Source organism: Cryobacterium sp. MP_3.1 (assembly GCF_035984795.1).
Taxonomy (GTDB): domain Bacteria; phylum Actinomycetota; class Actinomycetes; order Actinomycetales; family Microbacteriaceae; genus Cryobacterium; species Cryobacterium zongtaii.
Genome location: NZ_JAXCHV010000025.1, coordinates 1 through 48,604, shown reverse-complemented (window position 1 = coordinate 48,604; position 48,604 = coordinate 1). Strand labels below are relative to the sequence as shown.

Sequence of the window (48,604 nt, the reverse complement as noted above, 5' to 3'; positions counted from 1 at the left end):
TGGCAGCACGGCGGCCCCACCAACGTGAGCAACGGGGTGCTGCTGTGTTGGCGCCACCACCACGGTATCGACAACGCCGGCGGCTGGAAAATCCGGATGGTCCTGGGCATGGCCGAAGTCAAAGCCCCGCACTGGATCGACCCCACCGGCACCTGGCGAAAACCACCCCAACACCGCGCCCACGACCCCAAATACCGCCGGCAAGACGAGTAGCCGCGGCATGAGGGCGCCCGAGTCCGGATTCTGGGTCACCAGGCTCGACGGGCTCAACCGACGGTGATTTGTTGCGAGCCCTGCCATCGGGGTGGCCCACGACGTACTATCGCCTTGGGCGTCAGCCGGCGCCCGGTTACGGCTACGGAGGTATGCAGTGGGCATCAATGACGACGACATCACCACATCCGGCGCGGATGCGAACGAAGGCACGGCCGATGGCGGCGCCAACCCGGCGGGTCACGACGGCGGTGCCGACGGAACCGCCGATGCCGGAGAGGGCACCGCGGACGGCGGCGCCAACCCGGCGGGCCACGACGGTGGCGCTGACGGCTCCGCCTCGAGCGAGGGCGTTGCAGACGGCGGCGCCAACCCAGAAGGTCACGACGGCGGCGCCGACGGAACCGCCTGATGACGAGCGAAGGGCGCGGGGCGAGCGATCGTCCCGCGCTCACGCGCTTGCTCGAGGTCACGCCGGAGGCCTTCGCCACGGACTACTGGGACCGTCAGCCGCTCTTCACCCGCGCGGCCGCCCTGCGGAGCAGGTTCGATGACCTCTTCACCGCAGACGCCGTCGACGAGCTGGTCACCCACCGTGGTCTGCGCACCCCGTTTGTGCGCATGGCGCGGCAGGGCACCGTGCTCGACCCCGGCCGGTACACCGCACCAGGCGGCCTGGGCGCTGAGATCGCCGACCAGGTCAGCGCCGACAAGGTGCTCGACGAGTTCACCGACGGAGCCACCCTGGTGCTCCAGGGGCTGCATCGCACCTGGCCGCCGCTGGCCGAATTCACCCGGCAGCTCACGAGAGACCTCGGGCACCCCGTCCAGGTGAACGCCTACGTCACCCCGGCCGCGGAGCGCGGCTTTGACCCGCACTACGACGTGCACGATGTGTTTGTGCTCCAGATTGCGGGGGAGAAGCGCTGGCGCATCCATCCTCCGGTGCACCCGCGCCCACTCCGCGACCAGCCGTGGACCGACCATCGCCGTGCGGTGGAGCGACGGGCCGAGGACGAGCCGGCCATCGACGAGGTCTTCAGGCCGAACGACGTGCTCTACCTGCCCCGAGGCTGGATCCACTCGGCGACTGCGCTGGGCGGCACTTCGATCCACCTCACCATCGGCGTCGCCGCCCTCACCCGCCACGATGTGCTGCGCGAGGCCGTCGCGCACGCTGCGGCCGCCGAGAGTCTGCGCGCCGCCCTTCCCCTGGGCATCGACCTCACGGATGCTGCAACCGTCGGCGCCCTGCTGGCCGACACCGTCGACGACTTCGGCCGGTTCACCGGCGCGGATGCAGCCCCGGCCGAGGCGGTGTCCCGGCGACTGGCCAGGCGCCTGCGGGCCTCCACCCGGGCCGAGCCGATCGCCCCCTTGGCGACCACGGCGGCTGCCACCGCACTGCACGAGGCCACCACGGTGAGCCTGCGGCGGGGACTCGGTGCCCGGTTCCGGGCGGGCCCGAACCCCGGTGACGTCTCTCTCGTGTTGCCGGACAAGACCGTGACGCTCCCGGCGGAGGCCGCCGACGCCCTGGCCCAGATCCTCACCGGACACCCCCTGCAAGCAGGTGGACTGGCCGGGCTGGATGCGGCGTCCTCGCTCGTGGTGGCCCGACGCCTGGTGCGCGAGGGTGTCCTGGTGGTGCGATGAGTCTCCCCTCCGCCCCGGGCTGGCTGCCGTGCAGCGATCGGTCGCTGGAGCGCGGCGATCCGCTACCGGGTACTGCCGGCTACGGCGAACGCTGGTTCCTCGTCGAGATCGACGGGGCCTGGGGTGCGCACGCGTTCCTGCAGTCGCCGCTGGACCCCGCACTCGCCCGGGCCCTGGTGACCCGCATCGAATCCGCGGGCATCCGCCCGCTGGCCATTCGTCGAACCGGCCGGACCGCTCACCAGCGCCGCGCCCAGACCGAGTGGCGGTGGGCGGCCGTTGACGCCAGGGTCGGACACGAACGGGTGCACTGGGGGGTGGTGACCGATCCCGCCGATCTCTTGCAGGTGCCGTTGGACGGGGCGACCGGCGCGCCGTCGACCGAGCCGCTCATCTGCGTGTGCACCCATGCCCGGCACGACCAGTGCTGCGCGGTGAAGGGGCGGCCGGTGGTCACCGCCCTCGCCCAGGCCTACCCGGCCGCCACCTGGGAATGCTCGCACCTGGGCGGAGACAGGTTCGCGGCCACCCTGATTCTGTTCCCGCACGGGTTGTACTACGGCCGGGTGACCGCCGCCGAAGCCCCGGACCTCGTCGACGCCTACCTCGACGGTCGTATCGAACCGCGCTGGTTCCGGGGCCGCAGCTCGCTGCCCAATGTGGTGCAAGCGGCTGCCGCGTTCGCGCGGGCGAACCGGGGCGACGACCGCATCGACGCCTTCGACTACAGCTCCTGGACGGAATCGGGGGGAGTGCACACCGTGAGCTTCAACCACGGCGATGAACGGCTCGCGGTGAAGCTCGCCGAGAGCCTGTCGGCGCCGCTGCTCAGCACCTGTGCGGCCAGCACTGCCCGGCCGGTTCGGGAGTTCGAACTGCGCTCGATAACCCCGGGCTGACACCCCCCAACTGGAGGTGAATACGGGACCAAGGTCCCGGTTTAGGGCCCCACTCGGAGGGTAGTGTTCCCAATAGAGGGCGAATCACCGGCACCGTGGCACTAGCTGGTACCTCGTGGTCTTGCTCTCATGGCCCGCACGGTGGGATAAACACCCAGTCAGCGGGAAAGCCTCGATCCTACAAGGAGAGCACACCATATGACCGTCACAGATGGCATCCGAAGCGACCAGCAGGGTCTTGCAGAAACCGGCGCCGCCGAATTCGTCAGCGGCCCGTGGCAGGACTCGATCAACCTGCGCGACTTCATCCAGCGCAACTACACGCCCTACCTCGGCGACGCGAGCTTCCTCGCCGGCGCCACCGAGCGCACCACCGGCATCTGGGCAAAACTGTCCGCGATGTTCCCGGTCGAGCGCGAAAAGGGTGTCTACGACATCGACGCGACGACCCCGTCGTCCATCACCGCGCACAAGCCCGGCTACATCGACGAGGCCAACGAGGTCATCGTCGGACTCCAGACGGATGCGCCGCTCAAGCGTGCGATCATGCCGTTCGGCGGATGGCGCATGGTCGCCACCTCCCTCGAGACCTATGGCTACCCCGTGTCGCCCGAGCTTGAGACGATCTTCACCGACTACCGCAAGACCCACAACACCGCGGTCTTCGACGTCTACCCTCCCGGCGTGCGTCGTGCGCGCAGCAGCCACCTGATCACGGGACTCCCGGATGCCTACGGCCGCGGCCGCATCATCGGTGACTACCGCCGTGTCGCCCTCTACGGTGTCGACGCGCTGATCGCCGGCAAGAAGAACGACCGCGCCGAGCTGGACATGGAGCCCTCGACCGAGGACATCATCCGTGCCCGCGAGGAGAACTCGGAGCAGATCCGGGCCCTCAAGGAACTCGTACAGATGGCAGCCAGCTACGGCTCCGACATCTCCAAGCCCGCCACCACCGCCAAGGAAGCCGTTCAGTGGCTGTACTTCGCGTACCTCGGTGCGGTCAAGGAGCAGAACGGTGCGGCAATGTCGTTCGGCCGCAACGCGGCCTTCCTCGACGCCTACATCGAGCGCGACCTCAAGGCCGGCACCCTGACCGAATCCGGCGCCCAGGAGCTCATCGACGACCTCGTCATCAAGCTGCGCATCGTCCGGTTCCTCCGCACCCCGGAGTACGACGACATCTTCGCCGGCGACCCCACCTGGGTCACCGAGTCGCTCGCCGGCATCGGTGAAGACGGTCGCCCGCTGGTCACCAAGACCGCGTTCCGCTTCCTGCAGACCCTGTACAACGTGGGCCCCGCACCCGAGCCGAACCTTACCGTGCTGTGGAGCGACAAGCTGCCCGAGGGCTTCAAGCGCTTCTGCGCCCAGGTCTCGATCGACACGTCGGCCATCCAGTACGAGTCCGACGACCTCATCCGCAACGAGATGGGTGACGACGCCGCGATCGCATGCTGCGTCTCGCCGATGCGCGTCGGCAAGCAGATGCAGTTCTTCGGAGCCCGCGTCAACGCTGTCAAGGCGCTGCTGTACTCCATCAACGGCGGCCGCGACGAGGTGTCCGGCAAGCAGATCGCACCGGCCACCGCAGCGAACACCGACGAGGTCCTCGACTACGACACCGTCTTCCCGGCCTACCTCGAGACCCTCGAATGGCTTGCAGAGACCTACGTCACCGCGCTGAACTGCATCCACTACATGCACGACAAGTACGCGTACGAGCGACTCGAGATGGCTCTGCACGACCAGAAGATCATCCGCACCCTGGCCTGCGGCATCGCCGGCCTGAGCGTGGTTGCTGACTCGCTGTCCGCCATCAAGTACGCCACGGTCCGCCCGGTGCGCGACGAGACCGGTCTGGTTGTCGATTACACCGTCGAGGGCGAGTTCCCCGCGTTCGGTAACGACGACGACAGGGTCGACGCCATCGCGATCGACGTCATGGAACGCTTCATGACGATGATCCGCAAGCACCCGACCTACCGCGACGCCATCCACACCCAGTCGATCCTGACGATCACGTCCAACGTGGTCTACGGCAAGGCCACCGGTAACACGCCGGACGGCCGTCGCAAGGGTGAGCCGTTCGCACCGGGTGCAAACCCGATGAACGGCCGCGACACCCACGGCATGCTCGCGTCGGCACTCAGTGTCGCCAAGCTCCCGTACAGTGAAGCGCAGGACGGCATCTCGCTGACCAACACCGTCGTTCCCAGTGGCCTCGGTCACACCAAGGACGAGCAGGTCACCAGCCTGGTCGGACTGCTCGACGCGTTCACCTCGGCCAGCGGATACCACCTCAACGTCAACGTGCTCAACAAAGAGACTCTCGAAGACGCCATGGAGCACCCGGAAAACTACCCGCAGCTGACGATTCGCGTCTCCGGCTACGCGGTGAACTTCGTCCGGCTCACCCGCGAGCAGCAGATGGATGTCATCAGCCGCACGTTCCACTCGCACTAAAAGAACACCCTTACAGATGACCGGCAACGCTAGGTAGGACGAGACCATGACCGCAATCAACCTCGGCTTCCCTAGCGTTGCCTGTCCTGTAGTAGAACTTTCCGGAGACGCTGCGCATGTCGACCTGTCGGCACCCGTCTCCGACGACATCAGTGCCCTGAACGACGCCGACCGCAAGGCCGAACTGCACACCCTCGAAATGAAGGCAATCCGCGAGGGCACCGTCGCGAGCGTGCACTCCTGGGAGCTCGTGACGGCCGTTGACGGCCCCGGCACCCGCATGACCCTGTTCCTCTCCGGCTGCCTGCTGCGCTGCCAGTACTGTCACAACCCGGACACCTGGAAGATGCGCGACGGCCTGGTCACGCCCATCGACGACCTCGTCGCCCGCATGACCCGCTATCTGGGCGTCTTCAAGGCCACCAACGGTGGCCTCACCATCTCCGGCGGCGAACCGCTGATGCAGCCCGCTTTTGTCAAGCGGATGTTCAAGGAAGCACACGCCCTGGGCGTGCACACCACCCTGGACACCTCCGGCTACCTCGGCAAGAGCGCCTCAGACGAACTCCTCGACAATGTCGACCTGGTGCTGCTCGACGTCAAGTCGGGCCTGCCGGACACCTACAAGAAGGTCACCGGCCGCGAACTCGCACCGACGATCGCCTTCGGCGACAGGCTCGCCGAGCGCAACATCCCGGTCTGGGTGCGCTTCGTGCTGGTGCCCGGGCTCACCGACGCCGTCGACAACGTCGAAGCCGTCGTCGACATCGTCGCGAGCTGGCCCAACGTTCAGCGCGTCGAGGTCCTGCCCTTCCACCAGATGGGCGAGGACAAGTGGGACCGCCTGAGCATCCCGTACCCGCTGCACGGCGTCCACCCGCCGGAGAACGACGTGCTCACCCGGGTGCGCGGCCAGTTCGAGGCCCGGGGACTGACGGTCTTCTAGGAGTCGAGAAATCTGACACACCGACGAATATCAGCCTTACGCATATAAATGTGTAAGGCCTTTTTTCGTGCTGATCAGCATCTTAAGTGTTACGAATTTGAAGCCAGGGACTTTGTACCCTGACTGGGAAAACCGGATGCTGCCAGACTGTGAGTATCTTCAGAATCGCAACGAAAGGCAACATCGTGTCAACAGCAACCGTTCCGGCCACCACCCTGGGAGCCACCAAGGTCAAGGTCCTCAAGCTCATCGGCTGGGCCGGAATTCTCGGCGCCGTCGTCATGATCATCGGTGGAGGTGTGGTCTGGGGCGTTGTCAGCTCGCAGCTCTCCGCCGAGAAGATCACCGTCTCCGAAGACGCCGCGTTCCTCGCCGGCGCTCCGGTCGTCGGACCGTTCTCCGCATTCGCCCAGGCCGACATCATCAACCACCACGCGCTGGACATGGCTGAGGGCAAGACCTACGCCGAACTCGACAAGGAAGACCCGCTGCGTGCGACGGTCATGAACGCGTCGTTCCTGCGTACCTCGCTCTTCACCTCCGTGGTGTCGTTCGGTGTCTCGGCCTTCGCCATCGGCATGGGCGTCCTGTCCGGCCTGTTCGGTTGGGCCATCCTGACCCTCGCTCCGGCCTGGCCCAAGAAGACCACGGCCACGGGCGTTCGCGCGTAGTCGCACCCGCTTCACGAACGACCCGGCAGCTTTCGCTGCCGGGTCGTTTCGGGTTTAAGGGGTTTGGCTCGCTCTGGAGCTCAGTACTCGGTCGCGCCTTCGGTGTCTTCGCCCCAACTCACGATGCGCGGCGGCAACGGGTACTCGTGGGTGCCGCTGGCTGCCAACACCTCAACACTCACGACGCGGGGAGCCGTGGTACCGGCCCGGCTCACAAACCAGCCACCGACGAGCACCACATCGCTCACCGTGGACGCGACAGCCACCCCGGTGACGGTGAACGGACCGTAGGCCGGGTCGACGAAGAGCACCGAGATGAGGTCGCCGTGTGCCACGGCGGGTGCTGTGAGGTCCTGCTCGATGCCCGGCGCCTCATCCGCCGTCTCACCATCGCTCGGCTCAAGGGTGCGCAGTGCCTGCAGGGACTTGTGCGGCTTGAGGTTCTGCTCGATGGAGCGGCCGCCGACGGTGAGCGTCTTGACCGACGCGGAGATGAAAGCGGTGCCGTCGATCGTGAAGGCGCCGTAGCGCTTGGTCAGGAACATGGCGGACACGCCGGTTCCGGATTCGAGGGCGATGATCGCATCCGTGAGCACCTTGACGTTGCGCCTGCTGGGCACATTGGGCATTGCCGGTCCGGCCATCTTTCCTCCAGAGAACGTGACACGCAACTCTAACGCCGCCCGAAACCCGCGCCGTGCGCCCAGCGGCGCACTGCCCCTGTTCGAGGGGTTCGGCAAGCCCCTAGCGAAGCGTTCCCGAGCGGCATTGAGTGGATGACTACTGGCGCGATTGGGCGTGCCCGGTGGGTGGAGGGGCGGACGGCGGAACCATGGTGAGCACGGAATGGTGAGCAACGGCACAAACGGGATGAACGGAACCGGGGTGACCCCACCACGGTCCTTCGGCGGTGTGGTCGGTGGCCTGATCGGTCTGGTCGCGACGAGCGCCATTGCCGGGCTGTTGGTCACCGTGAGCCTGACACCGGTCGTTGCACTCACCGGCGTGGCGGCGACCAGCACGATCAACGTCTTCGAGACCCTGCCGAACTACCTCGAGATCGAGCCGCTCGCCCAACGCAGCAACATCTATGCCACCGGCCCGGACGGAACGCCGATCCTGCTCGCGACCCTGTACGACCAGAACCGGGTCGAGGTCGGCTGGGACGACATCGGCCAGAACGTGAAGGACGCCGCGATCGCCGGGGAAGACCCACGCTTCTACGACCACGGCGGCGTCGACCTGCAGGGAACCATGCGCGGTGCGTTGACGACGGCGTTCCGGGGCAGCGTGCAGGGCGGATCGTCGATCACCCAGCAATACGTCAAGAACGTGCTGGTCCAGAAGTGCGAGATGCTCCCCACCGAGGAGGAGATCTCGGACTGCTACGCGGCGGCGACGGTGACGACGGCATCGCGCAAGCTCAAGGAGATGCGACTGGCGATCGGCGTGGAAAAGAAATACGCAAAAAACGACATCCTGCGCCAGTACCTCAATATCGCCGGCTTCGGCGGCCGCGTGTACGGCATCGAGGCCGCGGCCGCCTACTACTACGGGAGCACGGCTGCCGACCTCACGGTGGCGCAGGCGGCCAGCCTCGTGGCCATCGTCAACAATCCCGGCAAGTTCAGGCTCGACCGGCCGGCGAGCGAGACCAACGGTGTGGCCAATGGCTACCTGGACAACCGGCAGCGCCGCGATTACATCCTCGGCGAGATGCTCAGATACGGCAAGATCACCCAGGCCGAGTTCGATGAGGCCATGGCGGCCCCCATCGAACCGACCATCCATGAGCCCAGCACCGGATGCCAGACGGCCGGGGCAAACGCGTACTTCTGCGACTACGTGATCCACGTCCTGGCGAACGACCCGGTCTTCGGCGACGACGAGGATGCGCGGATCAAGAACATCCGCCGGGGCGGCTTCGACGTGTACACCACCCTTGATCTCGACCTTCAGAACGCCGCTGTCGCGACGATGAACGAGAACGTGCCGAAGACCCGCGCCGGCTGGGACGTGGGCGGTGTCATCTCGAGCGTCGAGGTCGGCACCGGACGAGTGCTCGCCATGACGCAGAACAAGGACTACAGCCAGGACCCCGAGGTGCAGGCCACCGGAAGCAACTGGAGCAGCGTGAATTACAACACCGACTTCGTCGCCGGGGGATCCCGCGGGTTCCAGCCCGGCTCCACCTACAAGGTCTTCACCCTCGCGGACTGGCTGAACACCGGGCATTCCCTGGACGAGCGCGTCGACTCCGCCCCCAGATCACAATGGGGAACCTTCAACGACAGTTGTTTCGGCCCACAGAACTACGATTCGGAGGGCTGGAGCCCCAAGAACGACGCCAACGAATCCGGTCGCAACTACAGCGCGCTGGAGGCCACCATCGGGTCGATCAATACGGGGTTCATCGCCATGGCCAAGCGGCTCGACCTCTGCGGGATCCGGAAGATGGCCGAGGCCTTCGGAGTGCACCGCGCCGACGGCGAACCGCTGAGCCAAAGCGCGGCATCCGTGATCGGCACGAACGAGATCGCCCCGTTGAGCATGGCCGTCGCCTTCGCGGGCATCGCCAACAACGGGACAACCTGCAGCTCGATCGTGATCGACCGGATGATCGGCGCCGACGGCACCGAGGTGCCCATCCCCGTCTCACGGTGCGAAGACTCAGTGCTGCCGGAAACCCAACGTCAGATGGTGGCCGCGCTCAGTCAGGTGATGTCGAGGGGAACTGCCGTGCAGTCGAACACCGGCACGGTGCCGTGGGTGCCGATGTTCGGCAAGACCGGAACCACCGACAACGCCAAGGACACCTGGATGAGCGGAGCGAGCAGCAAGGTGGCCACCGTCGTCGGCGTCGTCACCGTCACCGGGAACGCCAATCAGCGCGCCATCAACTTCGAGAGCGGGCCCGCCGCCACCGCGCGGCACCGGATGTGGCCGGCCGTGATGTCGGTGGCGAACGCGAAGTACGGCGGCGATCCGTTCCCCGGGGTGTTCGTCACTCCACCGGCGGTCCCGGAGGAGGAAGACGTGGATGTGGACGAGGATCTCGGGGGCGACGACACCGAGCAGGACGTTCCGGCACCTGACATCCCCGAGGGGACCGACTAGAGATCACGCGCTCTGCGTCGACCACAGGTCGAATTCAGTCGTGCCTGAGCCGCCCGCCCGCCGTATCGGCGGCCGGGCCGCTGCTGCCGCCGCTGCCTCGGCGACGGACGGTTCGGCGTCCAGCGCCGCCGCCCTGGCCGCCTTCAGAGCCTTGGCCTGCGCCCTGGCCCGGTCCCTGGCCACCGTGACCAGGTCCCACATGCCCTCACCCGTCACCGAGACCCCGCGGGCACCCGAGCGCCGGGTGCGGCCACGCACCAGCATCAGTTCGGTCTGGAAGACGCCGCCGCCGATGCGTTCCTGGGCGTCGTGGAAGAACACCACGTTGGCCACCGGCCCGGTGCCGTCGTCGAGGCTGACGAACACCACCCGGCGCCCGTCACGCATCGGCGGAGTGTTCGTGGCCCGGCGCACGCCGGCCAGGAGCACATCGCTGCCGCCGGGCAGGGTGGCCAGCTGGGCGGCCGGGGTGACGCCGAGCTCGGCGAACAGCGGGTAGTACTTGCGCATCCGGTGGCCGGCGACGGCCAGACCGGTGTCGAGCAGCTCGAGGTCGGACTGGGTGCGACCGCGCAGCTGCAGCGAGGTGACGGTGTCGAAGCGCGCACCCTCGTAGTCGAGCACCGGCAACGGAACCTCGAAGGCGAGCTGGTCATCGGCGATGGTGATGGCCGTGCCCCGCAGCGACTGGATGTGCGCGAGCAGCTCGTGCCGGCGGTTGCGATCGTGATCGATGAAGCTGTCCAGTGCGCCGACGCGGGCGAGGGCCTCGAAGGTGCGCCGTCGCGGGTGCACCCGGTCCCGAAAGTCCTGCAGCGACGTGAACGGCTGGTGTCGCACGATGCGGGCGCGCTCGGCGTCGCTCGATCCGGACAGCTCCGGCAGCGGCATCCGGATGCCCCGGCCGTCACCGACGGACTCCACCCTGTAGTCGAGGGCGCTGTGCTGTACGTCGAGGCCCAGAACCGGCACGCCGAGCACCCGGGCTTCGGCCACGAGCAGGTCTTTGGGCCACATGCCCGGATCGTGGGTGAGCAGTCCCGCCAGGAACGCCGCCGGGTGGTGGGTCTTCAACCAGGCTGACTGGTAGGTGGGCAGGGCGAACGCCGCCCCGTGCGCCTTCGCGAAGCCGAAGCTGCCGAACCCGGCCAGCACGGTCCAGACCCTGGCGATGGTGCCGGCATCGAACCCACGGCCGAGGGCGTTCTCGCGCACGTACGCCTCGATCACGCTCAGCTGCTCCGGCCGGCCCAAGTGCCGGCGCAGCACGTCGGCGTGACCGAGCCCGCAGCCGGTGAGCTCGTCGAAGAGGCGCATCACCTGTTCGTGGAAGATGACGACGCCATTGGTCTCGCGCAGGATCGGTTCGAATCGAGGATGGATGTAGTCGGGCGCGACCTCACCGTGCCGAGCCTCGAGGTAGCGCAGCGGCATGTTGTTCTTCATCGGCCCGGGGCGGAACAGCGAGATCTCCACGGTGAGGTCGTTGAACACCTCCGGCTGCAGCTTGCCCACCAGCTCCATCTGGCCGGGGGACTCGATCTGGAAGATGCCCAAGGTGCGGGTGGAGCGGATGAGCTCGAAGGTGGCCGGGTCGTCCAACGGCACTCGGTCCAGGTCGATGCGTTCGCCGGTGAGCCGGTGGTGTTCCTCCACGGCGTGCGCCATGGCCGACTGCATGCGCACACCGAGGATGTCGAGCTTGATCAGGCCCATCGGGTCCATGTCGTGCTTGTCGAATTGAGACATCGGCAGGCCCATCCCCGAGGCCTGCACCGGGGTGCGATCCAGCAACGAGGCGTCGGAGAGGATGACGCCGCAGGGGTGCACCGAGATGTGCCTGGGCAACCTGTCGAGCCTGGCGGTGAGGTCCACGAGCAGGTCGAGCTGCGAGGACTCCCGCACCTCGGCGGCCAGCTCCTCCAGTTCCGGCTTCTCGGCCAGGGCCGCACGGAAGTCGCGGGCGTTGAACCGCCACATCTGTTTGGCGATCGTGGCGACCTGGGCGTCCGGCATGCCCAGGGCGAGGCCCGCGTCGCGCACGGCGCCCCGACCCCGGTAGGCGTTGGTCATCGACATCAGCGAGACCCGGCTGGCGCCGAACGTCTCGAAGACCTTCCGATAGATGTCGTGTCGCCTGGCCGACTCCACATCGAGGTCGATGTCCGGCAGCGTCTGCCGTTCGGGGGAGAGGAAGCGTTCCCAGAGCAGGCCGTTGCCGATCGGTTCCACCGACGAGGTGTGCAGGGCGTAGTTCAGCACCGAACCGACCCCGGAGCCGCGGGCCTGGATGCGGATGCCCATGTCGCGCACGAGGTCGGCGACGGTGGCCACGGTGAGGAAGTAGCTGGCGAAGCCGAGCGATTCCACCGTCGCCATCTCGTGGGCGAGCCTGTCGTGGGCCGCCGTGAGCCCGCGGCGCCCGGCGTCGGCGTAGCGCTCGTCGATGCCGTGACGGGCGCGGGCCCACAGCTCGGCGAGCGGGTCGCGGGTGACCCCGATCACGCTCGCCTCCGGCATCCGCGGCCGGCCGAGCCCGATGTCGCCGACAGGGTCGAGCGCACAGCGTTCCGCGAGGTCGTGGGTGTCGCGCAGCAGCCGGGCCAGCGCTCCGTCGCTGTGCTGCCCGGCGTCGACCACCATGCGGGCCACCTGACGCATGGCGGCTGCCGGCTTCAACCAGGCCTGGCCGTTGACCTGCAGGGGGTCGACCTGCAGGGGACGGGCCTCGGTCTGGGTGCCCAGCGGTTGGGCGTGCGGCGGCTGGGCGAGCTGCGCGAGCGGCATGAGGTGCCTGGCGGCATCGGCGAGGTCGGCGGTCACCGCCTCATCGGCGGTGCCGTAGCGCACCGCGTTGCTGAGTACGGCGGGCAGCCGGGCGTACTCGGCGAGGGCGAGCATACGCGTGGCCGGGGCGACGCTGCCCGGCATGCCCGGTTCGGTGAGATGGCAGACGACCTCGAGAGCCAGCGACTGGGGTGGCATGATCCGTTGCCACTCGGCGAGGGTCGCGCGGGCCAGCGGGTTGTCCCGGCGCTCAATCGCGTGGCCGACATCGGAGGCCGGGCCGAGCAGCACCGTCAACGAGTTCAGGCCGGCCAGCTCGGCGAGGCGGCTGCGCGGGATGCTCGGCGGGTGGCCGGACAGACGCACCGTGGTCTCGTGGGCGCTGGAGACGGCCCGGCAGAGCGCCGCGTAGCCGCGGCCGGCACTGCTCAGCTCAGAACTGCCGCCGTGCGCCAGCACCACGACCCGGCCGAGCGAGGTGAGGGTGTCGTCGTCGTGCACCTCGAGATCGGCGCCGAGCCCCGGGCGAATGCCGGCGGCCACACAGGCACGCACGTGCTTGACGGCTCCGTACAGTCCGTTCCGATCGGTGACGGCCAGGAAGGTCGCCCCGTCGGCGGCTGCCTGCCCGGCGAGGGCCTCCGGCAGGGTCACGCCATAGTGGGTCGAGTAGGCGCTGGCGACGTGCAGGTGCGGAAAACTCATCGCGGCGTCACCCCCAGTCGAGCGCGAGCACCCAGGTGCCGTCGACGTCGTGGCGCAGGTCGTACCGGTGCTGGTCCTCGCCGCCCTTGGCGGCATCCAGCCGCCACAGTTCGGTGTCGATGCGGGTGGGCGTACCGGTGTGCTCCCACCATCGGGTGCGCGTGAAGACGGCCTGGGGTTGCCCGATGACAGTGTGTTCGAATCGGTCCCACACGAAGGCCCGGGGGTCACCGTCGGCGGAAAGCTCGACCTGCACTGTTTTGTCTATGATCACGGCTGTGTCCATGAACTGAGGGGCGTCGACAATCTGGGTCATGGGCTCACCTTCCGCGTTGCTTCGAACAAATGTTCGATGTTCGAAAGTGTACGTCACGCCTCCGACAGACGCCAGCGGATGGAGCGCGCGGACGGTGGGTGGCGCACAGGGGTAGCCCACAGACCGGCGCGGGGGCACTCTGGTGTTCCATGTCGACGAATCCGGAATTCACGCAGATCAATCCGCTCTTCGCCCGGCCCGGTGAAGACTCCCGCGCCCCCCCGCCACACGTTGGCGGCCGGCCCGATGGGGCCGGAAACGGCCTACCAGATCATTCACGACGAGATCATGCTCGACGGCAATTCCCGGCTCAACCTGGCGACCTTCGTGGGCACCTGGATGGACGACTACGCCCGCAGGCTCTACGCCGAGTCCTTCGACAAGAACATGATCGACAAGGACGAGTACCCGCAGACCGCGGCCATCGAGGACTACTGCTGGCACATCATCGCCGACCTCTGGCACGCGCCGGAACCGCGGTCGACCATCGGCACGTCGACCATCGGGTCGTCCGAAGCCTGCATGCTCGGCGGACTGGCCTTCAAGCGTCGCTGGCAGCAGTCCCGTCGCGCGGCCGGGCTGTCCATCGACAAGCCCAATCTGGTGATGAGCAGCGCCGTGCAGGTCTGCTGGGAGAAGTTCTGCAACTACTGGGAGGTCGAGGCGCGTCTGGTGCCGGTGACCGACGAACATCCGTGCTTGGACGGGAACGACCTGGCCGCCTACGTCGACGAGAACACCATCGGCGTCGTGGCCATCATGGGCGTCACCTACACGGGGATCTACGAGCCGGTACAGGAGATTGCCGCCGCACTGGACGCCATCCAGGCCGCGACCGGGTTGGACGTTCCGATCCACGTCGACGCGGCGTCGGGCGGCATGGTCGCGCCGTTCCTGCAGCCCGAGCTGGTCTGGGACTTCAGGTTGGAGCGGGTGCATTCGATCAGCACCTCGGCGCACAAATACGGTCTGGTCTATCCGGGGCTGGGTTGGGTGGTCTGGCGCAGCCTCGACCTGATGCCAGAGGAGCTGGTCTTCAACGTGAGCTATCTCGGTGGAGACATGCCGACGCTGGCCCTGAACTTCTCCAGGCCGGGTGCCCAGGTGCTTCTGCAGTACTTCCTGTTTCTCAGGCTCGGCTTCGAGGGCTATCGGCTCGTGCAGCAGACGTCGCAGAATGTCGCGCTGTTCCTGTCCAGCGCCATCGCCGAACACGGCGCCTTCACCCTCATCAGCGATGGATCCGACATCCCGGTGTTCGCCTGGAGCCTGAAGCCCGGGCACACCGACAAGTGGAACCTGTACCACCTGTCCGACCGCCTCCGGGCCAGGGGCTGGCTGGTGCCGGCGTATCCGATGCCGGACAACCTGTCCGACCAAACTGTGCAGCGGATCGTAGTGCGCAACGGACTCAGCCTGGATCTCGCCTCGCGGCTCTTGACCGCGATCACCGAGGAGACCGCATACCTCGACAGGCTGGAGGGTGCGATGCCGGCGGAGAAGCACCATCCGGGCTTCACCCACTGAGCTGCCTACCCGAACTGAGTGCCCGAACTGAGTGCCGGTCTGAGTGCTCGATTTGAATGACCGGCAATCCTCCCTATTCCGAGCCGGCCGAGCGTAGCATTTGCTTGGGGCGCATTGACATAGGCGCCCGCGTAAGAAGGTACTCATGACACTCGAAGTGGAGTCTCAAGAATCGGTGGAGGTTCGGCCGGCGGAGTCTTTGGAAGCAGAGTCACAAGCAGAGTCTTTGACGACAGAGTCTTTGACGACAGAGTCTTTGAAAACAGAACCGCGGAAAGCGGAGTCGCTCAGAACGGAAACTCGGAAATCGGATCCCCGGGAAACGGAGCCTCCCTCGACGCGGTCTCACAACATGAGGCCCCAGACGATTGAGGACCAGGCCGCGGAGGTCGTGAAGGCCCCGAGCCCGGTTGCGCTGGTCACCGGAGCCGGCTCGGCGATGGGGCGGGCGGTTGTCCGGAAACTCCTGGAGAACGGCTATGCGGTCGCCGGCATCGACGCCAAGCCCACCGACGTCGCCGGCGAACAGCACCTGGTGCTCGTCGGCGACATGAACACCGAGGACGGCTCCAGACTGGCGGTCTCGCAAGCCATCGACACCTTCGGTCGGCTCGACGCCGCCGTGTTGCTGGCCGATATCGGAGCGTCCAGCACTCTGCACATCTCCGGAACGGAGGCAGAGGGGGAGCGCCTCCTCGCCCGCAATCTGAACAGCATCGCCCTGGGCATCCAGGCCGCTGTCGAGGGACTCTCGATCGACGGGCACCGGAGCATCGTGGCGACGGCATCCGTAGCGGGACTACTGGCCGATCCGGGCAACTGGGCATACCACGCCTCGAAGGTCGCCATGATCGACCTCGTGCGCTCTACAGCCCTGACCTATGCGGCCAGGGGGATCCGGGTGAACAATGTGGCCTCCGGTCTGATGCGGGCGGACGAACCGAATGACCCCCCGGCTACTCAGACCTTCGGCCGGGATTTCTCCCGCCGGATCCCACTCTTCAGGCTCGCCCAGCCGTCGGAGATCGCGGCGGTGATAGCTTTTCTGATCTCCCCGGCAGCGTCCTATGTGACGGGCACCACCCTCGCCGTCGACGGCGGGCTGACGGCATCCGCGGGGCTCGTGTTCTGAAGCGAGAGCGGCCGACAAACCTGCGAATGCCCTGACCAAATACCCGCGGCCCACGGAGCGAATGATCCACATGGCAGAATGACGCTCCGGGGCAATCCCTTGCGGGATCGGCACCGAAGTACCAGCGCGGAGTCCGCTCCGCCACGAGAGGCGGACGCATCCGCCGCGAGGGAGACACCGTGGGGACTCACACGACGCTGGACGAGATGCGCCAGGCCGACAGCATCCTGGCCGGCATCCGCTCTGCAGACGACCTGACCATCGCCGCCAGCCGGGACGGCGGCAACCGTGCCGTTCGCCTGCTCACCCAGGCCGCGCTCGACCCCACCGACCAGCTCACCGCCATAGCGGCCGTGCACTCGCTCGCCCAGGTGTTCGACGAGTCCGCCGACGACGTCCTGGTGTCGCTGCTCGAGCACGACTCGGCCTATCTGCGCGAACACGCCGCCTGGGCGTTCGGCACCAGGCTCCCGCGCTTCGATGCCGTCGGCGGCTTGCTGCAGATGGTCGTCGCCGGGGGCTTCTCCGGCATGATCGCCCAGCGCACCCTCGAGCAGTGGGCGGCATCCGTCCCCGAACACGTGGCGCTGGCCACCGAAGGCGCCATGCTCGGTGTCGCCGACCCGGCCGCCCGCGCCCGCCTCGTCGAAACCCTGGGCCTGATCTCCGGGCGGATCCCGGAGCGGATGCTGCGACGCATTGCCGGAGACGCCGGCGAAGGCCTGGACCCCCGGGCGGCGGCCGTGGCCGCCCTCGGCGACCGACCGGCCACCGACGCCGCCATCAGCCTGGTGACGGTCCTCGCCCGCGGTGACGACGACCTGGCCGACGTGGCCAGGCTCGCCCTGCTCGACCTGACCGTGCCCGCCTACCCGCGTGCGCCGTGGAGCCGGGGCCAGACCGTGGCCCAGTTGTTCCTGCACGCTGACATCGACCGTGAGCTCAGCCAGGTGGGGTCAGGTGACAACGGCGGCATCGCCACCCTCCTGGTGCGGCTGGGCGACGCCCTCGTGGCCGGTGACGACGGCTCGCCGGCCGTCGACAGGGTGCTCACCCTGTCACGCGGCGGACCCGCCGCCGCCCTGGCCTGCCTGCCGGAGGTCAGTTCCACCCTCTCCGGGCACGCCTTCGCGACGGTGCCGTTCCTGGGCGCCCCGATCTCCTCCGCCGACGCCTGGCCCCGCAGGGTGGCCGTGCAGCGCGGCATCCGCCGGATCCTGCGAGCCGCGGGCACCGTCGATGTCATGCACCTGCGGATGGCCGACGTCGGCACCCTCGCGGCTTCGACCGTCGCCCGCGAGCTCGAGATCCCCATCGTCTTCACCGTCGCCCCAGACCCGCACAGCGTCATCAACGCCATGGACGCCTCCGGCGCCCTCACCCGGGCCAACTTCGGCACCGTCGACGAGGTCGAGCACTTCTGGTTCCGGGCCCGCCTCGTTCAGCGGATCGCGGCCGATGCCGCGCACACCGTGCTCTTCCCCCGCCCCGAGCTGGAGCGGGACATGCGCGACCTCGTCGGTATCGACATCACGGCCCACCCCGAGCGGCACTCTGTCGTCGCGGAGGGCATCGACCTGACCGTGATCGAACGCTCCGTGCAGGTCGCCCGGCAGGCCGACCCCGCCGACTTCACCGACCTCGACGCCCTGCTTGAGACCCTGCCGGCGTCCCGGCGTCACCTGCCGCTGGCGGTCACGGTGGGCCGCTTGCACAGGGTGAAGGGCATGGCAACGCTCGTGCACGCCTGGGCGGATGACGCCGCCCTGCGGGAACGGTGCAACCTGCTGATCGTCGGGGGAGACCTGCTCACCCCGTCGGTCGACGAACGCCGTCAGCTCGACCTGATCGGCACCGCGGTGCCGCTGGACGCCGCCGCCGAACAGGGCCTGCTGCTGGCCGGCCACCGTGCCAACGACGCGGTCGCCCGCTGGCTGGCCGCCGCCCGGCATGGCCGGCCGGGCCTGGCCGCTCCGCGCGGCGTGTACGTCTGCGCGAGCATGAAGGAAGAATTCGGTATCGCCCTGCTCGAGGCGATGGCAACCGGGCTCACGGTGGTGGCCCCGGACGCCGGCGGGCCGGCGACCTACGTCGAGGACGGCACCACGGGGTTCCTGGTGAACACGGCGGATGCCCGCAGCCTCGCCGGCGGGATCACTGCGGCTCTCGATCTGGCCTCCAGCCCGTTCGGCGACGAGTTCGCCCAACGCGCCGCCGACATGGTCTCGTCGACCTTCGCCATCCAGGCCATGGCCGGAACCCTCGGGGGCGTCTACACCTCCGTCGCCGAGGCCCAGGAAGCACTCAACTGGGCGTTGAGCGTCTCATGACCCTCCTGATCATCAGCCCGGACTACGCCTCCCACCTGTTCCCGCTCGCGACGCTCGGCAGCGCCTGGCAGGCCGCCGGCGAACGGGTCGTCGTGGCCAGCGGACCGGCCACTGCCGGCATCGTCGCCGACTTCGGCTTCGAACGGGTGAACCTGCAGCTCGGCCGCGGGTCCAACCCCGGCACCATCCGCGCCGAAGACCAGCCCACCGGCGAGGACGACGCCCTGCGCGGCTTTTTCGACGCCACCAGGGTCGGCCTTGTCGAAACGCTGAGGTTCCAGGCCGAGGCGCGCAGCACCGACCTGCTCTGGAACCCCGTGGTCGTGGCCCGCGAGGTGCAGCGCATCGTCGCCGAAATCCGGCCGGACCAGGTGATCGTCGACCACCTCGCCTTCAGCGCCCGGCTGGCCCTGATCAGCGCCGGGGTGCGGCACGCGGACGTGGTTCTCGGGCATCCGTCGGCACTGCCCGTCGGCGACGAGGTCTACGGGTACCCGGGCGCCTGGCCCGCCGCGTTCACCCCTGACCCCCAGGAACTGGTGCAGCTGCGACTGCTCTGCGAGCGGGTGCGCGACGATTTCACCCTGGCGTGGAACGATGCGCTGCTGCAGCTGGACCCGACCGCGCCGCCCAGCGGCGACGCCTTCACGGAGACCGGCGACGTGCTGCTGCTCAACTACCCGGCCGAGCTGCACCCGGCGGCGCGCACGGCCCTCCTGCCCGAGCACGCCTTCCTCGGTTCCGCGGTGCGGAGCGAGGCCGACGACCCCCAGGTGACCCGCTGGCTGGCCGACGCCGACGAGCGTCCTCTCGTCTACGTGAGCTTCGGCAGCTTCCTGTCGGTGCGCGGCGATGTCCTCGCCCGGGTGGCCGAGGCCCTGCGCGGCCTCGACGTGCGGGTGGCGATAGCGGTCGGGTCCACCGACGCCGCCGAGCTCGGGCCCATCCCGGAGTCCTGGCTGGTGCGATCGTTCCTGCCCCAGGTGACGGTACTCGGCCACGCGGCCCTGGCCGTCACCCATGGCGGCAACAACTCGGTCACCGAGGCCATGACGGCCGGGGTGCCTCTGCTGGTGCTGCCGTTCTCGACGGACCAGTTCGCCGGCGCCGCAGCACTCGACGAAGCCGGCTTCGGCATCTCCCTTGACCCCAACACGGCGGGTGCGGATGCGCTGCGGCAGGCCGCCGCGACGTTGCTCGCGTTGAGCGATGAACCGCGGCAACGGCTGCGGGCGCTCAGCGCGTCCCTCGCCGACGGCGCGGGGCCGCAGCGGGCCTACGCGGCACTCCAGGGGGAGTCCAGCGACGCCCGACCGGCGGCCTGACCGGCGGCGCGGCTACGCGTCGATCGCGTAGACCAGCGACTCCTGCATCATGCCCAGCCAGTTGTAGACGTCGTTGACCACGTGCGCCTGTTCGTCGTCGAGCTGCGGAGTGCCGTGCGGGTCGATCTGCAGGCGGTCCGCCAGGACCAGGCGCAGGTCCGTGAGGGTGCGGAGCCAGGACTGCACCTGCTGCTCGGTGAGCACGATCGGCACCGGTAGCGGGTCGTGCGCAGCGGCGTCCAGGGAGGCATCCGCCGGCTCGTCGTCGCCGAGGGCGGCGAGTACCGTGGTGGCGTTGGCGAGCTTGCCCTCGAGCAGTCCGTCGGCAGTGAAGCGGCGGAACTCCTCGGCGGCCTCCGGGTCGTTCGGGTAGGCGTCGGGCAGCAGTCGCCTGATCGCGGGTTGGGCGAGCATGGCCGGGTCATCGGCGTCGACGGAGCCGAGCATCTGCAGCAGCTGGGACGTCACATTGCGCAGCAGGTCGACCTCGATGGGTTCCAACATGGCCGAGACCGTGCCGGAGTCTTCGCGGCGGAATTCCATCACGCTTCTGCGCTCATTCTTCGGCGCTCATTCTTCGGCACGGTCCAGGGTGGCCCAGAGCCCGTAGCCGTGCATCGCCTCGACGTGCCGTTCCATCGACTCGCGGTCGCCCGTGGCCACAATCGCGCGGCCGTTGTTGTGCACCTGCAGCATGAGGCGCTCGGCCTCTGCCGGGGTCACGCCGAAGTAGCTGCGGAACACGTAGGCCACATAGGACATCAGGTTCACCGGGTCGTCCCACACCACGGTCACCCAGGGGCGGTCGAGGGAGATCGCCTCTCGGACTCGGGTGGATTCATCGATCTGGGGCACCGGTTAAGCCTCACACGCCCGCGCCGATCCTGCCACCACCGGGGGAGAAGCGGCGCATGGCAAGATGGGGAGATCGTGAGACACCAGCACCCTGAGCCACCCGCATGAGCCGCCGCCGACCCGCTCCGTCCCTCTTCCCCCGTCGACGAGGCACCCGGGGCCAGAGTCCTCGCCTCCTGCTGACCCTGCTCCTGATCGGCGGCATCGTCGCGGGCGTCACCTACTTCTCCACCGACCAGGCCGACCGGCCCACGACCCAGGCGACGGTCCCACCCGGCGCCTCGTCCACCGCGCCGATACCGGTCCCTCCCTCCGAGCTCACCAGCGCCGAGGCGCTCGCGCTGGTCGCCGAGCTGCCCGACGCCGTCTACACCGACAACGGCAGCTATGCGGGCAACCGGGAAGAGCTGTTCGGCGACGCCTGGGCCTTAGATTTCGACCAGAACGGCTGCGACACCCGCAACGACATCCTTACCAGGGACCTCACCGGCACCGACATCGATCCGGCCACCTGCCGGGTGTACACGGGCATCCTCACCGACCCGTACACGGGCGAGACCATCGATTTTGTGCGCGGGCAGGACACCTCGGCCGACGTGCAGATCGATCACCTGCTGCCGCTGAAGGCCGTGTACGCCACCGGTGGAGAGGCCTGGCCGGCCGCGAAACGGGAGGCGCTGGCCAACGACCCGGTCAACCTGCTGGCGGTGAAGGGCACCGAGAACTCCGCCAAGTCCGATTCGCTGCCGAGTGAATGGCTGCCCGGTTTCTACCCCGACGTGTCCGACCGGCACGACCTGGGCCAGCGCGTGGTCTGGGACGACCTGCCGGAGGACACCGGCCTGCAGTGCTGGTACATCGACAAACTGGTGCCGGTCTTCGTCGCCTACGACCTCGGGCTCACCCCGGAGGACCGCGCGGCGATGACGGCCGTGCTCAGCACCTGCGACGCCTGAGCCTGACAGCCGCGATTCCGTTCAGCCCAGTGCTGACCGCGGGCCAGAGGATCAGGCCTGGGGCACGGGGGCGTGGTGCGGGCGGCCGGCGGCATGGCCGATGGCGGTCACCGCGAGGGTGATCACGGCGGTGAGGGCGATGCCCCAGCCGATGTGCACCATGAGCAGCAGGGCGCCGACGCCGGCTCCGGCCAGGATCAGCACGATCGCGGCGAAGCGGCGGAACCAGGGCTGGTTCTTGGCGCCGCCGAAACGGGAATCGGCGGCGAAGCCGGTGATGGTGGAGGTGACGACGACGGTGGTGACGTCCTTCACGGCGATGTGCCGGGCCACCGCAGCCTGCAAGCCCATCACAGCGGCCAGCAGCCCGGTCACGATCAGGTCGAACGGGGCCGGGGGAGTGCCGTCCACCACGAACAGGACGATCGACAGCGCGGCCATCACCACGCCGACCGCGCCGAACAGCACCGTCGACTCGGTGGTCCAGCCGACCTTGACGTGGCGCAGCACCCGGCCGCCGATCGCGGCCCCGACCATGAAGGTGAACAGCGCGATCAGCGGGCCCACCACGGGCAGGTCGTCGGCGCCGGCGATGGCCATGCCGAGGATGACGACGTTGCCGGTCATGTTGCCGGTGAACACCTTGTCCAGGCCGAGGTAACCCACCGCATCCGCCACCCCGGTGGAGAAGGTGAGGGCCAGCATCAGGCCGAGGTGCAGGTGGTCGGGCTTGCTGCGCAGACGGTGGATGACGGGGGTGGAGGGCACGGGTGTCCTATCGGCTCGGAATTGTCACGGTAGCGGCTGGTCGTCCCGGCCGCAAAACTGGCGCTACTCTCGACCAACGGGGATGCGCCGGCCGGCGTCGAGCCGGCTCCCGACCCACAACGGAAAAGGCGCATCCATGCCATTCGACGTCACGCCATTCGACATCCTGCAGCCCGGCACCGGGCCCATCCGCGGCGCGCACTACCTGCCCGCCACCCCGGCCACCGTGCTCTGGGGCCGGCTGCCCTGTGCCACGGATGCTCCGGTGCTCGTGATCGATGCCGGCACCGAGGTCACCATCGACACGGTCAGCCACGAGGGCGTGCTCGAAGACCAGGGCCGCGACCCGGTGGCCTTTTTCGCCGGCCACGGTGTCGACCGCGCCTTGGTGCTCGACGACGCCGTGCTGTTGGCCGCCTCGAACACGACCCGGGACCCCGGCGTGGACGGACCGCACCTGGTCACCGGCCCGATCCACGTGCGCGGCGCCCGGCCGGGCGACCTGCTCAAGATGACGGTGCTCGAGGCCACCCCACGGGTGCCGTACGGGGTGATCTCCAACCGGCACGGCCGCGGCGCCCTGCCCGGGGAGTACCCGCTCGGCGCGGGCAACGTGAGCGTCTTCGCCGCGCTGGAGGACACCGAAACCGGCCAGGTCGGCACCCTGCCGCTGGTGCCTGGCGGGGCGCGGAGCGTGCACTTTCCACTCCGGCCGTTCCTGGGCATCATGGGGGTCGCCGTCGCCGGCGACACCCGCCCGCACTCGGTGCCGCCCGGCGCGCACGGCGGCAACATCGACATCAACCTGCTCACCGTGGGCTCGGCCCTCTACCTGCCGGTGCAGGTGGATGGCGCGCTGGCCTACGTCGGCGATCCGCACTTCGCGCAGGGCGACGGCGAGGTGGCGCTCACGGCCATGGAGGCGTCCCTGCGGGTGACCATCCGTTTCGACGTGGTGAGCCGGGCCGGCGCTATCGCGGCCTTCGGCGAACTGGTGGGACCTCTCGCCGAGACCGGCGACTTCCTGGTACCGACCGGCCTGGACGTCGACCTCGACGAGGCCGTGCGCAAGTGCGTGCGCGCCGCCATCGACCTGCTCGCCGCCCGGTACGGCATGGACCGCTCCCTCGCGTACGCCTACCTGAGCGCCGCGACCGATTTCAACATCTCCCAGGTGGTCGACCTCGTCGCGGGCGTGCACGCCCGTATCCGGGTGGCGGACTTCGATGCCTGAGCCGCGGGTCGTCCCGACACCCACGTCGGTCACGGGCGAGCTGCCCGATGGGCTCCTGACCGCCTTCGCCGGCTATGAGGACGCGCTGGCCACCAACGACCTCGCGGCGCTCGACGCCTGGTTCGCGCCCGGCGAGAACACCCTGCGCGGCGATGCCGCAGGTCTGCTGGTGGGCCACGACGCGATCAGCGGCTTCCGCGGCGCCCGCAGCGGCACGGTGGCCAGGGCCATCCGGTCGCTGCACGTACGCGTGATCGACCCTCGGCACGCCGTGATCGTGTCGGTGAACGCCCCGGATGCCGGCGGCGCCGGCCTGGTCACCCAGCTCTGGTCGCTGTCGGCGGCGGGGGATTGGCAGGTGGAGGTGGCCCAGGTGGCCGCGCCGCCGGCCGCGATCACTCCCACGGTGTGGCGTCTGGTGGGCAACCCGCTGGTGGCCGCCGCCGCCTCGGGTGCTCTGGACGGTGAGACCATCGCCGTGAAGGATCTCTACGACATCATCGGCTTCACCGTCGGCGCCGGAAACCCGGCCTACCTGAGCGAGTCCACTCCCGCCACCGAGACGGCTGCGGCCGTCGCCGCGCTGCTGGGCGCCGGCGCGAGCGTGCGCGGTATCGCCCAGACCGACGAGTTCGCGTACAGCATCGCCGGCGACAACGAGCACTACGGCACCCCGCCGAACGTGCGGGTGCCCGGCGGGCTGCCCGGTGGCTCGTCGAGCGGACCGGCCGCCGCCGTGGCGCTGGGTCAGGCCGGCGTCGGCCTGGCCACCGACACGGCGGGGTCCATCCGGGTGCCCGCCTCGTACCAGGGCCTCTGGGGACTGCGCAGCACGCACGGCGCCGTCGACAGGGCCGGTCTGTTGCCGCTGGCGCCCTCGTTCGACACCGTCGGCTGGCTCACCCGCACGCCGGGTGTGCTGCGGGCCGCCGCTGCCGCCTCGCTCGACCCCGCGCAACAGACCAGCGCTGCCCAGGCGCATGACCCCACCCGTTTCGCCGTGTCGAGCGCGCTGGTCTTCGCCTGCGACGACGACGTGCAAGACGTATTCGTGGCCGGACTCGACGGGCTCACCCGGGCCGGGCTGCTGCCCGCACCCGACCTCGTCGATGTCGGCGACCTCGCCGAGGCGCTGCGCATCTTCCGTGCGATTCAGATGGCCGAGGCGTGGAAGTCCAACGGGGACTGGGTCACCGCTCACCCCGGCGTCCTCGGTACCGCCGTCGCGAGCCGGTTCGAAAGCGCGTCCCGCACCGACCCGGCCGCCGAGGCCGAGGCTCGCATCGCGCTGGCCGCCGCCCGCGACCGGTTGGACGCTGTGCTGGACGGACGCATCCTGCTGCTGCCCTCGGCGTCGTCGACCGCCCCGTCGCGACACGCGAACCCGGCCGCGATCGAGGCGACCCGCACAGCGACGCTCACCCTGACCAGCCTGGCCGGGATCGGCGGCTACCCGGCGCTGTCCGTGCCGCTGTTCGAGTCGCGAGGCAAGCCGGTGGGGCTCTGCCTGGTGGGACCGCGGCACACCGACCTCGCCCTCATCGACGTCGGGGCGAGGCTGGCCGCCGGGAGGTGATCACTCGAAACACGACTGAAACACCTGTTGCGTAGACTGGACATCTGAAACAGATGATTCAGAATTGCCGAAGGGTGAAACAGTCATTTCCAGTCTGCCGATCAATCCGCCGCCCCGCCTGCTGATGGGCCCCGGCCCGGTGAATGCCGACCCCCGGGTGCTGCGCGCCATGTCCGCCCAGCTCGTCGGCCAGTACGACCCGTCCATGACGGCGTACATGAACGAGACCATGGCGCTCTACCGCGGCGTCTTCAAGACCACGAATGAGCAGACCCTGCTCATCGACGGCACCTCCCGCGCCGGGATAGAGGCGGCGTTGGTGTCGCTGATCAGCCCTGGCGACCGGGTGCTGGTGCCCATCTTCGGCCGGTTCGGCCACCTGTTGCGCGAGATCGCCGAGCGCGCCGGCGCCGAGGTGCACGTGCGGGAGATCGAGTGGGGCACCGTGTTCACCCCCGCCCAGATCGAGCAGGCCATCCGCGAGACCAAGCCGGCGCTGCTGGCGATCGTGCACGGCGACACCTCCACCACCGTGGCCCAGCCGCTCGACGAGCTCGGTGACATCTGCGCCAGGCACGGCGTGCTGTTCTACACCGACGTGACAGCGTCGCTGGCCGGCAACACCTTCCAGGCGGATGCCTGGGGGCTGGACGCCGTGACCGCCGGCCTGCAGAAGTGCCTGGGCGGCCCCTCCGGCTCGGCACCGGCCACCTTCTCCCCGCGTGCCGTCGAGGTGATCAATGCCCGCAAGAGCATCGAAGCGGGCATCCGCGAGGCCGGCGACGCCGTGAACGCCCACCCGATCCGCTCCAACTACTTCGACCTGTCGATGATCTTCGACTACTGGGGACCCAAGCGCCTGAACCACCACACCGAGGCCACCACCATGCTCTACGGGGCCCGCGAATGCGCCCGGCTGCTCGTCGACGAAGGTATGGACACGGCCGTGGAACGGCACCGGCTGCACGGCGCGGCGATGCTGGCCGGCGTGCAGGGCCTGGGTCTGAGAGTCTTCGGCGACCTGGGACACCGGATGAACAACGTCGTGGCCGTGTACATCCCCGACGGTGTCACCGGCGACGCCGTGCGCGGGGAGCTGCTGAACGACTTCGGCATCGAGATCGGCACCTCGTTCGGGCCGCTGCACGGCTTGGTCTGGCGCATCGGCACCATGGGCTACAACGCCCGCAAGGACACCGTGCTGACCACCCTGGCCGCCCTCGAGCAGGTGCTGCGTCGCGCCGGCGCGAGCGTGACCGGCGGGGGCGGCGTCGGCGCCGCCTACGAGGTCTATCAGGATGCCGCGGGCGCATGACGACGCCTGATCCGTCGAAACCGCTCACCGGCGCCGCCGCCGTGCTGGAACGCTGCGACGAACTCGCCAGCCACTCCAGCCTGCCCGACGGCCTGATCGAACGGGTCTACCTGTCGCCGGAGCACGCCGCGGTGAACGCTCTCGCCGCCGGCTGGATGCGGGACGCCGGCATGGCCACCTGGCAGGACGCCGCGGGCAATCAGTGCGGTCGGCTCGAGGGAGCCACCCCCGGCTTGCCTGCGCTCCTGCTCGGCTCACACCTGGACACCGTGCCCTCAGCCGGCCGGTTCGACGGCATCCTCGGGGTGCTGACCGCCATCGCCGTGGTCGAACGCATCAACGCCGACGGCCGCAGGCTGCCGTTCGCCCTCGAGGTCGTGGCCTTCGGCGACGAGGAGGGCACCCGGTTCGGCACCGCGCTGCTCGGCAGCCGGGCGCTGGCCGGCACCTGGCTGGATGCCTGGTGGGAGCTCACCGACGAGGCGGGAACCACCCTGCACGACGCGTTTGTGGCCTTCGGCCTCGATCCGGCCGCCGTCACCGCCGCCGCCCGCACCTCCAACGACTTCGTCGGCTATCTCGAGACCCACATCGAACAGGGCCCGGTGCTCGAGGAGAACGACCTGCCGCTGGGCATCGTCTCGTCGATTGCCGGCGCGCGGCGCTTTCAGATCACCATCACCGGCAAGGCCGGACACTCCGGCACTCCGTGGACGCACCGCCGCGACGCCCTCGCCGGGGCCAGCGAGGCCATCGTGGCCATCGAACGGCTCGCCCGCGATGCCGACCTGATCGCCACTGTCGGGCACCTCGAGGTGTTCCCCGACGCCGTCAACGTGATCGCCGGCCGGGCCGAATTCAGCCTCGACCTGCGTGGCCGGTTCGATGCGGACCGCGACGCGGCCTGGCAGCGGATCGAGGCCCTGCTCGAGGAGATCGGCAGCACGCGTGGCCTGCACGTGGCCGTGCACCAGACGCACGCAGCGCCGGCTGCGCACTGCAGCGACCGGTTGCGCAGCGTGATCGCCGCGGGCATCCGTGCCACGGACGGCTCTGACGACGGGCCGGCGCCACTGGAGCTGCTCTCGATGGCCGGCCACGACGCGATGGCCGTGGCGCACCTCACCGAGATCGGCATGCTCTTCGTGCGCTGCGCCGGGGGAGTGAGCCACCACCCCGACGAGTCGGTCACCGAGGCCGACGTCGCCAGGGCGCTGGATGCCTTCGAGGCCGCCGTGCTCGCCCTGGCCGACGGTCACACCCTGCAGGACCCGGCATGACGCTGAATATCGGGCAACGCATCGACGGCCGCTACGGCGAGCTCTCCCCACAGGAGCAGCGCGCCGCCGACTTCATTCTCGACCACATGAGCGACCTCGCCGTGTACAACGCGTCGGAGCTGGCCCGGCTCAGCGGTGTGTCCAAGGCCACGGTGTCCCGGCTGTTCCGCCGGCTCGGCTTCCAGGACTCGGCCGAGGTGCGCGAGCACGCCAGGTCACTGCGCAACCTGGGCTCACCGCTCGGCGGCCCCGGCGCATCCGCCGGCACCCCCTCGCGGCTCGCCGCGCACGCCGAAGCCGAACAGGACAACCTGCGCCGACTGCTGGTCACCCTGGAGGACGGGCGGCTGGATGCCGCGGCCCGGCTGGTACGGTCGGCCCAGAACGTCGTGATCGTGGGGCTGCGCAACAGCTATCCGCTGGCGCTGCACCTGCGCCAGCAGCTGGTCCAGGCCCGCGACCACGTGCGCCTCGCGCCGCTGCCCGGCCAGTCGCTCGGCGAGGAGCTGGCCGGCCTCGGCCCGCGTGACGTGGTGGTGCTGATGGGCTTCCGCCGGCGGGTCTCCGGCTTCGGGGACATCGTTGCGGCCATCCGGAGCAGCGAGGTGCCGCTCGTGCTCATCGCCGACTCCTCTGCTCGCAAGTACTCCGACCAAGCCACCCACTGGCTCGAATGCCCGGTGGATTCGGTGTCGGCCTTCGACAGCTACGCCACGGCCATGAGCCTGATGAACCTGCTCGCCACCGGCGCGATGGGCGCGCAGGTGCGGGAGAGCCGCACCCGGATCGCGGCCATCACCAGCGTGTACGAGGACCTCGACGAGCTCGAAGTACCCTGGTGACCGCGCCGGGTTCCGGGTGCGGCGCGGACTACCGCGTCCCCGGCTCGTCGACGTCCAGGCCCGTGCCCAGATCGTCGCAGGCCACCGCGGTCGCGTCTCGTGCCACCAGGTACTGTCGTGCACCGGTGTCGCCGGTCAGGCTCGCTCGCAACGGTGCCCAATGCTCGCGGCCGATCACCACCGGATGCCCGGGCCGGCCGCCGAAGTGCGCCTGCCGGAGGGTCTGCGGGGTTGCTCCGTCGACCAGCCGGCGCACGGTGGCGGCAGTGAGGTCGGGCACGTCGACCGGAACCAGGGCTACCGCGGTGACGGTGTCGTTCTCGCTCTGCTGCAGTCGCGCCAGGCCGGCGTCCAGGGATGCCGACAGTCCCGCAGCCCAGTCATCGGCGTGCACTACCGTCAGCCGGTGGGGCCTCGCGAACCGGGCCGCGGTCGAGCGCAGCAGGCCTTCGGCCTGGGTCCCACTCGCTCCGAGCACCGTGACAACGGGGTCGCAGCCGCCGGCCTCCAGGGCCAGGGCGGCTCGCACCAGCCACGGCTCGCCGGAGACGTCGACGACCAGCGACTTGGGTTTGCCATACCGGCTGCCCGCGCCGGCGGCCAGGACCAGTCCGGCCACCCGAGGAGTCTCAGCGGAGTGCATGCCTGTCATCGTACGGGCAGCGGCCCGGGCTGCACATCGCCTTCCACCCCGCGCGCCGATCACCTTCCCGCCCCTCGTCAGCCTGATTTTCGTCACCCGGAGGACCCCATGACCACGATTCCCGTCGGCGACGAACTGCGCACCGCCCTCCTGGCCTGCCTGGCCGTTCCGCGCTGGGCCGACGCGGTGGCCGATCAGGCGCCCTTCGCCTCGGCCGCAGACCTCATCGAAGCGGCCAGGGCGGCCGCGACACCGCTGCCCCGGAGCGAGATCGACGAGGCCATGGCGGAGCATCCGCGGATCGGCGAGAAGCCCGCGGGCGACTCGCAGGCGGCGGGGTTCTCCCGGGCAGAACAGGCGTCGGTCGACTCCGATGACGCCGAGCTCGCGGCGGCCGTCGCCGACGGCAACCGGGTCTACGAGGCGCGCTTCGACAGGGTGTTCCTCATCCGCGCCGCCGGCCGCAGCCGCCGGGAAATCCTCGCCGAGCTACGGCGCCGGCTCACCCTGGACGACGACACCGAGGCCGCGATCGTGGGCTCAGAGCTGCGCGACATCGCCCTGCTCCGGTTAGGGGTTCTCGCCCGTCAGTGGCAGGATGACCCGGTGCAGAAAACCGAAGCCACCGACTCAGCAGCCCCGCGGGACGCCCGGTGATGAGCGCGCGCAGCCACATCACCACCCACGTGCTCGACGCGGTGTCCGGCAGCCCAGCGGCATCCGTGGGCGTGGTCCTGGAACAGCACCTCGACGGGGAGTGGCGCGAACTCGCCACGGCGCAGACGGATGCCGACGGCCGGGTTGCCGATCTCGGGCCAGAGGCTGTGTCCGCGGGTCGATACCGCATCACCTTCGAGACCGGCAGCTACTTCTCGGCTCGGGGTCAGAGCACGTTTTACCCCTGCGTCACCATCGTCTTCGAACTGGACGACGAGTCGGCGCACTATCACGTGCCTCTTCTGCTCAGCCCGTTCGCGTATTCCACCTATCGGGGTAGCTGACTGGAGGGGTAGCTGAGCCGTCCGGCTGGAGGAACGCGACGTATCCAGAGGATGCCGCGTGCGGACAGGTTCGCAGGCATGGTGTCCAATCTGTGAATGCCGAGGCAGGTCGGCAGCAGGATCGCTGGGATGCTGCCCAACCTAGTGGTCCGATCCGACGGTGACACCCGCTGGGTCATCAACTTTTGTTGACATCTGCGCTGAGTATCAACTAAAGTTGACGCATGTTCGAGACCAGCCAAATTCCCACCCCGGACCATCCGGACGAAGCCTTTGCGGCCGTCGTCGCCTTGCGTCGGCTGACGGCTCGGCTGGAGCGGTCCGCGGTGGATCACGCCCTCGAACAGGGCTGGACCTGGAACCAGATCGGCCAGGCTCTCGGCATGACCGCCCAGGCGGCGCACAAGCGGCTCTCGCCGCAGCGTCGCGCACCCCTGGACTAGTACCGCAACGACAACGCGCACCACCGACAACGAAGGACTTCTGACATGGGAATTCGACAGGCGATCGCAGACATCCGCATCATGAATGAGCTGTTCACCATGGCGGAACAGGAGGCCGCCGCATTGGGCGACGAGATGCCGGGGGCTGAGCATCTTCTGCTGGCCGTCCTCGCCATGCCCGATGACTCCGCACGGCGCGCGTTCGCCACCTTTGACGTGACGGCAGCGGATGTGCGGACCGCCATCGTCCACACGCACTCGCTGGCCCTTCAGTCGGTGGGAATCGACGCCGCTGCAGCCGAACCGACCGAGCCCACGCGGACCGGTCCGTACCGCAGTGCCGGCAGCCTGCAGGACGTCTTTCAGCGCGCTGTCGCCCTGTCGAAGGAGGGTGCCGGCCGCGGCCACACCCTCCGCTCGGCGCACGTGGTGTGGGCGGCAGCTGAGCTCGAGCACGGCACGGTGAGTCGGGCCCTGCGGCAGCTGGGGATCGACCCTGGTGACCTGCAGCAGGCAGCGCGGCAGGCCGTCGCCGCCGGCGAAACTGACTAGCCGGCGTCCGGGCCATCGTCCCACCAACGGAGCACCCGGAGCGCCCGGAGTGTGGTCCACCGGCTGGGGCCGGGTGTTTCGAGCCGGAACCAGTACCGGCCGGGATAGGGCCGGTACATCGGCCAGCGTTCATCGGACCGCCGTGCCGCACGGACTGCGGCGATGGCATCCGTCAGCCTGGCATCGCGTGGCGCGTCGCTGACGCGGAAGTGCTCGAGGCCGCGGAGCACGTCGAAATGCCATTGCGGCGGAAAGGGAAAGCGGGTGAAGACGGGGTCGACGATCTCACCGGTTCGATGGGAGCGGTAGAGCTGGTGCTGCAAGAAGAACTCCCGCCCGGCTCGCATCGCCGCACTGACCGGGACCGTGCCGCCCGTGCGCTCGTAGACGAGAAGAGCGTCGAGCACAGTCACGGAGGTGTGGAAGGAGCCGTGCCGGGATCCCGAGCGGATGGACTCGCAGTTCCAGCCGCCGTCGGCCAGCTGCTGACCCAGCAGCCAATCGACGGTCGGATCGACACGTCCGTCGGCATGGCCGAAGCCGGCGGCGAGGAGGACCAGCATGCCGGTGATGCAGGTCTCCGGTTCGCGGATGGAGCGAGCGAAGGTGAGGCCTCCGTCGTATACGCGCGCTTCGTCCCACAGGCGCCGGCAGCCCACCAACGCCTGCTCGTTACCTCGTGGCAGGCCCAGCCAGTGCAGCAGGAGGAGGGTGTAGGTCGTCGAGGTCCATTTGGGGCTGTACAGAGCGCCGGCCCAGCCGCCATCCGGATCCTGCAGCCCCAGCAGTTGGGCACCCCAGCCGTTCGTCGCGACGCGGGCCCGTTCGGCGTCGACCTCCGCGGCGGATGCATCGGTCAGGTCCCGCAGCGTCTGCCAGCGGATGGCCGGATCGCCGTCGAGTAGCCACGCCACGGTGTCGGGGTCGTGGGGCTGGGCCATGCCCCAGTTTCACCCCGTTCGGGTCGGGGCGCGAGTGGCGATGCGGGCCCGATGGGCGTGTGTCCGTCGGAATCGAAAGGGTCGCCGCCCTTACGTCTCCAGCCCGTCCACCAGCGTCGCATCCTGCGGGTCGATGGCCCGCACACTGTTGACCCTGCGGTCCACCAACCGGGTGCGCATGGTCGCCGCCACGGCGGTCGAGGTTCGATCCAGCAGGTCGATCATGGCCGAGCGGTTCGCCGCCGACTCGGTGGGGCTCGCCCCGGTGATCGACTGCGGGTTCAACCAGGTCGCCCAGGTGTCGGGTTCGAGAAAGGCCGGCATCCGGTCATGGACCTCACCGGAGGCGTCCCTGGCCTCCCGGGTGACCACGGCGAAGACGCGGGACCAGTCACCATCGGCGTCCTTGGAGGCCCAGCTGACCCCGGCCGCCGCGAGCAGACCGTCGCCATGGATGAAGTGCGGCTGTTTCGCGCCCTTCTCCCCGGTCCACTCGTAATAGCCCAGCATGGGAACTATGCAGCGGGCGTTGGAGAAGGCGCCCACCCAGAACCGCTGGTCGAGCTTCTCCAGCCGGGCGTTGATGATCGGTCCGCGGCGCGGCGCCCCCGCCGGTTGCGGCCAGTCCCAGGTGGCCAGCGTGACCTCCCGGGTGGGGGCGTCCGCGCCCTCCGGCTGCCACTCACGCACGATGGGGGCCGGGTCTGTCGGCGCGATGCTGTAGCTGGGCCGCCAGTCCCCGGCGCGGCCGCCGGCCGCGACGAAGTCCCGGATGAGGTCGTCGACGTCCTCGTTCATTGCAAATCTGCCGCACATGAGGGCGAGATTACCCCGTGCGGGCGACCGAGTCACGCGGATGCTGCGAATCGGGAGACCACGGCGGGCGCCGACGTCAGGTTCAGCTGCAGAGTCAGCCCTCGGCGCTCACCCGCGACGAGAACCGCACGAGGTAGCCATCCGGGTCCTGCACCAGGAACTGCGCCACGCCGGCCTGGGTGTCGCCGGTGTCGTACCACCTGGTCTCGGCGGACATGAAGAGCGGCCAGTCGACCGCCGCGAGGCGCTCCAGCAGGGGAGCGATGTTTGGCATCATGATCTGGAAGTTGATGCCGCGCCCCAGCGGACGCTCCAGGGCGGCGGGGATCCAGTTGCGTCCGATGCCGACCTGTTCGAGCATCAGGTGCGCGGTGCCGGCCCGCAGGTACGCGAAGCCGTCGTCTGGCCGGTCGTAGAGCACTTCGAACCCGCACAGTTCGACCCAGAAGCTCAGGCTGACCGCAAGATCACCGACCAGGAGTTCGGGCACGAGATCCGGGAAGAACACCGGCTCCGGCGTCAGGGGCAGTGCGGCATCGGCTGCTGTCATGCGTACCAGTATGGCGCTGAGTCGGCCGGCAGCCGGGTCGGGCTAGGCGGCCGTGACCCGGCGGCCTCGCACGAAGACGCCGGTGATGGCCGGCTGGCGAAGCGCCATCAGCAGGGCGAAGAGGGTCTGGTCGGTGGCCATCGCCTCGTCGTCGGCCCGGATGCCGTTGGCCAGCACCGCTGCGAGCGGCTCCCACTTGTCGGGCTCGATGAGCAGGAAGTCGGCATCCTTGCCCACGTCGAGGTTGCCGTAGCGCTCCTCCATGTCCAGGGCACGGGCACCGGCCAGGGTGGCGGTGAAGAGCAGCTCGGCGGGGCTGATCGACAGGCCGGCATCGCCGGGTTCGGACAGGTGCACCTTGAAACAGTCGTTCAGCACCCGGCTCATCAGCCACTCGTCGCCCGCGCCGATGTCGGAACCCAGCGCCACATTCACGCCGAAGCCGGTGGTGCGGGTCCACGGCATGGTGCCGGAGCCGAGGAACTGCTGCGAGGTGGGGCAGTGCGCGATCGACGACCCGGTCTCGGCCAGCCGGGCCAGCTCGCTGTCTTCGCAGTGCACGGCGTGTGCCAGGATGCTGCGCCGGCCGAGCAGGCTCGACCCCCCGACGGCGGAACCCGGCAGGAACCTGCCGTCGTAGGTGTCCAGGTAGTTCTCGACCTGGTAGATCGCCTTGACCACGTCGATCTCGCCGGTCTCCGGGCGGTTGTTCTCGTTGAGGTGGCTGTGGAAGTAGACGCCCCGATCGCGCACGCCGTCGTAGAGCTCACCGAGCGCCGCGAGGGTGTGCGGCGTCACCGACAGGCTGAACCTGGGTACAACGGCCACCTGCAGCAGCGCCGTGCGGGCATCACCGGTGTCGCGGGCGTGCCAGCGCGAGATCTCGTCGCTGACCAGGTCGAGAGCCTGGCCTTCCGAGGTGATCAGTGCTCTGGCCGAGTCGGGGCCGACGGTCTGGATGCCGCGCCCGCTGACCAGCCGCAGCCCGGCCCGCTCGGACTCGGCGAACAGCGCATCCTGGGCGTGCGGGAAGGCCGATCCGAACACCAGGGCGCTCGTGGTGCCCGCCGCGGTGCGCCGGCGGGTGAAGTCGCGGGCGATCGCCGCCGCGAAGTCGTCGTCCTGGAGCCGGGTCTCGGCCGGGAAGACGCAGTTGTCGAGCCACTCGAGCAGCTGGCCGCCGCCATAGGCATCCGTGGAGTAGGTCTGCGGAAAGTGGATGTGGGTATCGACGAAGCCGGGCAGGATGAAGCCGCCGCGGGTATCGGTGACCGGCAGTGCTGCGAAGCCGGCCGGCAGGTCGACGGCACGGCCGACCCAGGCGATGGTGCCGTCGACGGCGGTGACCAGTGCGCCCTGCGGCAACGACACCAGATGCGCCGGCGCTTCGGCGAGGGTGGGGGAGCCGGCCACGTGGAAGACGTGGCCGAGGTAGACCCGCTCCAACGACGGCCCCACCGAATCTGCGGCCAGGCTCATCAGACCAACCCGGTGTAGGAATCCCAGGCGGGCCCGGCATCCGCGGCGTCATCGTGCATCACGGTGGCCTGGATCAGCCCGTACGGGCGGTCGGCGGCGTGATAGACCTCGTTGTTGTTCTCCACACCGAATGGTGACAGGTCATAGAGGAAATGGTGCTTGTTGGGCGCGGAGAGCCGGATCTCGGCGATGTTCGGGTACGCCGCGAGCACGGCCTCGCCCATCTTGTAGAGGGTCTGCTGCAGGGCCAGGGAGTGCACCACGGCGAACTGGGTCTTCAGTAGCGCGGAGATACCGGCGTAGCTCGCTTCCCAGTCCACCACGGTGTGGTCGGTGAAGCGCCAACCGGCTGTGAGGGAGGTGGCCATCACCCTGTCGGTGGTGGGCTGGAGCAGCGTGTACGGGTCCTGCATGAAGCCGGAGAACTCCGAGCCGGTGGACTTGAGCAGGATCAGGTCTTTCAGCCCGCCGACCACCCAGACCCGTTGATCGGCGCCGGTGCCCTCCACCGAGATCGCCGCGGTACGCACCTCCTGGCCGCGCCGCACCCAGGTGTGGTCGTGCTCGGTGCCGTCCACGACGACGCGTTCCCAGGCGAACTCTTCGATCTCCACCCTGGCGCCCGCCACCGACGTGATGTGATCGACGAAATGGGTGGCCAGATCGAGGCCGTAGCTCTCGATCGACAGCAGGCCCTTCTCCTTGGCGAAGGAGTACGCGGTCTGCTTCTGGGTGTCGGTGGGCAGCACCTGCAGCTGGTCACCGGCGAGGTGTGCGTCGGCGAAGTCGCCGTGCAGGGCAGTGGAGACGCTGATGTCGTGGATCTCGTGGCGGGGTGTGTCGCGGTAGATGCGCACGATGCGGTTCTCCGCCTTGCCATAGCGGTTGGGTCCGAGAACTATCGACATGGGTGCTCCTTCTGGTTCGTACATGATGCGGTGTTCGGGGAATAGTTCGGGAAAAGTTCGGTCAGCTGGCGGTCAGCAGGCGGCCGGTCGGTGGCCGGGCGGATGCGTCGGATTCATCGAAGCCGGTGTCATCGACCGCGTAGATCACGTTTCCGGCCAGCCAGGTGGCGTGCACCCGGCCGAACAGGGTGGCACCGTCGAAGGCGCTCACCCGGTTTTTGTGCCGCAGGGTATCGACGTGCACGGTGAAGACCTCCTCGGGCGCGAAAGCCACCAGATCGGCCGCCGCACCGACTTGGATCCGCCCGGCCGGCAGGCCCACGAAGTCGGCCGTGGCGCGGCTCATCCAGCGCAGCACCTTCTCGAGCGTGAGCCCGCGGGCCCTGGCGGCCGTCCACACGGCGGGCAGGCTCAGCTGCAGGCCGGAAATACCGCCCCAGGCCAGGCCGAAGTCACCGCCGTGGCCGAGCTTGAGCTCCCGGGTGGCGGGGGAGTGGTCGGAGGCTATGAGATCGATGACACCGTCGGCCAGGCCCTGCCAGAGCAGGTCGCGGTTGTCCTCGCCGCGGATCGGCGGGCAGCACTTGAACGCCGTGGCGCCGTCGGCGATGCTCTCGGCGGCGAAGCTGAGGTAGTGCGGGCAGGTCTCCACCGTGATCGGTAGGCCCTCGGCGCGGGCTGCGGCCAGTCTGGGCAACACCAGTGCGGAGGACAGGTGCAGGATGTGGGCGCGCACGCCGGTGCGTCGGACGACGTCGATCACCCGGGCGATCGCGGCGTCCTCGGCTGCATCCGGTCGGCTGGCGACGAAGTCCCGGTAGCCGGTGCCGCCGGCGTTCTCGGCGCGTTCGAGCACGGACGGGTCTTCGGCATGCACCACGAGCAGTCCGCCGAATCCGGCGATCTCGGTCGCAGCGGTCTCGAGTTGCTCCGAGGAGAGGTGCGGGAACTCGTCGACGCCGGAGGGTGAGAGGAAGGCCTTGAAGCCGAAGACCCCCGCGTCGTGCAGCGGCCGAAGCGAACCGAGGTTGCCCGGAATCGCCCCGCCCCAGAAGCCCACATCGACCGTGGCTTGGGGCGCGGCCGCGGCGCGCTTGAGCTCGAGAGCCGGCACCGTCGTGGTGGGCGGGATGCTGTTCAGCGGCATGTCGATGATCGTGGTCACACCGCCGGCCGCGGCCGCTCGGGTGGCACTCGCGAAGCCCTCCCAGTCGGTGCGGCCGGGTTCGTTGACGTGCACGTGGGTGTCCACGATGCCCGGCTGCAGCACCTGGCCGACCGGGAGGGTGACGTCCTGCCGGGCCGCCAGCGGCGCATCCACCGGCGCGATCGCACGGATGACGCCGCCCGCGATCGCGACGGCGGCCGGGATGAAACCCTGCTCGGTGAGCACGTGAGCCGAGCGGATGACCAGGTCGTACATCGGTTCTCCTTCTCGGTTCTGTGCCGGTCCGAAACGACTCCAGCGGCCCCGTTCGGTGGCTCACCGCTCACCCTAGTGAAGTCGTTCCGGCCTCGTTCCGGGGTTCCGAAACCTGTCGGACACACGACATTCCCGGTGATGAAACACCGACGGTGCCCAGCAGGTCAGGCGGCCGGGTACCCTGCGACGTACGCGTCGATTTCCGCCAGATAGGCCTGCTTCTCGGCGTCGGGCAGCCAAGAGGCTTGGAAGGAGTTCTTGGCCAACTGCACCAGCTCGTCGGTGTCCAGCCCGGCCTTCTCGGCCAGCGCCAGGTAGTTGTCGGCCACGTAGGCGCCGAAGTACGCGGGATCGTCGGAGTTGACGGTGACCAGGACGCCGAAGTGCAGCAGGGCCACCATTTCGACGGCCTTCATGTCTGCCGTGACGAAGCTGTTCGACACAGGACAGCAGGTCAGGCCCAGACCGCGCTCCCGCACCAGGGTGACCAGTTCCGGGTTCTCGACGATATTGGTGCCGTGGTCGATGCGGTCTACCTGGATCTCCTCGAGTACCTGGCGGATATTCTCGATGCTGCCGACCTGGTCGATGTCGCAGTGCATGGTGAGCTTGAGGCCGTTCGCCCTGGCCAGCGCGAAGACCTCGGCGAACTTCGCCGGCGGGTTGCCGCGCTCGTCGGAGTCGAGGCCGACACCGATGAACCTGTCCAGATAGGGGAGTGCGGACTGCAGGGTCTCCAGTGCGCTCTCGGCGGTGAAGTCGCGCAGGAAGCAGAGGATCAGCTCCGCGGAGACGCCCAGACCGGCGGCATCCACGGCGGCCCTGTGGTAACCGAGGATGACGGTTTCGATGGGGATGCCCCGCGAGGTGTGCGCCTGCGGGTCGAAGAACGCCTCCACCCGCCGCACCCCGTCGGCGGCGGCGCGGCGGAAATACGCGGTTGCGAGGTCGTAGAAGTCGGCCTCGGTGACGAGCACGTCCATCGCGGGGTAGTAGACGCCGAGGAAGCTGGCGAGCGAGTCGAACTCATAGGTGGCGCGCACCTGCTCCACCGTGCTCTGGCCGATGTCCACGCCGTTGCGTCGGGCCAGCTCGAGTTTGAGTTCGGGTTCGAGGGTGCCCTCGAGGTGCAGGTGCAGTTCGGCCTTGGGCAGGCCGGCGACGAACGCGATGCTCGGTACGATAGCGGAAGACATTGGGGTTCCTTTCTGGGTGAACTCCGTGACGCTATCACGCCAGGGTTCCGGGACCACTCGGGGAGGAATCCAGTGTTCCAGCACGACTTTTCGGACGTAATGAGCCGGAAATGATTCGGTCTTCGCGGCGTCACACGCAGCACCTAGTGTTCGAGAGATCCGAACATCTGTTGCAGCGGATGCGGTGCGTTGAAACACCTTGATCACCCCAGCAACGCAGCAGTCACACCAGCAGCACATTCCATTCAGCATTCAGGCATTCCGCCCCAGCACGCCGTTGAGTTCCACGGCAACCCCCGAGCACCATCGAGAGGACCGCGTCATGACGCAAGCCCCAGTTTCCCCGTTCACCCGTCGCTCGGCCAAGCGCGTCGGCACCGGCGTCGCCGTGGCCGCCGCACTCACCCTGCTGCTGTCCTCCTGCGCCGGCGACGCCGGCTCCGCCGAGTCGGGCTCCGGAGACGCAGCCTCGTTCGGCGAGGCAAGCATCCAGCTGTCCTGGATCAAGAACGCCGAGTTCATGGGCGAGTTCGTGGCCGAGGATGCCGGCTACTTCGCCGAGGCGGGCTTCGACTCCGTCGACCTGATCCCCGGCCCGGCGTCGGCCGAGGCCGGCGTCATCTCCGGCAATGTCGATCTCGGCGTCGGCAACGCCATCTCCACGGGCACCGTCATCGCCGAGGAGGGCGCACCGCTGAAGATCATCGGCGCGACGTACCAGAAGAACCCGTTCACCATCCTCTCGCTCGCCGGCGTGGGCAACATCGCCACCCTCGACGACCTTGCGGGCAAGACCATCGGCGTCCAGGCCAGCAACCAGAGCCTGTGGGACGCCTTCCTCAAGGTCAATGAGATCGACCCGTCCACGATCACCGTCGTCCCGGTCGAGTACGACCCGACCCCGCTCTTCAACGGCGAGGTCGACGGCTGGTTCGCGTACCTCACCAACGAGTCGATCGACGCCGAGCTGGCCGGTCTGGAACCGGTGAACCTGCCGCTGGCCGACAACGGCCTGCCGTTCGTCGCCGAGACGTTCACGGCCTCCGAGGATGCGATCGCCAACGACCGCGAGATGCTCAAGGCCCTGCTGGTCGCCGAGATCAAGGGCTGGGCCGACGCGATCAACGATCCCGCCGCCGCCGCGAAGCTCACCGTCGACACCTACGGCAAGGACCTCGGACTGACCATGGAGAAGGAGACCCGACAGGCGGAGATCCAGGCCACCGACCTCGTCGTCAGCCCTGACACCGAGGCCAACGGGCTGTTCACCATCAGCGACGCGCTGCAGAAGGAGTCCGTCGCCACGCTCAAGGCCGCCGGTATCGACATCGACGCCGCCACCCTGTTCGACATGAGCCTGCTGGCCGAGGTGTACGAGGAGAACCCCGACCTCATCGCCTACAGCAAGTAGCCACCCGCAGCACAACTCTCGTCGCGGCACCCGTCTCACCGAGGCGGGTGCCGTCGGCGATACTGAACTACCGGCATCCGACGACGCCCAGTAAGGAATGTACGACGTGAGCACGATCGACACCGGTCTCCCCGCCACCGCTTCGGGAACCGGCCTACACATTGAAGCGCTGCACAAGACCTTCTCGGTCGGTCGCAGCGAGGTTGTCGCGCTCGACAACGCGAACCTGCACACCGACAAGGGCAGCTTCCTGTCGCTGCTCGGCCCCTCCGGCTGCGGCAAATCCACGATCCTGCGGATCCTCGCCGGCCTGGAGAACCCGACCAGCGGCACGACCCGGGTGGACGGCAAGAGCCCCGCGGAACTCCGCAGCGGCCACGAACTCGGCATCGCCTTCCAGGACTCCGCCCTGCTGCCCTGGCGGAGTGTGCGGAGCAACATCAAGCTTCCGTTCGAGGTCGCCAGGATGCCCGTCGACGAGGACTACGTCACCGAACTCATCCAGCTCGTCGGCCTTGCCGGATTCGAGAAGGCCAAGCCGGCCCAGCTGTCCGGCGGGATGCGCCAGCGCGTCTCGATCGCCCGTTCCCTCGTGCTCAAGCCGTCGGTGCTGCTGCTCGACGAACCGTTCGGTGCCCTCGACGACATGACCCGGCAGCGTCTCAACATCGAACTGCTGCGCATCTGGACCGAGAAGCCCGCGACGACCCTGATGGTCACCCACGGGATCTCCGAGGCGATCTTCCTCAGCGACCAGGTGGCCGTGATGAGTCCGCGGCCCGGCCGCGTCAAGGAGGTCATCGAGATCGACCTGCCCCGCCCGCGTCTGCCCGAGATGATGCGCAGCCCCGAATTCCATGCCCTGCACGACCGGGCGTCCGAACTGCTCTTCGGCGCCGACACCCCGGCCGCCGCCGGGGCGCACTGATGCCGGTCAGCCGCGGTCTGCCCGGTTGGGCCTCCGGACTTCTCGGCGTGATCGTCGTGGTGGCCCTGTGGTGGATCAGCGCGCTCACCATCTTCCAGAACGCCGGCTCGGTGCCCGGCGGCGCCATCCCCACCCCGGCCGAGGTGTTCCGTCAGTTCGCCGGGGACGGCATCGGCTTCTACCTGCCGCACATCACCATGACCCTCAGCGAAGCGGCGATCGGGTTCCTCTGGGGCAACGGCCTGGCGCTGCTGCTGGCCGGCCTGGTCCTGGTGCTGCCGCGCATCGAGAAGATCGCGCTGCAGATCGCCGTGATCACCTACTGCGTGCCGATCGTGGCGATCGGCCCGATCGCCTATACCGTGATCGGCCCGCCGCGCGGCGACCCGTCCGGCACCGCGATCTTCCTGGCCGCCATGTCGGTGTTCTTCACCACCGTGGTCGGCTCGTTGGTGGGGCTCAAGGCCGCCGACACGGCCAGTCTCGACCTCGTCACCGTGTACGGCGGCACCAAGTTCACCCAGCTGCGGAAGGTCAGGCTGATCGCCGGGCTGCCCAGCGTGCTGAACGCCCTGCAGATCGCGGCTCCGGCCGCGCTGCTCGGCGCCATCCTCGGGGAATACCTCGGCGGCGCCGAGCGGGGCCTCGGCCTGGCCATGCTCGCCGCCGGCAACGCCGCGAACGTGGAACGGGTCTGGAGCCTCGCCCTCGTCGCGGGTCTGCTGGCCGGCATCGGCTACCTGCTCTTCGCGCTGATCTCCCGTTTCGCCACCCCCTGGACCACCGGACGGAGCAGCTCATGAGCGCCCAAACCCATGTTGCCGAGGCCATCGTCGTTCAAGCAGCTGTCCTCACCAAGAGCAGCGGGACGCAGGCGCGCGGAATCGGCGCCTACATCGGCCGGGCCCTGGCCACGGGCCTGCTGACGCTCGTCATCGTCCTCGTCGCCTGGCAGGGCCTGATCCTGCTGCTGGGGATCTCGCCGTTCATCGCCAAGGGACCGCTGGATGTGTTCAACTGGCTCTTCACGGTGCCGGATGCCGCCGAGAACCGGACGCTGATCCTCACCAACCTCGGTGTCACCCTCACCGACGCGTTCCTCGGCTTCGTCGCCGGGCTCCTCCTCGCGCTGGTGCTGGCCACCCTGTTCACCCTGTCGAAGGGCATCGAGCACGCGCTGATGCCCATCGCCCTGCTGCTGCGCAGCGTGCCGCTGGTGGCTTTCGTCCCGGTGCTGATCCTCATCACCGGCCGCGGACCGAGCATCGCCGTGGTGACCGGTGCCATCGTGGTGCTCTTCCCGGCCCTGGTGAACATCGCCTTCGGCCTCCGGTCGGCGTCCCCACAGGTCAGCGACGTCATCGCCGTGTACGGCGGCACCCCGTTCACCGCGCTCCGCAAGGTGGCGCTGCCCAGCTCGCTGCCGTCGTTCTTCGCCGCCGTCAAGATCTCCATCCCCGGCGCCATCACCGGCGCCCTGCTGGCCGAGTGGCTCGCCACCGGCCAGGGCCTGGGCTACGGCATCGTCGTCGCGGTCTCGCAGGTGAAGAACTTCGAGGTGTGGTCGTCCGTCGTGGTCATCACCATCGTCTCGATGGTGCTCTACGGTGTGGCGCAGTTCGCCGAGAACCTGGTGCTGCGACGGATGGGCATGGACCAGAGCGCGAGCAACTGACCGTGCTCGAAATCGCCGGTGCACTCCTGGACGCCCTCGCGGAGGGGCGCCGGGTGGCCGTGGCGACGGTGACCCGGGTGCTCGGCAGCGCGCCGCGCACCCTCGGCACGGCCATGGCGGTCACCGACTCCGGCGCGGTACTCGGCAGCATCTCCGGCGGCTGCGTCGAGGGTTCGATCTACGACAGCGCCCAGGAGGTGCTCGAGACCGGCCACGGGCGACTCACCGAATTCGGGGTGAGCGATGACGACGCGTTCGCCGTCGGGCTGTCCTGCGGCGGCACCGTCGAAGTGTTCCTCGCAGAGATCGCCCCGGCCGGGCGCAACGCCATGACCGCGGACGTGCGCGTCCAGCTGGAGCGAGCCGCTGCCGGCCAGGCCGCCGGGCTCGCCCTGGTCGTCGCGGGAACGGGGGCCGGCCTGATCCTGGCACCGGACGGCGCAACCGACGGTGCGACCGACCGCGGGGAGTCCGCCGGCCTCGACGCCGACGCCGTGCGCCGCATCCGGGCCCAGCTGGCCGCCGCTGTCAACGCCGGCGAGACCGGCCTGGGCTCGGTGGACTGCGACGGGGCGATCAGCCGGGTGCTCTACCTCGTGGCCCAGGCCCCGCCGCGCTGTCTGATCTTCGGCGCCGTGGACTTCGCCGAAGCTCTGTCGGCCGCCGCGACCCTGCTGGGCTATCGGGTCACCGTGTGCGACGCCCGTGCCGTGTTCGCCACCCCCGAACGTTTCCCGACCGCTGCGGAGGTCGTGGTCGAGTGGCCGAGCGACTACCTCGCCCGCACCCACACCGATGCCCGCACCGTGGTGTGCGTGCTCACCCACGACGAGAAGTTCGACCTGCCGCTGCTCAGCACGGCCCTGAGCCTCGACCTCGGCTACGTGGGCGCCATGGGGTCCCGGCGCACCCACGAAAGGCGGATGCTGCGCCTCCGAGAGTCGGGCGTGTCCGCCGCCGCCCTCGACAGGCTGCACTCGCCGATCGGCCTGGACCTCGGCGCGAGCAGCCCGGCGGAGACGGCCGTGTCGATCCTCGCCGAGGTTCTGGCGACCCGCTCCGGGGCATCCGGCGCCCCCCTGCGGGACCGGCAGGGCCCGATTCACCCCTCGGTCTGACGAGACCGATTCCGCTCCGGGCTGACCGGGGCTTTTCTTCTCGCCCTCACCCCATTCGGGGGACGAAACGAGTGCGCCCGCGCATTAGCGTGCTCGACGAGTCCATTGAATGGAGGAACCACTATGACCACCACACGGCAGGCAACGGGTACCACGACCGGGGCCAACAGCATGGACAACTACGGCACCTCGGGCTGGACCGGCTGGATAGTCTTCGCCGGCGTCATGATGTTGATGATGGGCGCGTTCCACGTCATCCAGGGCCTGGTCGCCCTGTTCCAGGACACCTACTACCTCGTCGGCCAGGAAGGACTGGTGGTGCAGGTCGACTACACAACCTGGGGCTGGGTCCACACCATCCTGGGCGCCGTGGTGATCCTCGCCGGTGTCGCCCTGCTTGCGGGACAGATGTGGGCACGAGTCGTCGCGGTCATCCTGGCGTTCGGCAGTGCCCTGGTGAACATCGCCTTCCTCGGCGCCTACCCGCTCTGGTCGCTCACCATGATCGCCATTGACGTCCTGGTGATCTACGCGGTGACCATGCACGGCAAGGAGATGAAGCCGATCACAGCGAGTCGAGCGACGTCCGACGAGGAGTGACCGACCGGCGGCCCGACGATCGGTTCGTCAGGCGCCAGGCTCGTCAGGCGCCCGCCGTTTCGCGGGCGCCTGTCCCGGCCAAACGCCAGATTCGGTCGCGCGACATCGGCAGCTCATACGAGCGGATACCGAGAGCATCGCGCACCGCGTTGGCCAGCGCCGGGGCCACCGGGTTGTACGGCGACTCGCTCATCGACTTGGCGCCGTACGGCCCCAGGTCGTCGGCGGTGTCCGCGAAGTACACCTCGGTGACCGGCAGGTCCGCCAGCTGCGGTATGTGATAGTTGCGCAGCACGCTGGTCTCAACGGTGCCGGCGCCGTCGAGGATGAGTTCCTCGTACAGCGCCGTGCCGATGGCCTGCGCCACCCCGCCCTCGATCTGGCCGCGGCACTGCTCGGGATTCATCACGAAGCCGGCATCCGCGGTCTGGATGGACTGCAACATTCTCACCTCGCCGGTGGCGGTGTTCACGGCCACCCGGAACGCGTGCACGTTGAACGCCAGCGACCGGCGGGCGCCGTCCTCCCGGCCCGTTCCGGTGAGGCCGTCCGCGCCGGAAAGCTCGGCCAGCGGCACGAACACGGCGCCGGCCCGCAGCCCGTCGGCCGCCACCACGAAGTCCCCGGCGGCCCGGCCGGTGAGTCGGGCCGCTTTCTCGCGCAGCAGGCCGGCCAACTCGAGCGCCGCGCCGTGCACGGCCTTGCCGGCCACCACCACGCCGGCCGACCCGAAGGCACCGGTGTCGTAACCGGCGGCGTCGGTGTCGGACTGGCGGATCTCGATGCGGTCAGGGGCGGTGTTCAGCACCGTCGCCGCGATCTGGGTGTGCACCGTCGTGGTGCCGTTGCCGAACTCGGCGGTGCCCACCCGCACCAGGTAGCGTCCATTCTGGTCCAGGGTGATGGTCGCCTGCGAGAAGTGGCCGCGCGGCGGGGTCGTCGCGATCATCGCCGACGCCATGCCCTCACCCACCCGCCAGGTGGCGCCGGTCGGGGCGGCCACCCCATTACCGCGAGCCAGGGCCGCCTGGGCCAGGTCGAGGCACTGGTCCAGGCCGTAGCTGGCAAAGCCGATGTCGTCGCCCTCCTGATGGGTCACCACGAGAGGGTCGCCGGGGCGCACCGAGTTGATCCGGCGGATGTCGAACGGGTTCAGGCCCAGCTCGACGGCGAGTTCGTCGATGGCGCACTCGATCCCGTAGATGACCTGGCCGAGCCCGTAACCGCGGAAGGCGCCCGACGGAGGGTTGTTCGTGTACACGGCCAGAGCATCCACCCGCTTGTTGGGCACGTTGTACAGCGCGACGGACTCGCTGGTGCCGTGGAACATGACGCCGGGGGCGTGGTTGCCGTATGAGCCGGTGTCGGAGAGCACGTCGACCGTCAGGGCGGTGAGGCGGCCGTCGCCCGTGGCAGCCAAGGTGACGCCGACCCGCATCGGGTGCCGGGTGGGGGAAGCGGCGAGTTCGTCGGTGCGGGTGAACTCGTACTGCACGGGCCGCCCGGTCTTCAACACCGCAAGGGTCACGATGTCCTCGGTGAGGATCTCCTGCTTGCCGCCGAAGCCGCCGCCGACGCGGGCGGTGAACACCCGCACGGCCTCGAGATCGAGGTCGAAGATGCGGCTGATCTCCTTCTGCACCAGGAACGGCACCTGGGAGCTGGTGCGCAGCACGAGCCGTTCGTCCTCCAGCCAGCCGATGGTGGCGTGGGTCTCCAGCTGGGTGTGGGCGACCCGCTGGGTCTGCCAGGTTCCGGTGACCACGGTGTGCGCGGCGGCCAGTGCCGCCGTCACATCGCCATACTCGCCGTGCAGCTCGGCGACGAGGTTCCGGGACGGGTCGGCCAGGCGGCTGATCGTCGCATCCTTTTCGCCGTGCACCAGCGGGGCGCCGGGACGTAGCGCTTCGGCGGGGTCGAAAACCGCGGGCAGCACCTCGTACTCCACCTCGAGCAACCGGCAGGCGTGCTCCGCGATGGCCACGGAATCGGCGACCACCGCGGCCACCCGCTGGCCGCGGTGCCGCATCACGGAGTCCAGGACCAGGCTGTCGTCGGGGTCATCGAGCCGGCTCTCGTGCCGGGCCGAGGAGTACAGGGTGGCGGGGGAGTCGGCGGCGCTGAGCACGGCGTGCACCCCGGGCAGGGCGCGGGCGGCGCTGTCGTCGAGGGAGAGCACCCTGGCGTGTGCGTGCGGGCTCCGCAGCACGGCGAGGTGCAGCAGGCCCGGCACGGCCACGTCGAGGGTGTACGGCTCCTGTCCGCTGACCACCCTGGCGGCGGCGGGGGCGCGGAGCGAGCCGCCGACGCGGCCGTCGGTGGCGGAGGTGCGCGCGGTGGTTCGGGGCTTGGTGGGGCGCACCGGGCCGAGACCGGAGACCGGGGCGCCGGCAGCGGTCTGTTCGTGGTCGTGCCCGCAGCCACCGTCGGTCGGGGTGTGCCGGTCACGGATGGCGTCGTCGATGGCCCGGTAGCCCGTGCACCGGCACAGGTTGCCCTTGAGCAGGCGGGGCAGGTCGTCGAGCTGGTGCTCCTGGATGGTCGACGCCGTCACGATCATGCCAGGCGTGCAGAAGCCGCATTGGAAACCGGCCGCGTCGATGAAGCGCTGCTGGATCGGGGCCAGGGTCTCCGGCCCGCCGATTCCGGTGGCGGTGGTGACCTCGCGACCCTCGGCCCGGTAGGCCGGGTAGATGCAGGAGTGCACCGGGGTGCCGTCCACGAGCACCGAGCAGGCGCCGCAGTCGCCGGTGTCGCAGCCCTTCTTGACCTCGAAGTGTTCCTGTTGGCGCAGGTAGGTGCGCAGGGCCTGGCCGGCTGCGGCCGGCGCGTCGATCGAGTTGCCGTTCACGGTCAGCTTCATGCGCGGCTCCCGTCGCCGGTGCCGGGTCTGGGCGGGTCGGCCGGTGCGACCAGTTCCTGACGGATTTCCTCGCCGAGCAGTCCGCTCATGGCGCGGCGCCAGTCGGCGGCGCCGTGCGCATCCGTGAACCAGGCGTCGATACCCGCGATGTCGGCGGCCAGGGCGGCCGGATCGGGCAGAGCGGGGTAGCGCAGTTGCACCGGGCGCACGGTGCCGCCGGTCACGGTGAGCACAAAACTGCCGTCGGTGTCGACGCGGCCGATGAGTACGGCGCCGGAGCGGCCGAGGGGGGACAGGGCGATCTTGCGGTACGCGGTGCGGGCAGTGAGCGCGACGGCGGGCACGTGGATGGAGCGCAGCACGTCGCCGGGTTCGAGCACGTTGGTGGTGTTGCCGGTGACGAAGTCGAGGGCCGGCATCCGGCTGTCGGTGCCGTCGGCGTGCCAGATCAGGACCTCGGCGTCGAGGGCGGCGGTGAGGCAGATCATCGGGCCCGCGGGCAGCGAGGTGCACAGGTTGCCGCCGACGGTGGCGACGTTCCAGATCTTGAAGGAGCCGAACAGGGCCGTGCAGGCCAGGTGGAAGATGGGGTGGGCGACCCAGCCGGGCCCGGCGGGCATCCGCGACAGTTCGGCGAGGGTGCAGGTGGCGGCGATCTCGAGTCCGTCGGCGCTGGTGGTCAGCGCGGGCCAGCCCATGGTCTGCAGGTCGACGAGGCCGGCGAGGTGGATGCGCGGGTCGGCGAAGAGTTCGGAGCCGCCGGCCAGCGGCACCACGGTCTCGCCGAGCGCGGCCAGGTCGGCGCGGGTGCGGGCCTGCGTGATGGTCGCAACGGTGGTCAGGTCCATCCGTGCCTCCCAATGTCGTGGATGCGCAGCATCCGGGTGTCGCCGGGCCTGTGTGCTCGCCGAGGGGCGCCCTCGCGGGCGCCGACATCCCTAGTCAAGCGCAGCATTGTGTCGGTCGTGTAAACCGGCCCGGCCGCCCTCAGCCGATGCTCAGTTTTGCGGCGTGATCTGGGTGCATCTGGTGCCCGTGCGGACATCTGCGCCCGGTGTGCCGGGGGTGGATTCAACCGGTCGATGCAACACTGCCGTTTTCTAGGTCCGAGAGTAGCTGATGGAGGGCCTCTCTCGGGGTG

At 69.1% G+C, this 48,604-nt stretch carries 42 protein-coding genes and 2 pseudogenes; 28 read left to right on the top strand and 16 right to left on the bottom strand.

Features of this window, described 5'->3' with window-relative positions:
- The 7 genes and pseudogenes from RCH12_RS14310 to RCH12_RS14280 all read left to right on the top strand — a co-directional run.
- Positions 1 to 213, top strand: a pseudogene (locus RCH12_RS14310) (hypothetical protein); the annotation flags it as partial.
- A gap of 157 nt (positions 214 to 370) precedes the next feature.
- Positions 371 to 625 (top strand): BatC protein, encoded by a 255-nt coding sequence (locus tag RCH12_RS14305; RefSeq protein ID WP_088455932.1) that lies wholly within the window; start codon positions 371 to 373, stop codon positions 623 to 625.
- The gene (locus RCH12_RS14300) at positions 625 to 1,869 is read left to right on the top strand and encodes a cupin domain-containing protein (protein ID WP_103431602.1); all 1,245 of its coding nucleotides are present in this window, start codon (positions 625 to 627) and stop codon (positions 1,867 to 1,869) included. The genes RCH12_RS14305 and RCH12_RS14300 overlap by 1 nt, the downstream gene beginning before the upstream one ends.
- Positions 1,866 to 2,768, top strand: a complete 903-nt coding sequence (locus RCH12_RS14295; protein ID WP_327017298.1) for a sucrase ferredoxin — start codon at positions 1,866 to 1,868, stop codon at positions 2,766 to 2,768. The genes RCH12_RS14300 and RCH12_RS14295 overlap by 4 nt, the downstream gene beginning before the upstream one ends.
- A 198-nt stretch (positions 2,769 to 2,966) precedes the next feature.
- A complete protein-coding gene (pflB, locus tag RCH12_RS14290) occupies positions 2,967 to 5,234 on the top strand; it encodes a formate C-acetyltransferase (RefSeq protein WP_088455935.1) in 2,268 nt (755 codons plus the stop codon).
- A 46-nt stretch (positions 5,235 to 5,280) separates the two neighbouring features.
- Positions 5,281 to 6,180, top strand: a complete 900-nt coding sequence (gene pflA, locus RCH12_RS14285; RefSeq protein ID WP_103431604.1) for a pyruvate formate-lyase-activating protein — start codon at positions 5,281 to 5,283, stop codon at positions 6,178 to 6,180.
- Between the two features lie 185 nt (positions 6,181 to 6,365).
- Positions 6,366 to 6,851 (top strand): aromatic ring-opening dioxygenase LigA, encoded by a 486-nt coding sequence (locus tag RCH12_RS14280; protein WP_088457954.1) that lies wholly within the window; start codon positions 6,366 to 6,368, stop codon positions 6,849 to 6,851.
- Positions 6,852 to 6,931: 80 nt separating this feature from the next.
- On the opposite strand, the gene RCH12_RS14275 is transcribed toward RCH12_RS14280, so the two are convergent.
- Complete coding sequence (locus tag RCH12_RS14275) at positions 6,932 to 7,495, bottom strand: hypothetical protein (RefSeq protein WP_088455937.1); 564 nt, start codon at positions 7,493 to 7,495, stop codon at positions 6,932 to 6,934.
- A 241-nt stretch (positions 7,496 to 7,736) separates the two neighbouring features.
- Between RCH12_RS14275 and RCH12_RS14270 the strand changes: the two genes are divergently transcribed.
- Positions 7,737 to 9,968: a transglycosylase domain-containing protein gene (locus RCH12_RS14270; RefSeq protein ID WP_327017297.1), complete on the top strand. Its 2,232-nt coding sequence runs from the start codon at positions 7,737 to 7,739 to the stop codon at positions 9,966 to 9,968.
- A 3-nt stretch (positions 9,969 to 9,971) separates the two neighbouring features.
- Here the strand turns inward: RCH12_RS14270 and RCH12_RS14265 are convergent, their stop codons facing one another.
- Both RCH12_RS14265 and RCH12_RS14260 read right to left on the bottom strand, forming a co-directional pair.
- Entirely contained in the window at positions 9,972 to 13,460 is a 3,489-nt protein-coding gene (locus RCH12_RS14265; RefSeq protein ID WP_327017296.1) for a DNA polymerase III subunit alpha, read from the bottom strand.
- A gap of 7 nt (positions 13,461 to 13,467) precedes the next feature.
- Positions 13,468 to 13,776, bottom strand: coding sequence for a hypothetical protein (locus RCH12_RS14260; protein WP_327017295.1), 309 nt, complete (start codon positions 13,774 to 13,776; stop codon positions 13,468 to 13,470).
- Between the two features lie 149 nt (positions 13,777 to 13,925).
- Between RCH12_RS14260 and RCH12_RS14255 the strand changes: the two are divergent.
- From RCH12_RS14255 to RCH12_RS14240, 4 genes and pseudogenes are all read left to right on the top strand, one after another.
- Positions 13,926 to 15,303 (top strand): annotated as a pseudogene (locus tag RCH12_RS14255) (glutamate decarboxylase).
- A gap of 352 nt (positions 15,304 to 15,655) precedes the next feature.
- The gene (locus RCH12_RS14250; RefSeq protein ID WP_165789103.1) at positions 15,656 to 16,435 is read left to right on the top strand and encodes an SDR family NAD(P)-dependent oxidoreductase; all 780 of its coding nucleotides are present in this window, start codon (positions 15,656 to 15,658) and stop codon (positions 16,433 to 16,435) included.
- A 179-nt stretch (positions 16,436 to 16,614) separates the two neighbouring features.
- Positions 16,615 to 18,765: a glycosyltransferase gene (locus RCH12_RS14245; RefSeq protein ID WP_103431611.1), complete on the top strand. Its 2,151-nt coding sequence runs from the start codon at positions 16,615 to 16,617 to the stop codon at positions 18,763 to 18,765.
- Positions 18,762 to 20,090 carry a nucleotide disphospho-sugar-binding domain-containing protein gene (locus tag RCH12_RS14240; RefSeq protein WP_103431612.1) on the top strand — a complete coding sequence of 443 codons (1,329 nt, stop codon included), beginning with the start codon at positions 18,762 to 18,764 and terminating at the stop codon, positions 20,088 to 20,090. Before RCH12_RS14245 ends, RCH12_RS14240 begins: the two co-directional genes overlap by 4 nt.
- Before the next feature lie 12 nt (positions 20,091 to 20,102).
- Here RCH12_RS14240 and RCH12_RS14235 read toward each other — a convergent pair whose 3' ends face one another.
- Positions 20,103 to 20,633: a DUF2017 domain-containing protein gene (locus RCH12_RS14235; RefSeq protein ID WP_327017300.1), complete on the bottom strand. Its 531-nt coding sequence runs from the start codon at positions 20,631 to 20,633 to the stop codon at positions 20,103 to 20,105.
- A 27-nt stretch (positions 20,634 to 20,660) separates the two neighbouring features.
- Positions 20,661 to 20,945, bottom strand: coding sequence for an ATP-dependent Clp protease adapter ClpS (clpS, locus tag RCH12_RS14230; protein WP_243399198.1), 285 nt, complete (start codon positions 20,943 to 20,945; stop codon positions 20,661 to 20,663).
- Between the two features lie 104 nt (positions 20,946 to 21,049).
- Between clpS and RCH12_RS14225 the strand changes: the two genes are divergently transcribed.
- Positions 21,050 to 21,901 carry an HNH endonuclease family protein gene (locus RCH12_RS14225; protein WP_327017294.1) on the top strand — a complete coding sequence of 284 codons (852 nt, stop codon included), beginning with the start codon at positions 21,050 to 21,052 and terminating at the stop codon, positions 21,899 to 21,901.
- A gap of 51 nt (positions 21,902 to 21,952) precedes the next feature.
- On the opposite strand, the gene RCH12_RS14220 is transcribed toward RCH12_RS14225, so the two are convergent.
- A complete protein-coding gene (locus tag RCH12_RS14220) occupies positions 21,953 to 22,669 on the bottom strand; it encodes a YoaK family protein (protein ID WP_327017293.1) in 717 nt (238 codons plus the stop codon).
- Positions 22,670 to 22,805: 136 nt separating this feature from the next.
- On the opposite strand from RCH12_RS14220, the gene RCH12_RS14215 reads away from it, so the two are divergent.
- From RCH12_RS14215 to RCH12_RS14195, 5 genes are all read left to right on the top strand, one after another.
- Entirely contained in the window at positions 22,806 to 23,903 is a 1,098-nt protein-coding gene (locus tag RCH12_RS14215; protein WP_327017292.1) for an acetamidase/formamidase family protein, read from the top strand.
- Positions 23,896 to 25,479 (top strand): AtzH-like domain-containing protein, encoded by a 1,584-nt coding sequence (locus RCH12_RS14210; protein WP_327017291.1) that lies wholly within the window; start codon positions 23,896 to 23,898, stop codon positions 25,477 to 25,479. The genes RCH12_RS14215 and RCH12_RS14210 overlap by 8 nt, the downstream gene beginning before the upstream one ends.
- A 124-nt stretch (positions 25,480 to 25,603) precedes the next feature.
- A complete protein-coding gene (locus RCH12_RS14205; RefSeq protein WP_327017299.1) occupies positions 25,604 to 26,794 on the top strand; it encodes a pyridoxal-phosphate-dependent aminotransferase family protein in 1,191 nt (396 codons plus the stop codon).
- Positions 26,791 to 28,074, top strand: a complete 1,284-nt coding sequence (locus RCH12_RS14200) for an allantoate amidohydrolase (RefSeq protein WP_327017290.1) — start codon at positions 26,791 to 26,793, stop codon at positions 28,072 to 28,074. Before RCH12_RS14205 ends, RCH12_RS14200 begins: the two co-directional genes overlap by 4 nt.
- Positions 28,071 to 28,916 (top strand): MurR/RpiR family transcriptional regulator, encoded by an 846-nt coding sequence (locus tag RCH12_RS14195; RefSeq protein ID WP_327017289.1) that lies wholly within the window; start codon positions 28,071 to 28,073, stop codon positions 28,914 to 28,916. The genes RCH12_RS14200 and RCH12_RS14195 overlap by 4 nt, the downstream gene beginning before the upstream one ends.
- Before the next feature lie 28 nt (positions 28,917 to 28,944).
- Here RCH12_RS14195 and RCH12_RS14190 read toward each other — a convergent pair whose 3' ends face one another.
- Positions 28,945 to 29,559: a nucleotidyltransferase family protein gene (locus RCH12_RS14190; protein ID WP_327017288.1), complete on the bottom strand. Its 615-nt coding sequence runs from the start codon at positions 29,557 to 29,559 to the stop codon at positions 28,945 to 28,947.
- A 108-nt stretch (positions 29,560 to 29,667) separates the two neighbouring features.
- Between RCH12_RS14190 and uraD the strand changes: the two genes are divergently transcribed.
- The 4 genes from uraD (at position 29,668) to RCH12_RS14170 (ending at position 31,555) form a co-directional block, all read left to right on the top strand.
- Positions 29,668 to 30,216, top strand: a complete 549-nt coding sequence (gene uraD, locus RCH12_RS14185; RefSeq protein ID WP_327017287.1) for a 2-oxo-4-hydroxy-4-carboxy-5-ureidoimidazoline decarboxylase — start codon at positions 29,668 to 29,670, stop codon at positions 30,214 to 30,216.
- Positions 30,216 to 30,560, top strand: a complete 345-nt coding sequence (uraH, locus tag RCH12_RS14180) for a hydroxyisourate hydrolase (RefSeq protein WP_327017286.1) — start codon at positions 30,216 to 30,218, stop codon at positions 30,558 to 30,560. Before uraD ends, uraH begins: the two co-directional genes overlap by 1 nt.
- A 224-nt stretch (positions 30,561 to 30,784) precedes the next feature.
- Positions 30,785 to 31,003, top strand: coding sequence for a hypothetical protein (locus RCH12_RS14175; protein ID WP_327017285.1), 219 nt, complete (start codon positions 30,785 to 30,787; stop codon positions 31,001 to 31,003).
- Positions 31,004 to 31,048: 45 nt separating this feature from the next.
- On the top strand, positions 31,049 to 31,555 hold the full coding sequence (locus RCH12_RS14170) for a Clp protease N-terminal domain-containing protein (RefSeq protein ID WP_327017284.1): 507 nt from the start codon (positions 31,049 to 31,051) through the stop codon (positions 31,553 to 31,555).
- Here the strand turns inward: RCH12_RS14170 and RCH12_RS14165 are convergent.
- The 7 genes from RCH12_RS14165 to add form a co-directional block, all read right to left on the bottom strand.
- Positions 31,552 to 32,496, bottom strand: coding sequence for a prenyltransferase/squalene oxidase repeat-containing protein (locus RCH12_RS14165; protein WP_327017283.1), 945 nt, complete (start codon positions 32,494 to 32,496; stop codon positions 31,552 to 31,554). The two genes, RCH12_RS14170 and RCH12_RS14165, sit on opposite strands and share 4 nt — an antisense overlap.
- 90 nt (positions 32,497 to 32,586) lie before the next feature.
- On the bottom strand, positions 32,587 to 33,312 hold the full coding sequence (locus RCH12_RS14160; RefSeq protein ID WP_327017282.1) for an SOS response-associated peptidase: 726 nt from the start codon (positions 33,310 to 33,312) through the stop codon (positions 32,587 to 32,589).
- Positions 33,313 to 33,406: 94 nt separating this feature from the next.
- Positions 33,407 to 33,862, bottom strand: a complete 456-nt coding sequence (locus RCH12_RS14155; RefSeq protein WP_327017281.1) for a bleomycin resistance protein — start codon at positions 33,860 to 33,862, stop codon at positions 33,407 to 33,409.
- Positions 33,863 to 33,904: 42 nt separating this feature from the next.
- Positions 33,905 to 35,341: an amidohydrolase family protein gene (locus RCH12_RS14150; RefSeq protein ID WP_327017280.1), complete on the bottom strand. Its 1,437-nt coding sequence runs from the start codon at positions 35,339 to 35,341 to the stop codon at positions 33,905 to 33,907.
- The gene (gene pucL / locus RCH12_RS14145) at positions 35,341 to 36,249 is read right to left on the bottom strand and encodes a factor-independent urate hydroxylase (RefSeq protein ID WP_327017279.1); all 909 of its coding nucleotides are present in this window, start codon (positions 36,247 to 36,249) and stop codon (positions 35,341 to 35,343) included. The genes RCH12_RS14150 and pucL overlap by 1 nt, the downstream gene beginning before the upstream one ends.
- A 61-nt stretch (positions 36,250 to 36,310) precedes the next feature.
- On the bottom strand, positions 36,311 to 37,672 hold the full coding sequence (gene allB / locus RCH12_RS14140) for an allantoinase AllB (protein WP_327017278.1): 1,362 nt from the start codon (positions 37,670 to 37,672) through the stop codon (positions 36,311 to 36,313).
- A 164-nt stretch (positions 37,673 to 37,836) separates the two neighbouring features.
- Positions 37,837 to 38,868 carry an adenosine deaminase gene (gene add, locus RCH12_RS14135; protein ID WP_103431627.1) on the bottom strand — a complete coding sequence of 344 codons (1,032 nt, stop codon included), beginning with the start codon at positions 38,866 to 38,868 and terminating at the stop codon, positions 37,837 to 37,839.
- Between the two features lie 322 nt (positions 38,869 to 39,190).
- On the opposite strand from add, the gene RCH12_RS14130 reads away from it, so the two are divergent.
- The 6 genes from RCH12_RS14130 to RCH12_RS14105 all read left to right on the top strand — a co-directional run bounded on the left by RCH12_RS14130 (position 39,191) and on the right by RCH12_RS14105 (position 44,600).
- Complete coding sequence (locus RCH12_RS14130; RefSeq protein ID WP_103431628.1) at positions 39,191 to 40,279, top strand: ABC transporter substrate-binding protein; 1,089 nt, start codon at positions 39,191 to 39,193, stop codon at positions 40,277 to 40,279.
- 115 nt (positions 40,280 to 40,394) lie between these two features.
- Complete coding sequence (locus RCH12_RS14125; RefSeq protein ID WP_243399237.1) at positions 40,395 to 41,207, top strand: ABC transporter ATP-binding protein; 813 nt, start codon at positions 40,395 to 40,397, stop codon at positions 41,205 to 41,207.
- Positions 41,207 to 42,010 (top strand): ABC transporter permease, encoded by an 804-nt coding sequence (locus tag RCH12_RS14120; RefSeq protein WP_327017277.1) that lies wholly within the window; start codon positions 41,207 to 41,209, stop codon positions 42,008 to 42,010. Before RCH12_RS14125 ends, RCH12_RS14120 begins: the two co-directional genes overlap by 1 nt.
- Positions 42,007 to 42,882 (top strand): ABC transporter permease, encoded by an 876-nt coding sequence (locus tag RCH12_RS14115; RefSeq protein WP_327017276.1) that lies wholly within the window; start codon positions 42,007 to 42,009, stop codon positions 42,880 to 42,882. Before RCH12_RS14120 ends, RCH12_RS14115 begins: the two co-directional genes overlap by 4 nt.
- A gap of 2 nt (positions 42,883 to 42,884) precedes the next feature.
- Complete coding sequence (locus RCH12_RS14110) at positions 42,885 to 44,000, top strand: XdhC family protein (RefSeq protein WP_103431632.1); 1,116 nt, start codon at positions 42,885 to 42,887, stop codon at positions 43,998 to 44,000.
- A 123-nt stretch (positions 44,001 to 44,123) separates the two neighbouring features.
- Positions 44,124 to 44,600: a DUF7144 family membrane protein gene (locus tag RCH12_RS14105; protein WP_103431633.1), complete on the top strand. Its 477-nt coding sequence runs from the start codon at positions 44,124 to 44,126 to the stop codon at positions 44,598 to 44,600.
- Positions 44,601 to 44,643: 43 nt separating this feature from the next.
- Here RCH12_RS14105 and RCH12_RS14100 read toward each other — a convergent pair whose 3' ends face one another.
- Together RCH12_RS14100 and RCH12_RS14095 are read right to left on the bottom strand one after the other, a co-directional pair.
- Positions 44,644 to 47,463 carry a molybdopterin-dependent oxidoreductase gene (locus tag RCH12_RS14100; protein ID WP_327017275.1) on the bottom strand — a complete coding sequence of 940 codons (2,820 nt, stop codon included), beginning with the start codon at positions 47,461 to 47,463 and terminating at the stop codon, positions 44,644 to 44,646.
- The gene (locus RCH12_RS14095; RefSeq protein ID WP_327017274.1) at positions 47,460 to 48,311 is read right to left on the bottom strand and encodes an FAD binding domain-containing protein; all 852 of its coding nucleotides are present in this window, start codon (positions 48,309 to 48,311) and stop codon (positions 47,460 to 47,462) included. Before RCH12_RS14095 ends, RCH12_RS14100 begins: the two co-directional genes overlap by 4 nt.
- Positions 48,312 to 48,604 lie beyond the last annotated feature (293 nt).

Excerpts from the sequence above, each read along its gene's own strand:
- RCH12_RS14265 (WP_327017296.1), bottom strand. The coding sequence starts at position 13,460 with ATGAGTTTTCCGCACCTGCACGTCGCCAGCGCCTACTCGACCCACTAT.
- RCH12_RS14190 (WP_327017288.1), bottom strand. The coding sequence starts at position 29,559 with ATGCACTCCGCTGAGACTCCTCGGGTGGCCGGACTGGTCCTGGCCGCC.
- RCH12_RS14100 (WP_327017275.1), bottom strand. The coding sequence starts at position 47,463 with ATGAAGCTGACCGTGAACGGCAACTCGATCGACGCGCCGGCCGCAGCC.
- RCH12_RS14195 (WP_327017289.1), top strand. The coding sequence starts at position 28,071 with ATGACGCTGAATATCGGGCAACGCATCGACGGCCGCTACGGCGAGCTC.
- add (WP_103431627.1), bottom strand. The coding sequence starts at position 38,868 with ATGTCTTCCGCTATCGTACCGAGCATCGCGTTCGTCGCCGGCCTGCCC.
- RCH12_RS14240 (WP_103431612.1), top strand. The coding sequence starts at position 18,762 with ATGACCCTCCTGATCATCAGCCCGGACTACGCCTCCCACCTGTTCCCG.
- RCH12_RS14130 (WP_103431628.1), top strand. The coding sequence starts at position 39,191 with ATGACGCAAGCCCCAGTTTCCCCGTTCACCCGTCGCTCGGCCAAGCGC.
- RCH12_RS14165 (WP_327017283.1), bottom strand. The coding sequence starts at position 32,496 with ATGGCCCAGCCCCACGACCCCGACACCGTGGCGTGGCTACTCGACGGC.
- pflB (WP_088455935.1), top strand. The coding sequence starts at position 2,967 with ATGACCGTCACAGATGGCATCCGAAGCGACCAGCAGGGTCTTGCAGAA.
- RCH12_RS14120 (WP_327017277.1), top strand. The coding sequence starts at position 41,207 with ATGCCGGTCAGCCGCGGTCTGCCCGGTTGGGCCTCCGGACTTCTCGGC.
- RCH12_RS14295 (WP_327017298.1), top strand. The coding sequence starts at position 1,866 with ATGAGTCTCCCCTCCGCCCCGGGCTGGCTGCCGTGCAGCGATCGGTCG.
- RCH12_RS14215 (WP_327017292.1), top strand. The coding sequence starts at position 22,806 with ATGCCATTCGACGTCACGCCATTCGACATCCTGCAGCCCGGCACCGGG.
- RCH12_RS14095 (WP_327017274.1), bottom strand. The coding sequence starts at position 48,311 with ATGGACCTGACCACCGTTGCGACCATCACGCAGGCCCGCACCCGCGCC.
- RCH12_RS14260 (WP_327017295.1), bottom strand. The coding sequence starts at position 13,776 with ATGACCCAGATTGTCGACGCCCCTCAGTTCATGGACACAGCCGTGATC.
- RCH12_RS14250 (WP_165789103.1), top strand. The coding sequence starts at position 15,656 with ATGAGGCCCCAGACGATTGAGGACCAGGCCGCGGAGGTCGTGAAGGCC.
- RCH12_RS14160 (WP_327017282.1), bottom strand. The coding sequence starts at position 33,312 with ATGTGCGGCAGATTTGCAATGAACGAGGACGTCGACGACCTCATCCGG.
- RCH12_RS14115 (WP_327017276.1), top strand. The coding sequence starts at position 42,007 with ATGAGCGCCCAAACCCATGTTGCCGAGGCCATCGTCGTTCAAGCAGCT.
- RCH12_RS14105 (WP_103431633.1), top strand. The coding sequence starts at position 44,124 with ATGACCACCACACGGCAGGCAACGGGTACCACGACCGGGGCCAACAGC.
- allB (WP_327017278.1), bottom strand. The coding sequence starts at position 37,672 with ATGTACGACCTGGTCATCCGCTCGGCTCACGTGCTCACCGAGCAGGGT.
- RCH12_RS14205 (WP_327017299.1), top strand. The coding sequence starts at position 25,604 with ATGGGCCCCGGCCCGGTGAATGCCGACCCCCGGGTGCTGCGCGCCATG.
- RCH12_RS14155 (WP_327017281.1), bottom strand. The coding sequence starts at position 33,862 with ATGACAGCAGCCGATGCCGCACTGCCCCTGACGCCGGAGCCGGTGTTC.
- RCH12_RS14200 (WP_327017290.1), top strand. The coding sequence starts at position 26,791 with ATGACGACGCCTGATCCGTCGAAACCGCTCACCGGCGCCGCCGCCGTG.
- pflA (WP_103431604.1), top strand. The coding sequence starts at position 5,281 with ATGACCGCAATCAACCTCGGCTTCCCTAGCGTTGCCTGTCCTGTAGTA.
- RCH12_RS14275 (WP_088455937.1), bottom strand. The coding sequence starts at position 7,495 with ATGGCCGGACCGGCAATGCCCAATGTGCCCAGCAGGCGCAACGTCAAG.
- RCH12_RS14235 (WP_327017300.1), bottom strand. The coding sequence starts at position 20,633 with ATGGAATTCCGCCGCGAAGACTCCGGCACGGTCTCGGCCATGTTGGAA.
- RCH12_RS14300 (WP_103431602.1), top strand. The coding sequence starts at position 625 with ATGACGAGCGAAGGGCGCGGGGCGAGCGATCGTCCCGCGCTCACGCGC.
- RCH12_RS14210 (WP_327017291.1), top strand. The coding sequence starts at position 23,896 with ATGCCTGAGCCGCGGGTCGTCCCGACACCCACGTCGGTCACGGGCGAG.
- RCH12_RS14175 (WP_327017285.1), top strand. The coding sequence starts at position 30,785 with ATGTTCGAGACCAGCCAAATTCCCACCCCGGACCATCCGGACGAAGCC.
- RCH12_RS14170 (WP_327017284.1), top strand. The coding sequence starts at position 31,049 with ATGGGAATTCGACAGGCGATCGCAGACATCCGCATCATGAATGAGCTG.
- RCH12_RS14225 (WP_327017294.1), top strand. The coding sequence starts at position 21,050 with ATGAGCCGCCGCCGACCCGCTCCGTCCCTCTTCCCCCGTCGACGAGGC.
- pucL (WP_327017279.1), bottom strand. The coding sequence starts at position 36,249 with ATGTCGATAGTTCTCGGACCCAACCGCTATGGCAAGGCGGAGAACCGC.
- RCH12_RS14150 (WP_327017280.1), bottom strand. The coding sequence starts at position 35,341 with ATGAGCCTGGCCGCAGATTCGGTGGGGCCGTCGTTGGAGCGGGTCTAC.
- uraH (WP_327017286.1), top strand. The coding sequence starts at position 30,216 with ATGAGCGCGCGCAGCCACATCACCACCCACGTGCTCGACGCGGTGTCC.
- uraD (WP_327017287.1), top strand. The coding sequence starts at position 29,668 with ATGACCACGATTCCCGTCGGCGACGAACTGCGCACCGCCCTCCTGGCC.